Origin of the sequence: Oscillibacter sp. (assembly GCF_032018205.1) — a bacterium.
In the GTDB taxonomy this organism is placed as follows: Bacteria; Bacillota; Clostridia; order Oscillospirales; family Oscillospiraceae; genus Oscillibacter.
In genome coordinates this window covers 19,361-63,552 of the sequence record NZ_DALZOY010000009.1, presented here as the reverse complement: position 1 = coordinate 63,552, position 44,192 = coordinate 19,361, and the positions used below count along the sequence as shown (strand labels likewise).

Sequence of the window (44,192 nt, the reverse complement as noted above, 5' to 3'; positions counted from 1 at the left end):
CCGGGAGTAAATGTATTTTACGTGGTATCCATTGCTCCCTGAGGAAGGACCTTTACATCTCGCACATCGATATCGGTATATACAACACTGTCAAAATGATATTGGTCGCCCAGCAAATTTCCCCGCACCTGTGAGTCAAAGTTCATATGGATTTCTACGGGCACCCACAACTGCGAATTTGCATCCCGAAAGGTTGCGCGGACAATCCCATTGCGTCTGACTTTTTCAAAAAGCCCCGGCGGAACATAGCTGGCGGACGCTGGGAGAAACGTATCGTCCTGAAACAGCATTGCTCTGGGCGCTCCCTCATAATTTACAATTTGCAGCAGACTGCTTTCAATCTCTGTGGTCACGGGAAAGATTGATCTTCCGTAGTATTCGTTTGTGATACCGTCATAAATGTCTATACGCGGCGCTGCGACCCTGTCAAACACGGGCATACACTCCTTTCATAACCCAGTGTATTCAATAAGCACTCGTTTGATATCCTCCACACGAGACAGGCACCGCCCGAAAATTTGCCCAGAGCGGTGAATTTTTATCCCATGCGTTTGTTTGCCCTCAATGTGGGATTCTTCAGCCCCCGCGCAAATACGGCCTCCGGGTGCGTTTTACTTGACAGCTTCCGGAATCCTGTGCCATAATAGTGGTTAGTTTAAGCTAATCATTAAAATGACGGGAGGAAACTACAATGGATGCTGTATTGTTCAAAGCGAAAGTCAAGGCGGGAAAGGTGGCCGTTGCCCGCGAATGGATTGATTTTTTAACAGCCAACAAGGAGAAGGGCGAAGAAACCCTTAAAAACGAGCGAGAGCACCTTGAGGTCTACTTTATGAGTGAAGAGGGCGGCATCAGCTATATTTACATGTTTGTTCTCGCCGATGATCTTCAATATGCGAATCAGGTCGCGGCACAAAGCGGCAACCCGTTGGATAAGAAACACTTTGAATATATGGCCGAGTGCATCGACGTGGAAAGCGCCGTGCAAATTGCACCGGAGCTGATTCTGGGCGATCTGTCCGTCTTTGGAGAAAGCTGATACGCCCTGACTAAAATCCCGGTGTGCCGGGGGCGGCTTGCGCAGGCCCGCAAGGGTTGCCCCCGGGTCAAGCATTGCTCCTGAAAAGCTTTTACAGGCTGCCTCGCTTTTTACACTTCCCCAAGTATTCGTCCCCCGTGGCGATCAATGATTTTCACATATGTTCTTCAAAATATGCATCCGGTTTATCCACGGAACAGTTGAACATCGTCTTATGATGATGTATGATAGTAAAAAGATTTTAGACATATAAAAAGGGGGAATCACCATGCCGTGGACGCCGAATCTCTCCGTTGGGGTCAGGGAAATTGACGATCAGCACAAGCTTCTGTTTGAAAAAGCCGAGCAGCTTTTTGAAGCGGGAAAACGAAATCAGGCCAAAGAATACATAGGCGAGCTGCTGGAATTTCTGGATAGCTACACCAAAAAACATTTTGCCGATGAAGAGAGCTATATGCAGCGCATTCACTATCCGGGTTATGCGGAGCAAAAGGCCGCGCACACCGCTTTCATCGCCCAATTGCAAAAGCTGCGCAGCGATTACGCTGCCTCCGGTGGCAATATCTTGGTGATTATCAGCGCCAATCAAATCGTGGTGGACTGGCTGACAAAGCACATCTCCAATATGGACAAAAAGATTGGCGAATTTGCAAAAACGCAGGGAAAATAAAATGTTAAACATCTGCCGTGCCGGAATTTGACCGGCACGGCAGATGTTTTATCTCTGTGCAAAGCAACATATCCTCCACAGAAAGCGACAAGACAGCAGGCCAAAGGGCCTGCTGTCTTGTATAAGGGATTCGCCCACACCGCCCCGTGGGAAAATGAAAGAGAAGGTAAGCATGGCGGGTCAAAGGCGGATTGGCAAACCCAGGAGGATTACGCTTCGTTATAGCTCTTTTCCAGACGGACATAGGTCCTGTAGCGGTCGTCCGCCTCTTGCTGTGCTTGGGCAAAGAGCATCTCGGCAGCTTCGGGATACTTCACCTTCAGCCCGGAATAGCGAACCTCCCCGTTCAGGAATTCACTGACAGGCACGGAGGGCTTTTTATAATCCAAAGAGAAGGGCTTCTCCTTGCTGTGAGAATCATAGCGATACAGCGGCCACAGACCGCAGTCCACCGCCTTCTTCATCTCGGCCTGCACATTGTTCATCCCGGCCTTAATGCCATGGTTGATACAGGGGGCATAGGCGATGACAATGGAGGGTCCCTTGTGGCTAACGGCCTCGTTGACGGCCTTCATAAGCTGGCCGGGATTGGCTCCCATGGCCACAGAGGCCACATATACGTCGGGATAGGTCATCATGAGACGGCCCAGGTCCTTTTTGGCAGTTCTCTTTCCGCCGTCGGCAAACTTGGCGGAGGCGCCCACAGGCGTAGCCTTGGAGGACTGTCCGCCGGTGTTGGAATACACTTCGGTATCCACCACAAACACGTTGATGTCCTCGCCGGAGGCCATCACGTGGTCCAGACCGCCGTAGCCAATGTCATAGGCCCAGCCATCGCCGCCGAAGAGCCAGACCGTTTTCTTGCCCAACTGGTCGCGGTGCAGCAGAATTTCCTCAGCCAAAGTCTTGGCTTCGCCGGAAAGCTCCGCCCGCTCCAGCGCCGCAGTCAGTGCGCGGGCGTCGACGTCGTTGGTGTCCAGATCCTCAAAAGAGGCAAGCCATGTTTTGCATGCGGTCTCCAGCTCCGAGCCGGACACAAGGGGAAGCAATGCTTCCACCTGCTGGCGAACATTTGCTCGGCGCTGCTTCACAGCCAGCACCATGCCAAGGCCGTTCTCCGCCTGATCCTCAAACAGCGTCCCGTAGAACGCGGGGCCGCGCCCCTCTTTGTTGACGGTATAGGGCAGAGACGGGAACGCGCCCGCCCACGCCAGAGAGCAGCCAACGCCGTTGACCCAATAGGTCTTATCGCCGTAGAGCTGGGTGAGGAGCTTTGCATAGGGCGTTTCGCCACAGCCCGCGCAGGCTCCGGAGAACTCCACCAAGGGCTGAGAGAACTGGCTGCCCTTCAGGGTCTTGCGGTTGAACACGCCGGGCTTGTCGGTCAGCGTCAGGGCGTAGTTCCAATTGGTTTCATCATACATGCTGTCGTCCACAGGCTTCATGGTCAGCGCCTTGTCCTTAGCCAGGCACGAGGCGGCGCAGCTTCCGCAGCCGGTGCAGTCCAGCGTGCTGACCTGCAAGCGGTATTTCAGCCCCGCAGCGCCCTTGGCGTCCACCATCTCGAAACCGGCGGGGGCGGCCTTTGCCTCTTCCTCATCCACCAGATAGGCCCGGATGGACGCGTGGGGGCAGACAAAGGTGCACTGGTTGCACTGCAAGCATTTGTTCGGGTCCCAAGACGGCACGGCGGAAGCAATGCCCCGCTTGTCGTATTTGGAGGTACCCAGAGGATACGTGCCGTCCTGATAGGGCAGCAAGGCGGACACCGGCAGGTCGTCGCCTCTCTGGCGGTTGCAGGGGATGACGATGTTCTTCACCACAGCGGGAAGATTTTCGTCCACCGTGCGGTCATCCTTCGCCTGCGCCCACGCGGCGGGAACGCTTACCTTCACAGGACTGTTGATTCCCGCGTCCACGGCGGCCAGATTCATGTTTACGACCTTTTCGCCCTTTTTGGCATAGGTCTTCTGCGCGGCCTCTTTCATGTAGCGGATGGCGTCATCCACCGGCATGACCCGGGCAAGCTTAAAGAACGCAGACTGCAAAATCAGGTTGGCGTGGTTTCCAAGGCCCAGCTCCCGGGCAATCTTATTGGCGTCCACAATATAAAACTGCACATTGTGGTTTGCAATATAGTTCTTCACGTCGCCGGGCAACTTTTCGCTCAGCTCTCCCTCCGTCCATGCGGTGTTCAGCAGGAAGGTTCCTCCGTCCTTTACCTCATGGATCATGTCATAGCTGTTGATATAGGACTGAGAGTGACAGGCCAAAAAGTCCGCCGCCTTAATCAGATAGGTGGAACGGATGGGGTCTTTGGAGAAGCGCAGGTGACTCTTGGTGATGCCGTAGGACTTTTTGGAGTCGTACTCGAAATACGCCTGCGTATACATCCCCGCGTGGTCGCCGATAATCTTGGCGGAGTTCTTGTTTGCGCCCACGGTACCGTCGGAGCCAAGGCCCCAGAACTTGCAGGAAACCGTGTCGGCGGACTCGGTGATGAGCGGCTCGTGAACCTCCAAAGACAGGTTTGTCACATCGTCGTTTAAGCCGATGGTGAACAGGCGCTTGGGCGCGTCCACGTTCATGTTGTCAAACACAGCCTTCATCTGGGCGGGGGTCACGTCCTTGGACGCAAGGCCATACCGGCCGCCAAAAATTTCGGGGGCATCGCCGTCGTTGACATAGCTGGCGCATACGTCCAGATATACCGCCCCGGCAATGGCGCCCGGCTCCTTGGACCGATCCATGGCGGTGATTTTCTTCACCGTTTTGGGAAGGGCTTTCAGGAAATACTGCATATCGAAGGGGCGGAACAGGTGAATCTGAAGAAGGCCCACCTTTTCTCCGGTTTCGCACAGATGGTCCACAACCTCCTTAGCACATTCGCAGGCGGAGCCCATCATGACCATCACGCGCTCGGCGTCGGGCGCGCCGTAATAATTGAAGATATGGTAATCCCGGCCGGTGATCTTGTTGATCTCCTGCATATAGCCCTCCACCACGGAGGGAATCTCGTCATACGTCCCGTTGTTGGCCTCCTGAGACTGGAAATACACATCGGGGCCCTGCACGGTGGTGCGCTGAACGGGATGCTCGGGATTCATGGCGATACGGTGGAACTCCTCCAGCGCATCCCTGTCAAGCAAGGCGGAAACCCGATCCAGATCAATCATCTCAATCTTTTGAATCTCGTGGCTGGTGCGGAAGCCGTCATGGAAGTGAATGAAGGGGACCCGGGCCTTTACAGTGGTCAGGTGCGCGATGGCCGCAAGGTCCATCACTTCCTGCACGCTGGATGAGGAAAGCATACCCACGCCGGTGGCCCGGCAGGTCATCACATCTTGATGGTCGCCGAAAATGTTGTTTGCGTGCTGGGCAACAGAGCGGGCCGCCACGTGAAACACGGCGGGCATCCGGTGTCCGGCCATGATATACAGGTTGGGAATCATCAAAAGCAGGCCCTGAGACGAGGTGAAGGTGGTGGCTAAAGCACCCGCCTCCGCCACGCCGTGCAGTGCACCCGCAGCGCCGCCTTCAGACTGCATCTCCACCAGCGTCACACGCTGGCCGAACATATTCTTGCGTCCGGCGGCAGACCATTCATCCACCTTTTCGGACATGGGAGAGGACGGTGTAATCGGAAATATCCCGGCCACATCCGTAAAGTGGTAAGCAACGGTGGCGCAGGCTTCGTTGCCGTCCATGGTTTTCATGATTTTTTTCTCAGACATCTATATTCCTCCTGGCATATCGTCTCCAGCGCAGAATTTTCTGCGCTGGAGACAGAGATATTACATTTTAATAATAGCGCCCTGATCCGCGGAAGTAGCCGCCTTGGCATACAGACGCAGGTAGCCGTTGGGAATGTGCTTTTCAGGCAGCTTCCAGCTCTTGTAGCGCTGCGCAATCTCCTCGTCGGACACATGAAGCTCCAGCTTGCCCGCGTCCACGTCAATCAGGATTTCGTCGCCGTCCTGAACAATAGCCAGAGGGCCGCCTTCCGCAGCTTCAGGAGAAATATGTCCCACGAAGCAGCCGTTGTTGGTGCCGGAGAAGCGCCCGTCGGTGATCAGGGCGGCAGATTTGCTCAGGCCCACGCCGTACATATACTTCATGGCCTTGAACATCTCGCGCATGCCCGGTCCGCCCTTAGGGCCCTCATAGCGGATGACCACCACATCGCCGGCCTGAACCTTGCCGCCCAGAATGGCCTCCTCTGCCTCCTCCTCGCTGTTGTAGCACTTTGCCTTGCCTACGAAGCGGTGCATGGATGGATCGATGGCGCCGGGCTTAGTCACTGCGGTGTTGGGGCAGAGGTTTCCGTGAAGCACCGCCACGCCGCCGGTTTTAGAGAAGGGCTCCTCCACGGTTTTAATAATCGTGGGGTCCTCAGGATACTCATAGACGTATTCCGCCAGATTTTCCTTCAGGGTCTTTCCGGTAACCGTCATAACGGAGGTATCCAGAATGTCACCCAGACGCTGAGAGACTCTGGGGATTCCGCCGGCCCGGAAAAAGGCTTCCATTTCTGGTTTAGCGGCGGGGTTGACCTTGGCAATTTGGGGAGTGGTCTTGCTCAACTCCTCAAACTCTTCCACCACGTTCATGTCCAGCTCCGCCTCGTTGGCGATGGCGGACAGATGCAGCACGGCGTTGGTGGAGCCACAGGTAGCCATGGTCATCTTGATGCCGTTGCGGATGGCTTCGGGTGTTAAAATCTGGCGGGCGGTGATGCCCTTTTTGCACAGGTCCACAATGGTCCGGCCCGCTTCAAAAGAGCTGCGCAGACGGGCGGCGTAAGCGGCGGGAATCAGGGCGCTGCCGGGTAGGGACATGCCCAGCGCCTCGGACACGCAGCACATAGTGTTGGCTGTGCCGTAGAAAGAGCAGGAACCGCAGCCGGGACAGGCGGTATTCTCCAGCGCGGCATACTCGCCCTCAGAAAGCTTGTCAGCCTTCACCATTCCCAAAGCCTCGGAAATGGAGGTCAGGTCGGATTTGCGACCGTCAAACTCAATGCCGCCCAGCATGGGGCCGCCCACGCAGACGATGCAGGGGATGTCCAGCCGGGCCGCGGCCATCAGCATGGCAGGTACGATTTTGTCGCAGGAGGCCAGCAGCACCAGCCCGTCCAGCCGGTGAGCCTGAGCCATAATCTCCACGGAGTTGCAGATAATCTCCCGGGAGGGCAGAATATAGTGCATCCCCTCGTGGCCCTGCGCCACGCCGTCACAGGCGGCGATGGTGCCAAATTCCACGGGCGTGCCCCCGCCTGCGTAAATGCCGTTCTTGGCATATTCCGCCACCTTGTCCAAATTGTAATGTCCGGGCACCACAGTGTTCCATGTGTTGGCGATTCCGATGAGAGGCTTCCCTTCCTTCAGCTCGCTGTCCGTATACCCCATGGACTTAAACAGGGACCGCGCAAATGCGCTGTCCTCCTCACCTAAAATTGTTTTACTGCGAAATTCCATAAAATTTTCCTCCTTAACCTTTCGCGGTTTAAGTTTATCTAACATCTGTTTTCAGAAGCAACAGTTTGCGCTTTTTGCGCCCGCCATTCTACACTGTCGTTTCCGTTCCTCGAAAATATTATATTGCTCAAGCCTTTGTCTGTCAATATCGTACGCAGTTTATTCATACAAAATATCTTTGGAAGTTTTTACGTTTTATTGACAGGAAGAATCCTGTATCTTATAATATGATTAACAGTATTCTGCAATACAGAACATATAGAAGAGGTTGACTATGGCTACTACAAAGAACATTCAATCGGTGGAACGTGCTTTCTCCATTCTGGAGTTATTTCAGAAGACCGGGTGTTCAGAGCACAGCGTAAAGGAGATTTCCAATGCGCTGGAGCTCAACAAAAGCACAACCTTCGGTCTGATCAATACGCTGACCAATCTGGGATATCTTCAGCAAAACCCCGAGAACCAGAAATACGTGCTCGGTCTGAAGCTGTTGAGCTTTTCCAACACGGTCAAGGTTCAGAATATCATCATCCGCTCCGTCCATGCATACTTGGAGCAGATCAATCTCAAGTACGGCGAAACCGTACACTGTGCGATAGAGCAAAACGACGGCGTGATCTACGTGGATAAGGTGGAAGCCACCGGCTCTATTTTTATCAGCACCCAGATCGGCACCCATAACGACCTGCACTGCACCGGCGTGGGGAAGTGCATCCTTGCCTACATGGATCCCGCCATGCAGGAACGGATTTTCTCCAGAAGCCTGAAAACCATGACGTATAACACCATTACAAACTCCGAGCAGCTTCGGGAGGAGATTCTCAAGGTCCGAGCAAGGGGCTATGCCGAGGATAATGAAGAAATCGCCATCGGCCTGTCCTGCGTTGCCATTCCGGTGTTTTCCGCTCCGGGAGTCGTGGCCTGCGCCATTAGCGTGTCGGGTATGACTTCCCGCATCCGCATGGCCTGCGACAACGGGCTGGTGAATGAGCTGAAACGAACTGGCGCGGCGATTTCCAAGAAAGTGTTTGGGTATGTGCCGGAACTGCCGGAGGCAGAAAATCCGAGTTGAAGCCGCATCAAGCTTCCGGGAGACTTTGGGGGGGAAATTTGCCCGAAACGTTTGCCCTGTCATAAAGGTTTAAGCAAAAAACGCCGCTGTTCGCGGCGTTTTTTGCTGTTTCCGCGGAAATGAGCATGTACAGGCCGGGTGGTTGTGCTATTCACCTAAATCGCCGTGTCCTCTTTTCAAAAAGCGATTAAAGTTTCGCCGCTTGCAAACGCAATTTTTAGTAACAGGTCACGCCGCCGTCGATGGGAAGATTGACGCCGTTGAGAAAAGATGCCTCTTCGCTTGCCAGATACAGCACCGCGTTGGCCACGTCCTCTGGGGTGGTCAGCCGCCCGAGAGGGATTTCATCAATCCGGGCCTGCTTTTTTACCGGGTCTGCCATCAGGGCCGCCACAAAGGGCGTGTCAATGGTGGCGGGATGAATTGAATTACAACGAATGTTGTCCTTTGCATAGCGGGCGGCCACGGATTTGGTCAGCAGCGTCACGGCGCCCTTGGTGGCAGTATAGGCCTCGGGGGTATTCATGTGACCGATCAGGCCGCAGATAGAATTTGTGTTGAGGATGACGCCGCCCCCCTGCCGCCGCATAATGGGAATGGCATACTTGGTGGCAAGGAAGACGCCGGCGGTATTTATCTCCATCATCTGCATCCATTCATCTTTGGTCATTTCCTCAATGGTCTTGCGGATGTTGATACCGGCGTTGTTTACAATCACATCCAGCCGCCCGCTCTGCTCTACAATCCGTTCTGTCACTGCCTTCCAAGCCTCTTCACTGGCCACATCCATTCCGACGCCGTGGACGCGGCAGCCGGCGTTTGTCAGCTCCTTTGCCAGAGCTTCCGCCCGGTCTGCCGCCAAATCCAGCACCCAGACCTCCGCGCCGTTTTCGGCCAGAAGTTTTGTCTGCGTGGTGCCGATTGCGCCTGCGCCGCCAGTAACGGCAATTACCTTGTCTTTCACATTCATATTCAGGTTTTCCTTTCCTGTCCCCGGGCTTAAGCTCGGGTTTCCTTATCCTGCCATGCCTTCATAGGATTCTGAACGCCCATTTTTCCACCGCTGATCTCAATGCTGGTGCCGGTGATATAGCGGGCGTAGTCGGAAGACAGAAATGCCATGGCCCATGCTACGTCAATTGCTTCGCCAAAGGTTTGCAGCGCAATGGGGGCGCGAAGCTGTTCTCCCCGCTCCTCAATGAGAGCGTGGTTCATGTCCGTATTGATCAGGCCCGGAATATACCCGTTTACCCGAATACCGTAGGGGGCCAGCTCAGCGGCCAGCGTTTTGACCATGGAGCTGATTGCGGACTTGGTGGCAGCGTACACGCCGCTGCCAACGGAGGGAAACAGGGAGGCAAACGAAGAGGCCAGCAGCATCACGCCGCCCCGGTCCTTCATAAAGCGATACCCAATACGGGCGCCCAGATAGACAGACTTCAGATTGGTATCCACCGTCCGGTCCCACATCTCTTCGGATGTGTCAATAATACTGTACTGAGGATAAACACCGGCGTTGCTGACCCAGACGTCAATGGGGCCCAGCTTGGCCTCTGTGTGCGCGGCAAAGCGCTCCAGAGAAGCGGCATCGGAAACGTCACAAGTTTCTCCGAAGGCGGAGATACCCTTAGCCCGAAGGCTTTCCAGTGCCGCCTCCAGCTTTTGGGGATTTGTACCGCAGACGGCCACCTTGGCCCCAAGCGTGCCCACAAGCTCCGCGTAGGACAGGCCGATGCCCCCAGTACCGCCGGTGACAAGGATCACCTTGTTGTCAAAGCGAATGTTCATGATCGTGTCCTTTCTGTTCTTTCAGGCTTTGCAGTACCGCGAAAGCCGTCTTTTAAAAACCGAGGGCATCGAAATATCCACAATGCCCCCGAAAGGCGTGCGGAGTGCGGGTGATTAGCCGAAAATACCCACAGCGTTCATGATCGCCACAGTAATCAGGCACACCACGGAAGATACCGCGCAGGGTATGGTCACGTACTTCACAGACTGCTGCGTGTTCAGGTGGAAGAACTGGCCCATCACCCAGAAGCCGGAGTTGTTATAGTGATTGCCCATCAGGCAACCGCTGCCAATGGCCATCACGGCGGCCAGAGGAGCCAGACCCAGATCGGGCATCATGGGCAGCACAATCGCCGCAGCGGTCATTCCGGCAGTAGTCATGGAACCAACGGCAACCATCATAATGGCGGCAATGGCCCAAGGCACCACAATGGTGGGAATGGGGCTGTTTCCGATCATCTCAGACAGGGGCGCCAGAGCGGGAGAGTTTTTCAGCACGTTGCCGAAGGCTCCACCCATGGCGGTGATCAGCAGCGGAGCCAAGCAGACCACAAGACCCCGGGCGACCCATTTGTCCAGCATGATCTCATTAAACTTGATATTAGGCTCGTTGTAAGTGGTTGCGTAAACGCCCCGCACCATCGTACGCTGGCGATAGCCCAGCCAAATAGAATACACAAGACCCACGAACAGAGCAATCACCTTGTTGCCCAAAACGGTGCAAACGGTATAGATGGCGCTGCCCTCGGTTGCATACATCTCGGCAAAGGAAGATGCAGAGATCAGCAGCACGGGCAGCAGCAGGGGAAGGAAGCCCAAAACCGTATTCGGAAGGCCCGGATCCTTGATCAGGATGTCGTCTACGCTGTCGGAGTGGGTTTCCGCCATGCCCCGGACAAATTCGGGATTGGGCTCAATCCACTCCTTCGCCGTCCACTTGCGCAGCAGGAAATAAGGAACGAAAAAGCCCACCAGTGATACCACAATACCCCACATAATGGTCAGGCCAAGATCCGTCTTAAACATAATGGCGATGGCCAGAATGCCGGGAGTGGGGGGCACCAGCGCATGAGTCAGGAACAGACCCAGACCGGTGAAGGACGCCATGGTGGACATGGAGATATGCTTGCGCTTGGACAGCATGGAAGCAATGGGGGCGGTCAGCACCATGGTGATGTCGCCAAAAACAGGGATGGACATGATGAAGGCCGTCAGGGACGGAGCCAGTTCCATGTTCTTGCCCCGAAAAAGCTTAATAAAAAAGTTGGCGATGGCCTTGGCTGCGCCGGTATCCTCAATGGCCATAGAAATAATGGCACCCAGAATGATGGTGATACCCACGCTGCCCAGCGTGTTGCCAAAGCCGCTGCTGACATAATCAACCGTGCCGATCACGCCATAGCCAAGGGAGATGCCGGTACCCAAGGCCGCTATAAACAGCGCCAGTACCGGGTGCATTTTCAGCTTTACAATCATCACTACCAGAGCGAGAATTGCAATCACCAAAATTAACAGAAATATTCCTGCGGACATAATTGTTTCTCTCCTTTTTTCATACCTGTGTTGATTTTTTGCCGTGAAAGAGTGTTCGCCAGGACTATCACCCTCCTTAGTATGGCCAGCGGCTCTCCGCTCGCGCCGTTCTTTTTTATCGCTTTATATTCTATAATGGAGAACTAAATAAATAATAGACCGGACGACATATTTTGTCAACATCTGACGAGTATTTTTATGCATAACGCCGCTATTTTAACTTAATTATAGTGCGTTCTAACAAAATATCCAGCTTAGTTTGTTGTAACAAAGTCTCAAAAATTAGATAAATCAATAAATATTTCAAAATATATTCTGCAATGAAGAATAATAAATTTAAAAACTCCAGTTACACACTTGTGTGCTATTGAAAATGTATCCACTTCAAACGCCGCCCACAAAAATAGTCTGTCCACAATTTGGACGCAAACTTTAAAGAACAGAGCAGTCCATCCGCACCTTGCGCTGTAATTTTAAAAAATTAGCCGGATTTGGGCTGTTTTTTTACAAACCAATGAAAAGGCCTTTGCCAATTAGGTGCAGATGGAAACGCTTCAAGGGCAGCATGGGCGGAGTATTTGAAAAGTTCCCATTTTTGAAGCTGGCGTTTATATTCTTCCAATACGTGGAGATCATTTTGCGCTTCAATATCATTTTTAGAAGGAGAACTCAAAATAAATTTACCGGATGTTGCAAATTCGATTAACAGCGTAACGGCGTATTCTGGGGAATAGTTATGATTATTTTCTGCTTGGACATAGTGGGGGTATTCATCCGAGTCCTCTGCCCGTATTACTCCCGCACTGCGGGCTGCTGCTCAACAAAATAAGTCCGTTGAATTGCCAGCATCGGATTGTTTGTAATAACACCATCCACCCCTAAAGCAATTGCTTTATCCAGCATCTGCTTTGTATTAACGGTCCACACATAGATCTTTTTTCCCGACGAATGGGCAAGCTGAACAACAGTTGCATCCACACAGCTCTCATGCAGGCTGATTGCATCAGCACATTGCAGCTGGAGAATGCAGCTTTTAAAATCACAGCCCACATACGCTGTTCTAATTTCAGGAGCATAGCTTTTCACTCGCTGAAGAATTCCGCAGTCACTGGAAGCGATCAGACATCGGTCCTGCATGTCTGTTTCCAAAATCAAATCTACGACTCCCTTTTCATAGCCGCCTTCCCTGCATGGTTTGAGTTCAATGTTCAGCATCAGGCTGCTGCCTTTCAGGACCCGCAATACTTCCCGCAGCGTTGGAATTGTCTCCTGAGCGGACGAAAGTCCCCCATTCTTCTTTACTTTCAGACAGCGAAGTTCGTTATAGGTAACGTCGCAGAGTTCCCGATCTACACCGGCAGTGCGCAGAAGATTATCGTCATGCATAATTATCAAGACCCCGTCCAATGTCTGACGCACGTCCAGTTCGACATAGTCTGCTCCTGCGTCTGCCGCACCCCGAAAGGCGGCCATTGTGTTTTCAGGGAAGCGAAAAGAGTCCCCCCGATGCGCCATAATTTCAACTTCGCAGCTATTTGCTTTTTTGAGCGGCTGATATAACAATGAGCCGCACAGCCAGACAGCTAGAAAGGCGGCGGCAAAAAGACCCGCGCCCACTTTTCGGAAAATCCGCCGATTCATACTCACTTGCATGCCGCCTCCCTCCTCTGCCGATTTTATAGTTCGGCTTTTAAGAAGCTTCTGCATACATGTCACATTTATGCGGTTATAGACTTATTAACGTCTTGGCGCCTACTTTCAAAACGCGCGGGTTTTTCTGGCGCTGTGGAAGGAGGCAATCAACAAGCGGCACATGGTGTCGTCAGCCTTCCACAGGACACTAAAAAAATATCGCCGCAGCTTTTGGCTACGGCGGAAAATATAGGGAAAATTTGAAGGAGACAGACAAAAGCGGCGCAGCAATGCTGCACCGCCTTTGTCTGTTGCTTATGCAATTCGAGTCAGCCACTTCAAATCATGGGCCTCAAACACGGCGCTGCGGTATGCTTCCAGATTTAGCGGTGTGCCGTCCCAGTCGGAGTGAATGTCACCGTTCTGCTTGATGAGAATGTCGTACAAAATAGCGTAGGTCACGCCGCTGCGCGCGTCCTGCTCTACAATGGTGCTATACGGCAGGGTCTTGTGGTAGGTTACCTCCAGACCACGGTAGTCAAAATGAAAACCGCAGCGCATCCGGCACCCCTCCAGTCCGGTGTAGACGGCAATTTTTTTCAAATCCTGCAAAATTTGGTCGCCCGTCTCCTCGTAAAGGTTGTCAGGCGTAGTGGCGGTGTAGTCGAACCGGAATTGTACAGAACTGCCGGGGATATTACTAAACCGGTCCAGATAGGGGATCAGAGCCCACGCAGGATAATCCTGATAGAGGACGCAGTTAATCCGAAAGGGAACCCCCAGTCTGGTCAGCAGTTGATCATTGGACTCCACCACATACTGCTGCATATGGCGAGAGACATTGATGCAGGTGATCTTATCCCGATTTCGCCGGGTAAACGTCACAACGTCCTCTTCGGACTGATACTCGGACACAGGAAGCGTGGTATTGATGTAGACCTTGTGGGTGGAGGGAATCTTATCGAGCATTTTCTGGAGAGAATCCAGATTGGCAAGGGGCTCTCCCCCCGTAAACACATAGTCGCAGTAGGGTGTGACGGCATTCATCTGCTCAATGCTCTCGCAGATTTTCTCAACAGAAAACCCGGTCGGATTTGCATATTCGCCCTTGTTGATGCAAAAGGGACAGTGGTTGCGGCAGTCATATGGGACAAAAATCGTGATCGTTGCCCCGCCCTCCCGCGTTTTATACGGATAGTTCATAGTGATAGGCCTTTCAGAGTAATGCACACGCCTGGGCGCCATGGCTTGCCTGCGGTTTCTAGAAAAGCGCCTCACATGCCTCCCACAGCTTCTGGGTTCCCGATAAGTTCAAGTCATGAGCCAACATTTCAATTCGCTCCTGATGCATGGCCTTTTCTGTGGCGAACGAGTAGAACGGCGCGGTGAAATCAATGGTATCCATCGTATTCCCGTAAGCCGCTCCTGCAAGAGCGGCTGCGTTATGAAGCTTTTCCAGCGCGACAGGGCAGCCGCTTTCGGCAGCCTTCAGATTCTTCAGCACCGCTCTGACTGCCTCTCGTAACAATCCCTGGGTATATTCGCAGCACCCGTCGCCTGCAAATGCCCGAATTGACTGTGAGAGTGTGGAAAGTCCGCAGGCCTTGATTTGCGCCGGAGACAAGCTTTCGGTAAAGCGGGCGTCCGTCACCGAAAGTTCCGGCAGCAGCGCAAAACTGTTGATGACGCAGATATACCCGGAATCATTTTTTAACACGCAAAACGGCGAGTTCTGTGCTCCGCTTCCAAACGAAGTGGCCACCAGTATCTGCTTTGCTTTCACGCCGGTGCGAATGCGGGCGGGAGATTCCGCCGCTGCCGCCAGATCCATTTCCGGATTTTCATACAAAAGCCAGAGAGCCTTGGCAGCGCTCATCGCCCCGCCGCCGCCGATGCCTACGATCACGTCCGGCTCAAACTCCGACAGCTTTGGCAGTCCACTGCGAAGATCGGCAAAGGATGGCACGGCGCCTATCGAAAAAAACTCAGCCGTGCGGATGCCCTGCTTTCGTAGCTGCCGACCAATCGAAGAAACGACGCCGGAACGAAACAGCCTCGGATTTGATACCAGAAGCGCACGCTTCATATGGTAGACTTCGCTTAGTTCCCGCAAAGCCACATTTGCGGAACCAGTCTTAAAATAAACCTTTTTCGGGAGATTTAACATATTCATCGGATGTCCTCCAATTTACCAAACGGTCAGGAAGCCGACGCCGGCAGGCGCCGGCTTCCTGAGAAATTGAGGCGGCAAAAAAATTGCTGGCGATCAAATAAATCCGCCGACTTTGTCCACACCGATCTCTGCGGAGAGGCCCATGGGATAAGCCGCATGCGTATCGAGGGGCAGCGTGACCGCCACTGCCAAAACATCGCCGAACTTCTCGATGAATTTATCGTTTCCGTAGAAAGCTCTCAGGTAGCAGGCCTTCAGCTCTTCAATTGTGGGATATACGGGGTTGCAGCCGGTGCACGCGTCGTGGAACGCCCACTCGGACATCTGGTCAACAGCCGCCAGGAAGTCTGCTTCCCACGCCTTGGCTTTCTTCTCGGGGTGAGCTTCCACCAGCCAGTCGCAGATTGTCTCGGGGATATCCACGTCCTTTTTCAGCTGCTCGGCAGCCTTGATCCAGTTTTCAAACGTCTCCTCGTCTGTGGCGCCCTTGACGCCAATGAGCTCGCCCAACTGGACATAGCGCTCAAATGCCTGCGGATACTTATACTGGGAGAAGGTCCCCATATGATAGGGGTGCTTCTGCGCGTTGAACCGGCAGACATAGGGGAACAGCAGCGCGTTGGCGGTTCCGTGGGGGATGTGGAACCAACCGCCGATCTTGTGGGACAGGGAATGGTTGATGCCAAGGAATGCGTTGGCAAAGCCAATACCGGCCAGACAGGAAGCGTCGGCCATTTTCTCGCGGGCAACGGGGTCAGCCTTCGCGCCCTTAAATGCAGAGCGATAGGCCCGCGGCAGATAATTGAATACCATTGTGGTGGCATCCCGGCAGAAGCCGTCGGTATACTCGGTAGCAAAGGTGGAAACATAGGCTTCCACTGCATGGGTCAGCACATCGTAGCCGGATGCCTGCGTTGCTCTCGGGGGAAGGGCCATCATGTTTTCCGCATCAATGATGGCCATTTCGGGCATCATCTCATATCCAACCAGCGGCCACTTCATGCCGGTGTTGGCGTCGGAGATAATGGTGAAAGGCGTGCACTCGGAACCGGTACCGGCCGTGGTGGGGATACAGACCAACTTGGCCTTCTCGCCCATCTGCGGGAAGAAACGGACTCTCTTGCGGATATCCAGGAAGATGGTCGCCATATCCAAAAATGCCTCTTCGGGATGCTCATACATGATCCACATAATTTTGGCGGTGTCGATTGCGGAACCGCCGCCCACAGCGATGATGACATCAGGCTCAAACTCGTGCATCTTGGGCAGGCCCTTCATGGCGTCCTGAATCTGCGGGTCCACCTGAATATCAAAGAACTCAGCAGTTTCAATCCCCAGATCATGCAGTTGGTTGAGGATGGCGTCACAGGCGCCCATCTGATAGAGGTTGGCGTCGGTAATGATAAAGGCGCGTTTAAAATCGTAAACGTGCTTCATTTCCCGCAGGGCCACAGGCGTGCAGCCGGTCTTATGATAGACCTTTTTGGGCAGCTGAAGCCACAGCATATTTTCTTTCCGGTTGGCAACGACCTTGATGTCCAGCAACTGTTCGAAGTTGGTGTTGCCCATGTATGCGGAGTGACCCACAGAACCCGGCCCCAACGTCAGGGACGGAGCGATATCGAAGTTGTACAGATCGCCGATGCCGCCGAAAGCCGTGGGCGTATTGATGAGGATGCGTCCGGCCTTCATTTTTTCAGCAAAGCGGTCAATCTTCTTTTCTTCCGTGGGGTCTATGTATAGTGCCGCAGAATGGCCTGCGCCACCCTCGTAAACCAGTTTTGCGCAGATATCGAACGCTTCATCCAGCGTGTCGGCCTTGAACATACCCAGCAAAGTAGTCAGCTTTTCGTTGGCCCAGGGGTTTTCATGGGAGGTGTCGTTTGACTCGTAAATCAGGACCTTGGAATCATAAGGCACCTGAATTCCGGCCATCTCGGCAAGGCGAACGGCAGTCTGCCCGACGGCGGGAGGATTTACGCCGTGATTTTTGGGATTGTAGAACACCTTGGCCACCTTGGCGGCCTCTTCATCATTCAGGAAATAGCAGCGGGCATCTTTCAGCAGAGCTTTCACCTCGTCATAAACGCTGCTCAGCACCGTGATATGCTGCTCTGTGGCACAAATCATTCCATTATCGAATGTTTTGGAGTGAATAATAGACTCCACAGCCATGCGGAGGTCTGCCGTCTCGTCGATCACCACGTTGCAGTTGCCGGGACCTACGCCGATGGCGGGCGTGCCGGAAGAATAGGCGGCATGAACCATGCCAGCGCCGCCGGTAGCCATGATCAGGTCAACCTTTTTCATCAATATATCGGAAATTTCCAGGGAGGGCGTCCCAATCCAACTGATTACATGCTCCGGAAGTCCTGCCTCGATTGCGGCATCCCGAATAATTTTGGCGGCGGCGATGGAGCATTTCACAGCATGGGGATGCGGAGAGAGGATGATGGCATTTCTGGTTTTCAGAGCAACCAGCATTTTAAAAATGGTGGTAGAGGTGGGGTTGGTGGTGGGCGTAACAGCGGCAATTACACCCTTGGGAGAGGCCACCCGCTTGGTGCCAAAAGCACGATTTTCTTCAATAATGCCGCAGGTTTTCGCGTGACGCATATAATTCCACATATGCTCGGAAGCATATTGATTCTTTGTTACCTTGTCCACAACAATACCGTAGCCAGTTTCCTCGCAGGCCATTTTCGCAAGTGGAATCCGCATCTTGGACACCGCCATGGCGGCCTTTTCGCAAATCGTATCTACCTGCTCCTGTGTAAAGGTAGCATACTCCTCCTGAGCAGCGCGAATGATAGGAAGAGCCTGTTCGAATTCTTCTACCGAATTGATCAATAATGCGTTTGCCATAAATATGCCTCCCTTTTCAATTTGCAATTGGTGTTGCTGTGAATTTTGAAACTCGAATTACATCGTCCCCTTTCCTGTTCAACCCAAAAAGTGCGCAGTCGTGAAACCGACGATTTTAACAGGACACCCTTTTTCATGACTTGTCACACGCTGGAATGACTGGTTTCCATTTCTTCGTCCATACCACAGCGCGTCACGGAAGACGCGGCTCCTCACGATCTCGGACTGCTGCTGTGGCAATCTCTGCTGCAAATTCTGTACGACCTGCCCAAAAGGGCAACGGAAGCGGAATCAATCTGCCGCCGCGTCTTTTGGCTCAGCGGCTTGGGCTCCGGTAATCCGGTTCCGGATAGCTTCCCGATTTTTTATTCAAATTTTCAAGTCTCCGCCCCTGACAGTATGGCTATAATATCCAAAAAACAAAAATAAATCTAACTCAAAATTTACATATTAATTCAAAATTTACTGCTAAAAAATAATTACTTTACGTCAAAAAAATAACGATCTCTTTAGATTCTCGGGCAAACGTGTAGGTCGATTCGGTTTTAAAGTTAATTTTGGCTCAAAAATCGCCCGTGCAAGATTGCTAAAAATAGCGGCATTTGTATGCCGCCGTGGACTTTGTTGCATGGGGGCATGAAAAAAATTTGATTTATTCAAAAGAGAGGGGTAGAATGGGAAATATACCCATACAATCTCTAGGTTGCTGAAATAATTGCGGCAATACCGCATAACAGAATAAAAATTCTTACATCAACCTCTGAAAAGCAGGTGTCCTGGGGCAGGCGGCAATGATGGTGGAATTCACAAGCCTACTCTTCTTCACCAGCAGTTCCTATGTCTGAGAGCGCTCTGCGACCTGATTTTTAATAATCCGTAAGATTCGTATGAAAGGGACTGCGGCGTGAGGCTGATTTCGCTGGCGTTATATTGCAAAGAGGGGCGGAAGAGCCAGCGTTCTACTGTAAGATGAGTGCCATAAAAAAGGAGGGTTGCTGAAACCCCGGAGCCGCGGCTGAAAACCGGCGAAAAAAGGCGCCGCAGAAGGAATGACTGAAAACCCGGTTCGGCGAAACTTTCCTGCGGCGCTCACAATTAAATAAATATAGTTGAAAAACATCATGCAGATCCCTTGTATAGACAAAAAATCCTAGATCGCTGTCGTTCTGGGTTGCTCCTGCGGCAACGCTTGAATCGAGAATTTTTTTGTCGGGTCGAAGAGAGAACAACGCTGCCAGTTTCAGGAGAAGATATTGATTATCCAAGTTCCCCGTAAATGCGTTCCTGTCGGTAGATAGCAGCCAGCCCCTTTCGGCTTGGTTTTGTTCCAATATGATTGGGGGCTCTTCTTTTTAAAGAACGAGTAGTTTTCAGGCTTGCTATCCTGTAAACAATTGGTAATTGTATGTTATTTGAGTTTTACTCATTGCTGCAATTACCCGTTAGGATAGGTGATAATTATGTTGTCGAATTTTAGAAGTGATCTGGAGTCGTTAAATGGTTTGGAAGCAGATAGCATCAGGACACTGTGCTACGAACTCCCTTCCGGTTATCAGGATTGCTATAGAACTTACGAATATACTAGATTATGCACAATCACACAAGGGGAAAAATGCATTACCGTCGACAATAAGACCTTAAAATATGATTCCAGCAAAATTCTCATTTTGCCATCTCAGGCAAAGATAGGCATGAAAATATATAAACCGACAAAAGCAATTGTCTATGAACTTAATAACATAGTAATCGACCGCGTGAGTGAAGAAGTTTGCAATGACTACTCTTTAAATCTCTCTTTCTTTTTAAACCAAAAATTTTATCTGGGAAACAACAATTTTAATGAGCTGTTAGGCAGAATCAGAACAGAGCTATGCAAAGAAAACAGATCGGACTTTATCATTGATTTGTATACGCAGGAGCTTGTCTACCATTTAATTCAAAATGAAGCAATCAGACAATTATTGTTAGATAATAATAATGCCGTTAATAAAGCAATCAAATATATGAACAGCAACTATACAAAGCCGGTGTGTATTAAGGAAATCGCATATAATTTAGGCATGTCGGAATCAGGCTTATGCCAATACTTCAAAAAGATAACCGGAATGTCTCCGAATAAATATTTTACAAAAATAAAATTAGAAAAAGCAAAGGAGATGCTTCGGGATATTAGTGTTACCGATGTAGCCTTCAATTTAGGCTATCTGAATATTTCTTATTTTATTGCCATTTTTAAAAAAATGTATGGATTAACTCCCAAGCAATATAAAATGAAAATACATAATATAGAGACCATTGCTGAGTGAACGTGTACAATCTTGCCCCAGCGACCGGCCACTCCGCGCAAGAGAAATTCAACCTACGAGGAAATAACGTGCATTACAAAGAATTCTGCAAACAGTTCAGCATCTCACTCAACGAGCAGCAGGCACAGGCAGTGCAACACACCGAAGGCGCGGTGTTGCTGCTTGCCGTGCCCGGAAGCGGAAAAACAACCGCACTGGTGGCGCGACTGGGATATATGCTGTACTGCGTGGGCGTGGCTCCGGAGCGCATTCTCACAATGACCTATACTGTCTCGGCAGCCGGGGACATGAAAAGCCGGTTTGCCGCTATGTTTGGCAATGAATACGCCGCAAGGCTTCAATTTCGCACGATAAACGGCGTGTGCGCCTCCATCATCAACGGTTATGTAAGAGATAAAGGCGCAGACGGCTTTGATCTGCTGGACGACAACCGGAAGCTGCTCACCGAGATCTATCGGAAGCTGCGCGCCGACTATCCCGTGGACGGCGAGGTGAAGGAGCTTCAAAAACAGATTACATACATTAAGAATATGCGCCTTACCCGTCAGGAAATAGACGCGCTTGATGCGAGCGGCGCGGACGTCGGGCCCATATATGATAAATACATTGATGAAATGAAGCGCCGCCGCCTGATGGACTATGACGACCAACTAGTCTACGCCTACAATATTCTCAAGTCCCGCCCGGAAATTCTGAACTCCTATCGGCGGAGATTCCCGTACCTTTGTGTGGATGAGGCGCAGGATACGTCCAAGATCCAGCATAGGATCATTCACCTGCTGGCTGGCAAGGACGGAAACCTCTTTATGGTGGGCGACCAGGATCAGAGCATTTACGGCTTCCGCGCGGCGTATCCGGACGCCCTGATGCACTTCGAGAGAGATTATTCAAACAGCACCGTCCTGCTTTTGGAGGAGAACTTCCGTTCCACGCCGGAGATTGTCTCGGCGGCGGACAGGTTTATCACTCGAAACACTATGCGGCACAAGAAACATATGCGTGCTTCCCGGCCTTCCGGCGCGCCGGTGCGAAAAGTGACGCTTACAAGCCGGGCGGCACAATACAGCTACATTGCAAAAATGGCCCAGAGCGAACCCGAACGGGAGTTGGCTGTGCTGTATCGCAATAACGACAGCGCCGTGCCGCTGATCGACTTTATGGACAGGAACGACATCAGCTATTGCATCCGCCAGTCAGACGGTGTTTTTTTCACCAGCCGCACGGTCTCCGGTGTCCGGGACCTTATGACGCTGGCGCTCTCGCCGCTGGATGCAGAGGCTTTCATGCGCGTCTACTATAAGCTGAACCTGCCCATAAGCCGAGCCGACGCCGAAAAGGCGGTGGAGCAGTGCCGAGCAGGGAAATGTGCGTCTCTCTTTGCTGCGTTGAGGCCCACCGGCAAAAAACCGGAGCGAATCGCAGAAAAATTCATTGAACTTCGAGCGCATTTCGCCGCCCTAAAGACGGACAGCGCAGCGGATGCGCTGCGGCGGATTCGTTACCAAATGGGATACGGAGCGTACCTCATGAGAAACGGCGGCGACGACGAGCGGCTCTATCTGCTCTCGCTGCTGGCATCCCGGGAGAAGAACATCGAAAGCTTCTTGAAGCGGCTGGATGCGCTTAAGAATATATTTGAAGCTGGCGGCGACAGAAAGAGTCATCTCATCCTCAGCACGATCCACTCAAGCAAGGGCTTGGAATATGACCGCGTTGCGATCATCGACGCGATTGACGGCATCCTACCCTCGGTGACGCTCAAGCCGGGACAGGCTTTGGATAAAGACGAGGAAACTGCTTTCGAGGAAGAACGGCGGCTGTTCTATGTGGCGGCGACCAGAGCAAAAAACGAGCTGCTGCTTATGAGTTACGAAAAAGCGCCGAAGTGTACGTTTATCCGCCAATTCTGCGAGCTGCTGACGCCCAACGCAGCCGGTGAACGGGGTAAGAAGATGGTGCCGTCCGCAAGTCCGGCGCCGGAAATGGCGCAAAGAATCCAGTGGATGGCTAAAGACTACATCAAAGGCGCAAACGTGATGCACAACGTATTCGGGCGTGGAATGATCGCGGAAAAAGGCGAGGATACAGTCACAATCCACTTTGCCAATGGAACCGTGAAACGATTTATCCTGTCCGCCTGTCTGGAAAAAGGGCTGCTTGGGCTCCAGCGATAAATTGTGGAATATATTGATTAAGCTGTGGCCCGAGTATACTTCCTTTTAATTACACAGTTTGTTTAAACGACAGGAGAAATACGAACTGTCAACATGGGAACAACTTCAGAAATATGTGCGGTCACATAAAAAGGCATCTGTCTGTTTCCATTTCATTTAGGCGGACAATACGTTCGTATTTTGTTTAAGTCATGATGCTCAACCGAAGATCATGGCGAAGGCATTGGCATTTGGCTGTATGAAACTGATTGTCACCCGCATGGGTAGATATCTCCGTGGGTGCAATACTAATGCATGGAGGTGGAGTATGTCTGAGATTTATTTTGCGGGCGGATGTTTTTGGGGACTGGAAAAGTATCTTGCCTCAATCCATGGAGTCAAGTCGACACAAGTGGGGTATGCCAACGGGAACAGGGAATCCCCCACCTATGAGGAAGTTTGCCATTCCAACACGGGACACGCAGAGACGGTAAAAGTAACCTATGATCCTGCCGTGCTTCCGCTGGAATTTCTTCTGGATTTATATTATGAAGCAATCGATCCGCTCTCGCACAATCGACAGGGCGGTGATGTGGGTACGCAATACCGAACCGGCATCTATTATGTCAGCTCAGAAGACACTCCGGTGATTGAAGCTTCCATCGCCAGACTGCAAAGCCGTTTCAGCGAGTCTATTGCGATTGAAGTGCTTCCCCTCCGCAATTTCAGCGCGGCGGAGGAATACCACCAAGAATACCTGAATAAGAATCCGGGTGGATATTGTCATATTGGGAAAGCACGATTTGAAAGGGCGGCAAACGCTATTGTAAATCCCGCCGCGTATTCAGCACCGGACACGGCTGCGCTGCGCCAAAAATTGACGCCCGAGCAGTATGCGGTGACACAGCGCAATGCCACCGAGCCGCCATTTGAAAACAAATTCTGCCAGACGTTTACGCCCGGCATTTATGTGGATATTACTACGGGTGAGCCCCTGTTTTCGTCAAGTAATAAATTTGAATCAGGCTGTGGTTGGCCAAGCTTTTCAAGACCGATTGATCCTCGTGTCATCCGCGAAAAAGAAGATTTTTCCCATGATATGGTACGAACCGAGATAAGAAGCCGCGTTGGAAACGCCCATTTAGGCCATGTGTTTTCCGACGGCCCGAAAGAATCAGGAGGTTTGCGCTATTGTATCAACAGCGCTTCGCTGCGATTTATTCCCAAGGAGGACATGGAGCGCGAGGGATATGGCTTTTTGCTGAGCCTGATAGATTAAAAAAAAGGGATTCTATTTCGGTGCGGCAATTTTGGATTGCACGCATCAAGTACCACAAAACGTTTGGTAATGACAAGACGCTGGCGGAGGCAATTGTGAGAATTCTTCTTGCTCAGCGGTATAGCTGTAAGGACTTTCCAAAGCAAGGAGCAGCTTATGCATTTTGGTTAAATCACCCTCTTGGGCAGCATTCAGCGCCTCTTCAACCAAATGGTTTCGTGGAATCATCGCAGGGTTATGGCTTTCCATAAGCTCCCCGCTTTCATTTCTCGATTGTGGCTGGCGGCCAAGACGTTCTTGCCAACGTTCATGCCAATGATGATACGCAGGTTGGGAGAACAAATTCTGACCATCGTTCTTCCCCAATGTTAAGGATTTGAATGTCTCCGTATAATCCGCTTGATATTGTTCCATAAGCTGCAAAAAATCGTTGATCAATAACGAGTCTTCCTCTTCCCGGCTATACAAACCCAGCTTTGCCCGCATTCCCGCCAGCCAATCATGATGATACAGACTCCAAAATGTTGAGACCTCTTCTTGTGCAAGTCCCACGGCCTGATTCTCGTCACTCTGCAAAAGGGGCAGCAAGGTTTCAGCAAAGCGCGCCAAATTCCAAGCGGCCATCTTCGGTTGGTTTTCATAGGCGTAGCGACCGTGGATATCTATGGAACTGAAAACAGTTGCCGGGCGATAGACATCCATAAAAGCACAAGGGCCATAATCAATGGTTTCACCGCTAATGGCCATATTATCTGTATTCATTACGCCATGAATAAATCCGGCCAATTGCCATTTGGAAATCAGAGATGCCTGTCGTTTTACCACTTCTTTGAGCAGCAGCAGATATTTGTTTTCAACTGCTGCAATGTCTGGAAAGTGACGTGTTATGGTGTAATCCGCCAGGCTGCGAACATCCTCTACCGTGCCAAAACGCGCAGCATATTCAAACGTTCCTACTCGAATGTGGCTTTTTGCAACACGTGTTAAAATTGCTCCGGGCAGGTTTTTCTCGCGTCTCACAGCTTCTCCTGTTGTTACGACCGCTAAGCTTCTGGTCGTTGGAATCCCCAATGCATACATAGCCTCACTAATGATATATTCCCGCAGCATAGGACCCAAGGCTGCGCGTCCATCGCCACCTCGAGAGTATGGGGTCGGCCCGGAACCTTTTAGCTGAATGTCAAATCGCTCTCCGGAATCTGTTATCTGTTCTCCAAGAAGGATAGCGCGTCCGTCACCCAACATGGTAAAATATCCAAACTGATGTCCTGCATACGCCTGGGCTATTGGCTTAGATTCGCTGGGAATTTCGTTTCCGGCAAAGACGCCTAATTGCAGAGGTACGCCTAAAGAAGCGGCTAATGCATGATTGAGAATGACAATCTTTGGGTTACGCACAGCGGTTGGGGATTGCTTCGTATAGAAAATCTTGGGTAGATTGATATAGCTGTTATGAAAGTTCCATTTTTGTTTATCCAATTTTCTCATCCTTCTTATCGAATCATGTTGCAGTCAGCCTTAGTGTCGGCTGATTTCATCTTTTTATGTTTCAGATGAGAGGTTCCCTCATCCATCAATTCGCCAGTTGAGTAAAAAGCAAAATATGAATTGCGCGGTTTGTTTATAATGCCCAATTTAAGAAACTACGGCGTAAAGCTAAAATAACCGCCAACTTAACAGCCGGCCTCCGGAAACAATTTTTCCGGGGACCGGTTTACTTGTGCGCAAATGAAGAATGTCTGCCTTTCAAAAAGAGAAAAAGCTCGGCCAGTGCGCGAGCTGGCTTCTCCGGGTGCGCCTCTAAAAGGGAAGTATGCCGAAGCAAACATAAGGTAAACCAGTTTTGCATCGGCGGTTCAAAAGTAAATCTTTTGGCTAACGATTGCGGCACAATGGATTTACAGCTTTTGTGCCAATTCTGGCAATTTGTTTTAAACTGTTCCGGCGATGTCAGGCCCAGCAAAAAGCCGGACGCATGCAGATATACTCTCTAAAAATGTTTAAATATCAGCCTTTTGACGGAATTGCTCTTATTGGCATAGTATTTGCTCAATTCAATAGCAGGCAATTGCACGAAATACAGTTGCAAGTCGGCAAGCGCCGAATGAGGAGGTGAGAAAGGCATTATAGATTTGATAAGGCATTGCTCATTCAATGCGTCGGAGAATGACTGCCTTCTTACCATCAAACCACTCGGCGCATAAAAAAGTCAGCCAGCAATCGAATACAGGAGGGGACAACAGCGATGACAATCACAGAACTAGAGACACAGTATGCCCCGGACCGCCGCAACACAAATTCTTATAAGTGGGATGCAATGGGCGGCAAATTTGGAAGAGACGATCTTCTGCCGCTTTGGGTTGCGGACATGGATTTTCGGGCACCCGAGTGCGTGGAAAAGGCGTTCCGAGAAATGGTAGACTTTGGCGTATACGGTTACTTTGTGCCGCCAAAGAGTTACTTTGACGCAGTTGTTTCCTGGGAGGCAAGGCGCCATGGATACCCTATACAGCCTGAGTGGCTGCGCTATACGTGCGGCGTAGTCCCCGGAATTTATTGGCTAACCAGCATTCTAACCACTCCGGATGATGCCTGCATGATATTGACGCCGTCCTATTATCCGTTTATGGAGGCAATCAAAAACACGGGGCGCCGTCTGATCTGCTCTGAGCTGGTCAACCGGGATGGACATTATACAATAGATGCCGAAAAGTTTGAACGGGACCTGATTGAACATCAGGTGAAGCTTTTTGTTCTCTGCTCTCCCCATAACCCCACGGGACGCGTCTGGACTCCTGAAGAACTGCGAACAATGCTGGAAACCTGCAAGCGCCACGGCATTTATGTAATCAGCGATGAAATTCATCAGGATATTTTGATGCCGGGACAGATACATCATCCGGCCGCAACTGTGGGAGATTATAACGACAAGCTGGTCATTCTTTCTGCGGCCTCGAAAACATTTAACATCGCGGGCCTGAAAAACTCCTTTGCCATTATTCCAAACGAAGATATTCGCCGGCGTTTTGATCAATATGTCCTTTCAATTCAGGCAACCAAGGGCGGAACCTTTGGATATGCGGCTGTGCAAGCAGTTTATAACCACGGAGAACCTTGGCTGGAGGCTGTGCTTGAAGTAATCTGGGATAACTTCGTTTATCTTCGCGACACATTTGCCAAAGAAGTGCCATTGGCTCAGGTCACGCCGCTGGAGGGAACCTATCTTGCCTGGGTGGATTTAAAGGCATATCTGACAAGCGCGGAACTGCAACCCTTCGTTCAGGAGAGCTGCGGTCTGGCGGTAGATTACGGCTCCTGGTTTTTTCCTTCTGAAAGAGCGGGCGACACCCATATCCGCCTGAATCTGGCCACACCCCGCGCCAACATTCGTCAGGCAGTCGACCGTCTGGTCAGTGAATTAAAGAAAAAGAGCAATTGAGGAGGGCACCCCTGTGAAAGAGAAGAAGAATGAAAGCAGCTTGCCGAAAGCAATTATATTGCTGGTATTGTCCATTGTTATTATTGTAATTGGGCTGAAATTTGTCAAAGCCTCCACATCAATCACTCTGCTGGTTGGCGGAGCGATCACCTCCGCCGTCGCAGTCCTTTGGGGAACCAAATGGGATGAGATCGAAAAGACGCTGTTTGATAATGTGCGCCTGATGGGAATCGGTATTTTTATTACCATGGCCATCGGCCTGATTGTGGGCTCCTGGATTTTGTCCGGAACAATCCCCACCATTATCTATTACGGAATGCAGATGATTGCCCCCTCCGCCTTTCTGTTCATTGCCTGCCTGCTTTGCTCCATCATGTCGCTAGCCACGGGAACCTCTTGGGGAACCATCGGAACCCTTGGCATTGCGCTGATCGGCGTGTCTCAGGGGCTTGGAATCCCCATGCAGTATACCGCCGGCGCAATTATTGTTGGCGCGATGTTCGGCGACAAGCTTTCCCCCCTTTCGGACACAACCATCATGGCCCCCGCCATGTCGGGAACCGACATCATTTCTCACATCAAGCACATGCTTTACACAACCATCCCCGGCTATATCATCTCGCTGGGTCTCTATCTGGTGATTGGCTCCCGGTTTTCCGGAAGCGTCTCAAGCGAGACTTCCACCCTGATTTTGAAGACGCTGGGAGAGCATTTCAATCTCAATCCGCTGACCTTGCTTCCTCCAATCATCGTCATTGCCTTAATTGTCAAAAAAATGCCCAGCATTCCCGTCTACGCCGTCGGCATTCTGGCGGGCTGCGTGTTCGCGCTTATCTTCCAGGGGGCAACCCTGAGCCAAATGGCAGCCGCGCTGGGTTCCGGCTTTGCTTCGGATACGGGCGTTGAAATTGTGGACACCATGCTTTCCCGCGGCGGTTTAAACGGAACACTGAGTACCGTGGGCATCATGCTGTGTGCGGCTGTTTTCGGCGCGCCGCTGAAAGCCTCCGGCGTGCTCCATACGCTGGTGAACGCGCTTGAGCGCTCCACCAAAAGCTGGAAAACCATTATGGCAGGTTCCTATATTGCCAATACCATTTTCCTGCTGATTACCACCAGCTACTATGTCTGCTTTACCGTAATCGGCCCCATTTTTCAGCCCATTTACGAGCGGTACGGCATTCCCAAAAAAAATCTGTCCCGTATGCTGGAGGATACCAGCACAGCCCTTTGCTGGGTAATTCCCTGGGGTATGTCAGGCATTTACGCCTCCGGCGTGTTCGGCGTTTCGGTGATGGATTATGCCCTTTATGCTCCAATGACTTGGCTGGGCGTCGTCTTTGCCTTTATCTATATTGCAACCGGCCGCTTCGTCGGCAAGATTGAGCCCGCGAAATCCGAGCCGGAGCAAACACCCGCATAAACCCATCCCCCGCCAATCCGGCCGTGCACCTTCCTAAAGCCAGCTCCTCCGTTCGCTATTCCACACTCCGGAGAAGCAGCACCGCAAAGACCGCCCAACGCGGTGTACGCCGGGTTTTTTAGGAAAGCTATCCGCGCGTACAAGCAAGCCCAATAGAAAGAGATAATGGGTAAAAGACCCCCTGATGTAGGATTTTACACTACATCAGGGGGCTTTGTATGTCAAGCCGGACGCATATCTGAAAGAACAGAACGCTTGATCTGTATTTTGACCTGTACGTTTTAAAAAATAGGACCGATTTTGCCCATTCCCCACCTCGCAGCAACATAAATAAAAAAATATAAAATCCCCGGAACCACTGAAATTTCAGTGGTTCCGGGGATTCATTCTGGAGCGGCTGATGGGAGTCGAACCCACCTATGCAGCTTGGGAAGCTGCCGTTCTACCGATGAACTACAGCCGCGCATCGCTCCTACAAATTGCGCGTGAGGATAGTATAGCAGACCCGTTCCCATTTTGCAAGACGAAAAATGGCCAAGGGCGCATTTGTTTTTCTTATTTCTCATAGACTGGGACAGCAAGGGCACCACCGCGCAATTCACGGCTGTTGCATTACATACGTATTTGCATGCAAAATTTTTTCAGGCTCTGCAAAATCGCCCGCAAATAAATTTCGTATTTGCCGCGTCTCTTGCCTTGTCCCGAACAAATTTGCCGACGCTTTTGCGTATTTAGAATGGTGCGGCATTGCCCAAAAAAAGGGGGAGCGTTATGAAAAAACTGCTGTTCGCGCTGGCGGCGGCACTGGTGTTGATTGTCCCGGCCAAGGCGCTGGAGGTATCCGCACCCTCCGCGCTGCTGATGGAAAAGGAGACGGGAACGGTTTTGTTCGCCAAAAACGAGCATGAAAAGCTGGAACCCGCCAGCGTCACCAAGGTGATGACTCTGCTTTTGACCATGGAGGCCATCGAGAACGGGACTCTTCACTATGATGACATGGTCACCGCCTCGGCCCACGCCTGCTCCATGGGCGGCAGCCAAATCTGGCTGAAGGAAAATGAGCAGCTAAGCGTTGACGACATGCTCAAGGCCGTGTGCGTCGTCTCCGCCAACGACTGCTCCGTGGCACTGGCGGAGCATATTGCCGGCAGTGAAGACGCCTTTGTGGAGCGAATGAACCAGCGGGCCAAGGAGCTGGGCATGAACGACACCCATTTCGTCAACCCCACCGGCCTTCCCGCCGAGGGACACGTCACCTCCTCTTACGACATTGCCCTGATGAGCCGGGAGCTGATTTTAAACCACCCGGACATTCGTAAGTACACCACCATCTGGATGGACACCCTGCGCAACGGGGCCTCGTCTCTGGTGAATACCAACAAGCTTATCCGTTTTTATGAGGGAGCCACCGGCCTGAAAACCGGCTCCACCGGCGCGGCCCAATACTGCCTCTCCGGCACGGCGGAGAGGGACGGCATGGAACTGATCGCCGTCATTATGAAGGGCCCCACCTCCGCTCAGCGGTTTGAAGACGCCAAGGCTCTGCTGAGCTATGGCTTTTCCACCTATGCTCTGGTAAAGGCCATGCCCGACGGGGCGCTGCCTCCGGTAAACGTATCGCTGGGGACGCAGACCACCGTGCAACCCGTGGCGGCGGGCGAATCCCTGCTGCTGGAAAAGGCCAAGGCGGGAAAACTTGAAAAGTCTGTGTCCCTCACCGAGCAGGCGGCCGCCCCCATTGCAAAAGGCGACGTGCTGGGAACGCTGATCCTCTCATCCGGTGGGGAGACGGTGGCGGAAGTGCCGCTGGTGGCGGGAGAGGACGTTCCCCGCGTCTCCTGGGGAGCTCTTGCCCTGCGGTATCTGCGCACCGCATTTCTGGGCGGCTGATTTCAGTCCGAATTTCCGGTCTTTTTTAGATTTTTCCTTGTGGCGCAGAGGGAATGCTAGTATAATAGGGCCATCACCCAAGGTCGCGGGGCGATCCGGAAAGGACGATTGTTATGCTGGAAGTGAAAACCTTTCATATGGACTCCTTTATCCCCATGCCCTATGAGGAAGCCTTGGCTCCCCGGCTGGGGCTGGCCCATGAAAAGCTGCAAAGCGGAACCGGCCCAGGGGGCGAGTATACCGGCTGGGTCCGTCTGCCGAAAGACTACGACCGGGAGGAGTATGCCCGCATCAAGGCGGCGGCGGCCAAAATCCGCAAAAACTCCGGCGCGTTGGTGGTGGTGGGCATTGGCGGGTCCTATCTTGGCGCCCGGGGCGTGATTGACCTTTTGTGCTCCCCCAGCTATAACCTGAAAAAGAAGGACGGCCCCAACATCTACTTTGCGGGCAACGGTCTGGACGCAGACGCGCTGGGCGAAACGCTGGACCTGTTGGACGGCGTGGATTTTTCCGTAAACATCATCTCCAAGTCCGGCACCACCACCGAGCCCGCCGTGGCCTTCCGCTTTCTGCGGACGCTTTTGGAGGAGCGGTACGGCAAGGACGGCGCGCGGGAGCGCATTTTCGCCACCACCGACCGCAGCCAAGGCGCGCTGAAAGCGCTTGCGGACAAAGAGGGCTGGGAAACCTTCGTGGTGCCCGACGACGTGGGCGGACGGTATTCCGTGCTTACCGCCGTGGGCCTTTTGCCCATCGCGGCGGCGGGCGTGAACATTGACGCGCTGATGGGCGGCGCGGCGGAAATGGTGGAGCGGTGCGCTGTCCCCGGCTATGACTGCCCCTCATGGCGGTATGCCGCCGCCCGGTATCAACTGTACCGGGACGGGAAAACCGTTGAAATTCTCGGCTGCTTTGACCCCGCGTTTCGCATGATGGCGGAGTGGTGGAAGCAGCTTTACGGCGAGAGCGAGGGGAAAGAGGGCAAGGGCCTGTTCCCCGCCAGTGTGGAATTTACCGCCGACCTCCACTCCATGGGCCAGTATATCCAGCAGGGGCGGCGGCTGATGTTTGAAACGGTGGTCCGATTTGGCCCGTCGGCCCGGCAGCTTTCTGTTGAGCAGGACGAAGAGGACGGCGATGGGCTGAATTTCCTTGCGGGAAAGTCTCTGGACTTTATCCGGGACAAAGCCGCCGAGGGAACGCTTCTGGCCCACACGGAGGGCGGCGTTCCCAACCTCATCATTGAGGCCGGGACCCGGAACGCCGAGACTGTGGGCAGTCTGATTTACTTCTTTGAATACGCCTGCGGGCTCAGCGGATATCTGCTGGACGTAAATCCCTTTGACCAGCCGGGCGTGGAGGACTATAAAAAGAATATGTTCGCTCTGCTGGGAAAACCCGGCTTCGAGGACCGGGGTGCGGAGCTTCGGGCAAAGCTGAACCTGTAAACGAATACCGGGGGCGAAATTTTCGCCCCCGGCATTATTCACAAACTTTTTTGCAGGAATTCTGCATTGTTTTTTCGGGGAATCTATGCTATGCTGAAGACATAGAAATCCACCCCGTGATTTCAAAAGAACAGGAGTGATACACTATGGTTAGATTGATTATGGGCGTCAAAGGCTCCGGGAAAACCAAGCAGCTCATCGACCTCATCAACAGCGCGGCAAAGGACGAGCCGGGCAACGTGGTTTGCATTGAATCAAACTCCGCTCTGACTTACGACATCCACTACCATATCCGCCTGATTGACGTAAAGGAATATAAACTGAACAACTACGAGTCCATGCGCGGCTTTATCAGCGGCCTGTATGCCGGGAATTACGACATTTCCCACGTTTTCATCGACAACCTGTGCAAGGTGACTGGCGACGACGTGGACCACAAGACCGAGGAATTTTTGAATTGGCTGGACGCTTTTGGCGAGAAGAACAGCATTAAATTCACCGTCACCATCAGCGCCGAGGTGGGCCTTGCCACCGATGGGATGCAGAAATTCCTGTAAGCGTCCGCGCGAAGACTCTTTCCCACATAAATTCTTAACAAACGGCGGCGGGATCCCGCCGCTTCTATTTTCGGATTCTTTTGTGGTTCCCGGGCTTATTTCAGTCCTGCGAGAATCCCGTTATCCCCGTCCAGGGGGCCGGTCAAATTGTCAAGGCACAGCCCGCCGCCGCCTATAAACGACAAAAGCTGCCGCCGCGCCTGCGCGGAGCGGGCGTCGTTATACCAAACCACCACCCGCTGTCCGGAGCTTGTATAGCTGAGATAGGGCGCGGCATACCGTCCGGACCAGTAGCCCGTGACACCGGAGGTGGACAGCAGGGTGGAAAGCTCCGCCGCGGACACATCCCCCTCGGCCCGTTCTCCCCGCCACTTGGAGCCGGATACGGTGAGCAGAAGCACTATCTTTTCTGCCGGAACGGCGGATGCCACGGCTTCCATTGCATAATAGACCTCCTCCAGCGGCTCTCTGGGCGTGGTGGGCAGTCCGGAAATCACCTGATAATAGGGCGCGATTCGCAAAATAATCTTGTCTGTAACAGCCGCCAGCGCGGCAAAGTCATAGCCGTTGTAGGCCGTGCCCCCCTGCCGGACGGGCGCTTCCGCCGCCACGAAGAAAAGCTTGTCTTTTCCCAAGGCCGTTCGCAGAGCGGTCGCCAGCGCCGTAAGAGCCGCCTTGTCTGTGCCGGTCAGCTTTGAGACGTCCAGCAACACACCGTCCCAGCCGCCGTCAACGGCGGCTGCTGCAAGTTCTTTTGCCAGCGCGGCAGGGTCTGCCTCGGCAAGAACGGAGCCGGAACCGGAAACCTGAAGCAGCACCCGCCTGTCCCCCACCGCCGACCGGATGGCGGCGGCCGTTTCTTCGGAAACGTCGGAAACCAGTTGAAGCGCCCCGTTGTACACCAGCTTCAGCGCGGGAACCGCCACGGTCCCAACGCCCTCAAGACTCAGTCCCGCCGCCTCCCGGGCAATGCCCACAAGCTCCGATGCGGGGGCGTGCAGCTTGTCGTAAACCCGCATCAGCACGGCGGCGGCCTGCTCCCGGGTGACGGGCTTGTCCGGCAGAAATTGCCCCCGGGTGTTCCCCGTCATGATGCCAAGATCGCTGGCCAAAATCAGATAGCCCAGGCTGAAGGTCACGTCGTTAAAGGGAGACTTCCGCTCTCCCGCAAGCCCCGCCAGCGTCCCATACCCCAGTGAGCGCACCAACATCACCGCCATCTCCGCCCGGGTAATGGCGTCGCCCGGACGGAAATTCTCCTCCTGCTGCGTCACCGCCCCCCGGACAAACACGGTTTCCACCGCGCCGTAATACCACTTGGAGGGGTCCTGGTTGTCGGCAAAGGATCCGGCAGCAGGAGAAACCATCTCCCACTCAAACAGGCGGCACAGCACCGCAGCAAACGCCGCACGGGTCATGGACCCACCCATGCCGAACGTTCCGTCGCTCCGACCGTTCAAAAGTCCCTTTTCCGCCGCACGGGCAATGGACTCCGCCGCCCAGTGCGTCTTAGGCACATCGGAAAACTTGGGAGCCGCCGCCGCGCTCACCGGCAGCGCGGTCAACAGGCACAGGCAGCTAAGGCCCACGGCAACCAGCCGTTTCATGTATTTCAGCAAACAATCATCTCCTTTTCAAAGCGCTTCATAAAATAATCTGCCGGGCCACGGCCCGGCCTGCGTAAAATCTTCCAGTGTAATGGCCCCGGTTATTTTAGCAGAATCCGGCCCGCCCGTCAAATTCGCCGCCAAAGGTTAGAATTTTCTTTACGTTTCCGTGGAACTTTGATATAATAGTGGAGTTATTTTGGAAAATAGCACAACTGTGCCGCAAAATTTGTCGGAAGGGGGGCTGCCGTGATGAAATTTGAAAAGTGGAACATCGGAACGCCCTCTCCGGGCGCGGTGGAAGCGCTGCGTCAGGCAGGATATCCCGCGCTGCTGGCCTCTGTGCTGGCGGGCCGGGGCGTCTCCTCCGCGGAGGAGGCCGCCAAGCGATTGGAGTGCGACGGCGCGCTGACCCTCTCCCCCTTTGCCATGGCGGACATGGATAAGGCCGTGGATCGTATCCGCCGCGCCATTGCGGCTGGGGAGACCGTGGCCGTCTTCGGCGACTATGACGTGGACGGCATTACCTCCACCGTGCTGCTGCTGGACTATCTGAAAAACTGCGGCGTTCCCTGCCTGCGCTATATTCCCCGGCGCATTGAGGACGGCTACGGTTTGAGCCGGGAGGCCATTCAATCCCTCCGCGATCAGGGGGCCACGCTGATGGTGACGGTGGACTGCGGCGTCACCGGGGCGGAGGAGATTGATTTTGCAGCTTCCCTTGGGCTGGACGTGGTGGTCACCGACCATCATGAGTGCAAAGGCCCTCTCCCCAAGGCCGCCGCCGTGGTGGACCCCCACCGGGCCGACTGTCCATACCCTTTCAAGCATCTTGCGGGCGTGGGCGTGGCGCTGAAGCTGGTGCTGGCTCTGGGCGGCTCCGGCAACGAGGAGCGGCTGTTTTCCCGATACTGCACCCTTGCCGCCATCGGCACCGTTGCCGACGTGATGCGGATGGAGGGAGAGAATCGGGTGATCGTCCAGCGGGGCCTTGCGGCTCTGCCAAGAACGGATTTTGTGGGCATTCATGCCCTTTTAAAAGAAGCGGGGCTGGACGGAAAACCCGTCACCTCGGTGCAGATTGGCTTTTCTTTGGCCCCCCGCATCAACGCGGCGGGGCGCATGGGGGCGGCGGACCTTGCCGCCGACCTGCTGGAAACCGAAGATCCCGCCCGCGCCGAAGAGCTGGCCCGGGCGCTTTGCGATTTGAACCGGGAGCGTCAGGTAGTGGAACAGGAGATCTGCGCCGACGCGCTGCGCCAGATCGAGTCCTTGCCGGATTCCCAGCGCTCCGCGCTGGTGCTGGACAGCGACGGTTGGCATCAGGGCGTGGTGGGTATCGTGGCCTCCCGCATCAGCGAGAAATTTTCCTGCCCCAGCTTCATGATTCACATTCAGGATAATCTGGGCAAAGGCTCCTGCCGGAGCTTCGGAGGCTTTAACCTCTTTGCCGCGCTGGAGGCGTGCTCCAGCCTGCTGGATGGATTTGGCGGCCACGAGCTGGCCGCGGGCTTCACCATCCGCAAGGAAAACATCGCCCCCTTCCGGGAGAAAATGAACGGCTATGTCCGGGCACACTGCGGAAAGGGCATTCCCGTTCCGGCGTTGGAGATTGACGTCGCCGTGGCCGATCCGGCGGACCTGACCATGGACGAGGTGGAGCAGCTTGGCCATCTGGACCCTTACGGCGCGGGGAATCCCCGGCCTGTCTTCGCGCTGCTTGGCGCGCGGGTGGAGGGCCTTCAGGGAGTGGGGCAGGGAAAGCACCTAAAATTGCAATTAAGCCGCGGCCTTTGCCGATTTGACGCTATCTTTTTCTCCGCCACGGCGGAGGAATACGGCATTCGGGTGGGGGACCGGGTAGATGCCGCCTTCTATCTTCAGGGCAACACCTTCCGTGGCCGGACCACCCTGCAATTGCAGATGGTGGATCTGCGGCTCAGCCGCGTCCCCAGCCGCAGCGAGGTAGAAAGTCTGGAGATCATCCGGCGGCTGCGCTGCGGAGAAAGCCTGACAGCGCAGGAGACGGACCGCCTGAATGTGTCCTTGGAGCAGTTCCGTGTCCTGCTGAGGGCCATCCGCCGATTGCTTCCTCAGGGACGGGCGATGGTCGCAAAGCTGCCGTTTCTCCGCTCCGTGGCCGAGCTTTCCGGCGGGCGGGAAGCATTTTTGCGGGCCGCTTTGGCTCTGGCAGTATTTGAAGAGCGGGAGCTTCTGCGCACCGCACCCGTAGACGAGGAATTTTTTGACATTGCGCTGCTTCCATGGGAAGACAGCGTGGATCTTTGCGCCTGCCCCCTTTTGCAGAGGCTTCATGCCGGGGCGCAGGTCTGGGAAGGGAGGGAGGCCCAATGACCGTAGAAGAAGAATATCAGCTGCTGGAAGACACTATCCGGGCCTATAACCCCTCGGCGGACTTTGCCCATATCCGGGCTGCATACGAATTTGCGGAAAAAAGCCACATCGCCCAGAAACGCAAAAGCGGCGAGCCTTATATTATCCATCCTCTGGCGGTGGCCCAAATTGTGGCTGAGGAGCTGCGGCTGGACTCCGAGTCCATCGAAGCAGCGCTCCTTCACGACGTGATTGAGGACACTCCCGCCAGCCACGAGGAGGTTGCCCGGCTTTTTTCTCCCACGGTTGCGAATCTGGTGGAGGGGGTCAGCAAGCTGACCCGCATCCAGTACGCCACCAAGGAAGACGAGCAGATGGAAAATCTGCGGAAAATGCTCATTGCCATGAGCAAGGACATCCGGGTCATCCTCATCAAGATTTCCGACCGGCTGCACAATATGCGCACCATGGAGTATCAGTCCCCGGAGAAACAGAAGCGAAAATCTCTGGAGACGATGGAAATTTACGCGCCCATTGCCCACCGGCTGGGCATGCAGCGCATGAAGTGGGAGCTGGAGGACCTTTCCCTGAAATATCTGGACCCGGTCGGGTTTGACGAAATCGTTTCAACGCTGAGCGCAAAAAAAGCCGAGTACGACGACTTTATGAACCGCACCCAGGCCCAGATCGACCAGCGCCTGACGGAAATGGAAATCCGCCACAAGGTCTATGGGCGAATGAAGCACCCCTATTCCATTTACCGCAAAATGTTTAACCAGAACAAGTCTCTCGATGAGATTTTCGACCTGTTTGCCTTCCGTGTGGTGGTGGACTCCGTGGGAGACTGCTATAACGTGCTGGGCGTGATCCACGATATCTACAAGCCCATTCTGGGCCGGTTCAAGGACTATATCGGAACTCCCAAGCCCAACGGCTATCAGTCGCTTCACACCACCGTGATGGGCGGAGACGGTATTCCCTTCGAGGTGCAGATCCGCACACAGGAGATGCACGAAATTGCGGAATACGGCGTGGCCGCCCACTGGAAATACAAGCAGAACGGTCAGGGCGGAGGCACTGAAGGGAAATACGAGTGGGTCCGCCGCCTCCTTGAAAATCAGGAGGGCACCGACGCGGAGGAATATATCCGCTCTCTGAAAATTGACATGTTTTCCGACGAGGTGTTCGTGTTCACCCCAGGCGGCGACGTGCAGAACCTTCCCGCCGGAGCCACGCCCATCGACTTTGCCTATTCCGTCCACTCCGCCGTGGGCAACCACATGATCGGCGCGAAGGTCAACGGACGCATTGTCACCTATGACTTTCAGCTTAAAAACGGCGACATTGTGGAGATTCTTACCTCTAAAACTGCCAAGGGTCCCAGCCGGGACTGGCTGAAAATTGCCAAGTCCAGCGAGGCCCGCAGCAAAATCCGCCAGTGGTTTAAAAAGGAGCGGCGCGAGGAAAACATCGCAAACGGCCGCACCGCCTTTGAATCAGAGCTGAAGCACTGCGGCATTGCCATGCGGGATGTGCTGGCCCTTGAAAATCTTCCGGAGCTTTTAAAGCGGGTGTCCTTCGGGACGCTGGATGAGATGTACGCCGCCATCGGCTACGGCGGATTTTCCGCCCAGAAGGCCGTGAACCGGATGCAGGGCGAGCTGATGCGCATTCAAAAGCTGCACCAGCAGGAAAAGTCTCTGGAAGACGCCATGGAGGCAGGCAAAGCCGAAGAACCGGCAAAGGCCGCCGTCCCCAAGCGCGCCCGCAGCGAGCAGGGCATCATCGTGGAGGGACTTTCCAACTGCCTTGTGAAATTTTCAAAATGCTGCACCCCTGTTCCGGGAGATGAGATCATCGGCTTTATTACCCGGGGATACGGCGTGTCCGTCCATCGGCACGACTGTCCCAACGCCTCGGAGGAGCGCCGCAGCCAGCCGGACCAGCAGGGCCGGTGGATTAAGGTCACTTGGGGCGTGGATACCAATGACAGCTACCGCACTTCTCTGGAAATTCTGGCAAAGGACCGTAACAATCTGGTGCTGGACGTTTCTGCGGCCCTGTCTGTGACCAATACCCGGGTGGCGGCGCTGAACGTCCGCACCACCGAGGACCGCTTTGCCGTCATCACGCTGGAGGTCAGCGTCAAGGACGGCGAGCAGCTTCAGTCGTTAATGAAGCGGCTCAATCAGGTTTCGGGAGTTTTGAACGTCACGCGGCCCGCCGGATAACGTCGGAGCATGCTCCATATCCCTCGCTTTGCCCTGCGGGCAAAGCTCGCTCATTTCGCCGCTCCTCCTTTTCCCCGAAATGCGGCGTAACCGCTTTTCGGGGAGATGAGACGAGGGAACGGACTAAATTCCGTATCATTCATTCCATTGCCGCTCCTTTTCACGGGGACACGGCAGATATCAATTAGTAAAGGAGATCTGCACATGCGCGCGGTAATCACGAGAGTCACCCGGGCCTCCGTTTCCATCGACGGAGCCGTGAAGGGCCAAATCGGTCAAGGCTTTCTCATCCTTTTAGGCATCACTCATGAGGACACGGAGGCCGAAGTCCTCAAGCTGGCCGACAAAATCTGCGGCCTACGCATTTTTGAGGATGAAAATGGCAAAATGAATTTAGGGCTGGACGCTGTGGACGGCGAACTGCTGATTATCTCTCAGTTCACCCTGTATGGAAGCTGCAAGCGGGGCCGCAGACCGGACTTTCTTGCCGCCGCGCGACCGGAAGTTGCCATTCCTCTGTACGAAGCCTTTATTGCGGCTTGCCGGGAAAAGGTTTCACGGGTGGAAACCGGCGAATTTGGTGCGGATATGAAGGTGGACTCCATGAACGACGGCCCGCTGACGCTGATCTTGGATACCGACACGCTGTAAGGAGCTTTTGCCATGAAAATCGTTACCATGCAGGTTGGCGCGATTATGACCAACTGCTATATTTTTTGCGACGAGGAAGCGAAGGTCTGCGCCATTGTGGACCCCGGCGCCGACGCGGACCGGGTTGCCCGTGCCGTGGAGGAAACCGGCTGCACCCCCGTCTGCATTTTCCTGACCCACGGGCACTATGACCACACTGGCGCGGTGGCGGAGCTTTTGGAGCAGTACCCCGGCATTCCCGCCTATCTGAATCGCCGGGATGTCCATGGTGACGACGCGGACCGGCGGACTCGGGAGCTGTTCTTGACTCTGCCCGCCACGGTGGACTACGGCGAGGGTGACACGGTACAGGTGGGCGGCTTGACCGTCTCGGTCTTGTCCACCCCCGGCCATTCTCCCGGCTCTGTGACGCTTCTGTGCGGCGAGGCCATGTTTGCCGGAGACACGTTGTTTGCCGGCTCCTGCGGCCGGACGGATCTGTCCGGCGGCAATGTGGGCGACATGCTGGCATCCCTGTCCCGTCTGGGGCGGCTCGAAGGGGAATACACCGTGCTCCCCGGCCATATGGGGCCTTCTCTTCTCAGCCGGGAGCGGGCGTACAACCCCTTTATGATTCAGGCACTGGGTCGCTGAGCCATGTTTTTGAAATTTGAGGGGCATCAGGAACTGTATGCCATGGAGCAAACCCTGATGGCCCTGCTGCCGGAGGAGCGGCCCGTCTACGAGGGAAATGACCCCAACCGGGCTGTAATTACTCTGCGCCAAATCGGCAGTCATGCCGAAGCGGTGACCGAAATGCTCTATCAGGGGCACACAGGTCGGGGCGAAGCCGCGCGGGAGTTGAGCGGCACCGCCTATGAACAAGAGGGCCAGCGCCGCAGACTGCTGCAAATGAGCTTTTTCAAAGCCGCCCGGGAGGCCGCCGGACTAGCGCCACCGTGGGGGAGCCTTACGGGCGTGCGGCCCGACAAAACGGCGGTAGCTGCTCTGGACTTGGGCGACTCCTCCGAGGAGGTCCGGCGGATGCTGGAGGACGAGTATTTCGTCACGCCCCGCCGGGCAAGACTTGCAACGGAGACGGCCTGCGTCACCCGCCGCGTGCGGAAGGATTTAGGCCCCAAGGATATCGCCCTGTACGTTGGCATCCCCTTCTGCCCCACCCGCTGTGCCTATTGCAGCTTTGTCAGCGCCAGCGTGGAGCGGAGTTTCCATCTGGTGGAACCGTATCTGGCGGCGCTGAAGGCCGAGATTTCTTCTGCGGGAAAGCTTTGCCGGGAGCTGGGCCTGCGGGTCCGCTCCTTTTACATGGGAGGCGGAACCCCTACCACTCTTACGGCAGAGCAGATGGACGGATTGCTGGGCGGCCTTGCCGATTCGTTTGACTTTGCGGCCTGCTGCGAGTATACTGTCGAGGCCGGACGGCCCGACACGGTGACGCCGGAAAAGCTGCGGGTGCTGAAAAGCCGGGGCGTGACGCGGATTTCCGTGAACCCCCAGACCATGGAGGACCGGGTGCTTGCTGCCATCGGCCGCCGCCACAGCGCCGCCCAGATTTTCTCCGCCATGGAGCAGGCCGCCGAAGCCGGGTTTGAGCATGTTAACATGGACCTGATCGCGGGCCTGCCCGAAGACGACCCGGAGGGCTTTCGCCGGTCGCTGGACGCCTGCATTGCTTTGGGAGCGGACAACATCACCGTCCACACCCTGAGCCTGAAAAAAGGCAGCCGCATCACACTGGAGGGCCTGCGCATCCCCTCCGCCGAGGCAGTGGGTGAAATGCTGGACTATGCGGACCCTACGCTCCGCGCCGCCGGATACGGGCCTTACTATCTCTACCGGCAGAAGTATATGTCCGGCAGCTTTGAAAACACGGGCTGGTGCAAACCGGGAGCCGAGAATCTTTACAACATCTACATCATGTCGGAGCTGTGCTCCATTCTCTCCTGCGGCGCGGGCGGGTCCACAAAAATGGTGGGCAGGTCGGGCCGTATCAGCCGGGTGTTCAATTTGAAATACCCGGTGGAATACACGTCGCGGCCCGGCAAGATTTCGGAAAATCAGGCGGCTTTTGCCGCGTTTTACCAAAATGCCGCGGCCTCCCTCTCCCCTTCCGCTTCCGGGCGGGAGACAGCGGGGGATTGAATCAGGACGCGCGGGCAAAGCGCGCCGCAGGTCCACTTTGGAAAGGGGTTTGAAATCATGGCGTATTCTCTCATCGACATCAATCAGGCGGTCCGCAGCGATCCCGAGGAGTTTTCCCGGCGCTGCGACGAGGACTTTCAGAAGAAGGTGCGCATGGCGGCAGAAAAAATCGCCGCTCACCGGGGCGAGTCCCGCATCATTTTGCTCTCCGGCCCCTCCGGCTCCGGAAAGACCACCACGGCTTTGAAGGTGGAGGACGTACTCAAGTCCATGGGAATCATGACCTATACAGTGTCCATGGATAACTATTTCAACACCGTGGACCCGGAAACCGCCCCCCGGAACCGGGAGGGCGCCATTGACTTCGAGTCCCCCTTCTGTCTGGACATTGATCTTTTAAACCGTCACTTCGCCATGCTGGACCGGGGCGAGACAATCCATGTGCCCAAATACGAATTTGCCCGCCAGATGCGCTCGGACATCATGTCCCAGCCCATGCGTCTGGGGCCTGACGAGCTGGTGATTTTTGAGGGCATCCACGCCCTGAACGACGTGATTGTAGGCAAGAATCCCCATGCCTTCAAGCTCTACATCGCGGCCCGCAGCAGCGTGCTGGACGAGGCGGGAAGCGCCTTGTTCGACCATGCGTGGCTGCGTCTTTGCCGCCGGATTGTCCGGGACCACAACTTCCGGGGCAGCAGCGCTGAATTCACTCTGAAAATGTGGGATAATGTCCGCCGGGGGGAAAAGCTGTACATCTCTCCCTATAAGGAAAACGCGGATCTGATGTTTGACTCGTCTCTTGAGTGCGAATTTTCCATTCTCAAGCCGTATGTGGTCCCCCTGCTGGAGGAGCTGCCCCGGGGCAAATACCCGGTGGCGGACCAGATTCTCACCGCCTACGAGCGCTTTGAGGGCATGACCGCCGAATATCTGGCATTGGATTCTCTGGCCCGCGAATTTGTGGGCGGCGGCACCTATACCTATTAAGTTAAGGAGGGCGTCAACATGGATGAAAGATTGCAGGAGATTCTGGATACCGTGCAGAAAACCGCCGAGGAGGTGGGTACCGCCGCAGGCGACCTTTTTACCGCCGCAGGTCAAAAGGCATCCTCCCTTCTCTCCGTCAGCAAGCTGAATGTCCGCGCGGCAGACCTGAAGGCCCAGCGGAGCGCGCTTTTGCAGGAGGTTGGTTCCATGGTGTACGGAACCCACACCGGCAAAATTGCCGACTCCGACCAGCTTCTTGGCAAGCTCCGTGAGATTGACGAGGTGAACGCGGAGCTTGACCGCACCGCCGCGGAGATTGCCCGGCTGCGGCAGCTTGATGCCCGGGTGTGCCCCCTGTGCGGGTTTGACCCCAAGCAAGGCGATGTTTTCTGCCGTCACTGCGGAACCCGCCTGTGACGGAGACATGACGGCAGAATGTACGCATATCCTTGTTGGAGAAACGGCTCCAACCTTTTGAAAAAATTGAGGTAACTTCATGGCGAATAACGCGAAAAAGCAGTCCTTTCTGGGCGGCGCGGCGATTTTAGCCTCCGCCGTGGCCATTGTGAAGCTCGTGGGCGCGGTTTACCGCATTCCGGTGAACAACCTTCTCAGCGCCGAGGGCAAGACCTACTTCAAGGTGGCCTACGACATTTTCAACGTCCTGATGACCGTGTCCACTGCGGGCCTTCCTCTCGCCATTTCCAAGCTCACCAGCCGCGCCCACGCCACAGGGCGGGAAAATGAAAAACGCAAGCTGTTTCGCACCGCAATCTGGCTGTTTTTGGGAATTGGCCTTGTCGGCTCGCTGCTGATGTTTTTCGGAGCGTCCCAATTGGCCGACCTCCAGCGCCAGCCCCTGGCGGCCCACGCCATCCGTGCGCTGGCGCCCACCATCCTGTGCGTCAGCCTTCTTGCCTGTATGCGGGGCTACACACAGGGGCAGGGCAATATGACCCCCACCGCCGTGTCGCAGGTCATTGAGGTCACCTTTAAGCTGGGCGTGGGCCTGCCGCTGGCATGGTATCTCATCCGCGTGGTGCAAAAGGGCGTGGCCTACGGCGCCGCAGGCGCCATATTGGGCGTCACGGTCAGTGAAATCATCTCTCTGGGCTTTATGTCGCTCTATCTGTTCCGTCATCGGGACAATCAGGCGCTTTCCAACGATGTGCCCCCTTCCAGCGGCACGCTGATGAAGCAGGTTTTGCACATTGGCATTCCCATCACGCTGAGCAATTCCGCCATGAGTCTTCTGACCATGCTGGATACCACCATCGTCCTGCGCCGGCTGGCCGATATCGAAAACCAGCTTCCCGCCGCGCCGAGCGTCCTGTTTGGACAGTATGGCTACGGCACGGACCTCGTGAATCTGCCGCCCTCCTTTGTCTTTCCCGTGACCATGAGCCTGATTCCCTTTGTGGCGGCGGCGTTGGCCCGGCATGAAAACGCCAGAGCCAACCGTGTCGTCTCCTCCGCCCTGCGGCTGATCGCCT

At 54.2% G+C, this 44,192-nt stretch carries 33 protein-coding genes and 1 tRNA gene; 19 read left to right on the top strand and 15 right to left on the bottom strand.

The features are described 5' to 3' along the window. Positions 1–17 precede the first annotated feature (17 nt). Positions 18–353 (bottom strand): hypothetical protein, encoded by a 336-nt coding sequence (locus RTU96_RS08635; protein WP_312636132.1) that lies wholly within the window; start codon positions 351–353, stop codon positions 18–20. Positions 354–691: 338 nt separating this feature from the next. On the opposite strand from RTU96_RS08635, the gene RTU96_RS08630 reads away from it, so the two are divergent. Further along, positions 692–1,039: a DUF6176 family protein gene (locus tag RTU96_RS08630; protein ID WP_312636131.1), complete on the top strand. Its 348-nt coding sequence runs from the start codon at positions 692–694 to the stop codon at positions 1,037–1,039. 268 nt (positions 1,040–1,307) lie between these two features. Further along, positions 1,308–1,709 carry a bacteriohemerythrin gene (locus RTU96_RS08625; protein WP_312279110.1) on the top strand — a complete coding sequence of 134 codons (402 nt, stop codon included), beginning with the start codon at positions 1,308–1,310 and terminating at the stop codon, positions 1,707–1,709. Between the two features lie 209 nt (positions 1,710–1,918). Here the strand turns inward: RTU96_RS08625 and nifJ are convergent, their stop codons facing one another. Next, positions 1,919–5,443 carry a pyruvate:ferredoxin (flavodoxin) oxidoreductase gene (gene nifJ, locus RTU96_RS08620; RefSeq protein WP_312636129.1) on the bottom strand — a complete coding sequence of 1,175 codons (3,525 nt, stop codon included), beginning with the start codon at positions 5,441–5,443 and terminating at the stop codon, positions 1,919–1,921. Between the two features lie 60 nt (positions 5,444–5,503). Further along, a complete protein-coding gene (gene ilvD / locus RTU96_RS08615; protein WP_312636128.1) occupies positions 5,504–7,186 on the bottom strand; it encodes a dihydroxy-acid dehydratase in 1,683 nt (560 codons plus the stop codon). A 274-nt stretch (positions 7,187–7,460) separates the two neighbouring features. Between ilvD and RTU96_RS08610 the strand changes: the two genes are divergently transcribed. After that, positions 7,461–8,258 (top strand): IclR family transcriptional regulator, encoded by a 798-nt coding sequence (locus tag RTU96_RS08610; RefSeq protein ID WP_312636127.1) that lies wholly within the window; start codon positions 7,461–7,463, stop codon positions 8,256–8,258. A gap of 217 nt (positions 8,259–8,475) precedes the next feature. On the opposite strand, the gene RTU96_RS08605 is transcribed toward RTU96_RS08610, so the two are convergent. The 9 genes from RTU96_RS08605 to RTU96_RS08565 all read right to left on the bottom strand — a co-directional run bounded on the left by RTU96_RS08605 (position 8,476) and on the right by RTU96_RS08565 (position 19,580). After that, a complete protein-coding gene (locus tag RTU96_RS08605) occupies positions 8,476–9,228 on the bottom strand; it encodes a glucose 1-dehydrogenase (RefSeq protein ID WP_312636126.1) in 753 nt (250 codons plus the stop codon). Between the two features lie 29 nt (positions 9,229–9,257). After that, positions 9,258–10,046: an SDR family NAD(P)-dependent oxidoreductase gene (locus tag RTU96_RS08600; RefSeq protein WP_312636125.1), complete on the bottom strand. Its 789-nt coding sequence runs from the start codon at positions 10,044–10,046 to the stop codon at positions 9,258–9,260. A 114-nt stretch (positions 10,047–10,160) separates the two neighbouring features. Further along, on the bottom strand, positions 10,161–11,579 hold the full coding sequence (locus RTU96_RS08595) for an SLC13 family permease (RefSeq protein WP_312636124.1): 1,419 nt from the start codon (positions 11,577–11,579) through the stop codon (positions 10,161–10,163). 481 nt (positions 11,580–12,060) lie between these two features. Further along, positions 12,061–12,201 carry a hypothetical protein gene (locus RTU96_RS08590; RefSeq protein ID WP_312636123.1) on the bottom strand — a complete coding sequence of 47 codons (141 nt, stop codon included), beginning with the start codon at positions 12,199–12,201 and terminating at the stop codon, positions 12,061–12,063. A 170-nt stretch (positions 12,202–12,371) separates the two neighbouring features. Beyond that, on the bottom strand, positions 12,372–13,232 hold the full coding sequence (locus tag RTU96_RS08585) for a glycerophosphodiester phosphodiesterase family protein (protein ID WP_312636121.1): 861 nt from the start codon (positions 13,230–13,232) through the stop codon (positions 12,372–12,374). 294 nt (positions 13,233–13,526) lie between these two features. After that, entirely contained in the window at positions 13,527–14,414 is an 888-nt protein-coding gene (locus tag RTU96_RS08580; protein WP_312636120.1) for a 4Fe-4S cluster-binding domain-containing protein, read from the bottom strand. A 58-nt stretch (positions 14,415–14,472) separates the two neighbouring features. Next, positions 14,473–15,384 carry an iron-containing alcohol dehydrogenase gene (locus RTU96_RS08575; protein WP_312636118.1) on the bottom strand — a complete coding sequence of 304 codons (912 nt, stop codon included), beginning with the start codon at positions 15,382–15,384 and terminating at the stop codon, positions 14,473–14,475. Between the two features lie 93 nt (positions 15,385–15,477). Then, on the bottom strand, positions 15,478–18,249 hold the full coding sequence (gene adhE, locus RTU96_RS08570) for a bifunctional acetaldehyde-CoA/alcohol dehydrogenase (RefSeq protein WP_312636117.1): 2,772 nt from the start codon (positions 18,247–18,249) through the stop codon (positions 15,478–15,480). 959 nt (positions 18,250–19,208) lie between these two features. Further along, positions 19,209–19,580 (bottom strand): hypothetical protein, encoded by a 372-nt coding sequence (locus RTU96_RS08565; protein ID WP_312636115.1) that lies wholly within the window; start codon positions 19,578–19,580, stop codon positions 19,209–19,211. Between the two features lie 171 nt (positions 19,581–19,751). Here RTU96_RS08565 and RTU96_RS08560 point away from each other — a divergent pair, with 171 nt between their 5' ends. The 3 genes from RTU96_RS08560 to msrB all read left to right on the top strand — a co-directional run bounded on the left by RTU96_RS08560 (position 19,752) and on the right by msrB (position 23,987). After that, positions 19,752–20,555, top strand: a complete 804-nt coding sequence (locus RTU96_RS08560) for an AraC family transcriptional regulator (protein WP_312636114.1) — start codon at positions 19,752–19,754, stop codon at positions 20,553–20,555. Between the two features lie 68 nt (positions 20,556–20,623). Continuing rightward, positions 20,624–22,729 (top strand): ATP-dependent helicase, encoded by a 2,106-nt coding sequence (locus RTU96_RS08555; RefSeq protein ID WP_312636112.1) that lies wholly within the window; start codon positions 20,624–20,626, stop codon positions 22,727–22,729. A gap of 307 nt (positions 22,730–23,036) precedes the next feature. Further along, positions 23,037–23,987 carry a peptide-methionine (R)-S-oxide reductase MsrB gene (msrB, locus tag RTU96_RS08550; RefSeq protein WP_312636111.1) on the top strand — a complete coding sequence of 317 codons (951 nt, stop codon included), beginning with the start codon at positions 23,037–23,039 and terminating at the stop codon, positions 23,985–23,987. A gap of 45 nt (positions 23,988–24,032) precedes the next feature. On the opposite strand, the gene RTU96_RS08545 is transcribed toward msrB, so the two are convergent. Then, positions 24,033–25,484 carry a YdiU family protein gene (locus RTU96_RS08545; RefSeq protein WP_397356738.1) on the bottom strand — a complete coding sequence of 484 codons (1,452 nt, stop codon included), beginning with the start codon at positions 25,482–25,484 and terminating at the stop codon, positions 24,033–24,035. 748 nt (positions 25,485–26,232) lie between these two features. Between RTU96_RS08545 and RTU96_RS08540 the strand changes: the two genes are divergently transcribed. Both RTU96_RS08540 and nhaC read left to right on the top strand, forming a co-directional pair. Then, on the top strand, positions 26,233–27,426 hold the full coding sequence (locus RTU96_RS08540; protein ID WP_312636108.1) for a MalY/PatB family protein: 1,194 nt from the start codon (positions 26,233–26,235) through the stop codon (positions 27,424–27,426). 13 nt (positions 27,427–27,439) lie between these two features. Beyond that, complete coding sequence (gene nhaC / locus RTU96_RS08535; protein ID WP_312636107.1) at positions 27,440–28,849, top strand: Na+/H+ antiporter NhaC; 1,410 nt, start codon at positions 27,440–27,442, stop codon at positions 28,847–28,849. Positions 28,850–29,238: 389 nt separating this feature from the next. Here nhaC and RTU96_RS08530 read toward each other — a convergent pair. Next, positions 29,239–29,312 (bottom strand) — tRNA-Gly (locus RTU96_RS08530). 308 nt (positions 29,313–29,620) lie between these two features. On the opposite strand from RTU96_RS08530, the gene RTU96_RS08525 reads away from it, so the two are divergent. The 3 genes from RTU96_RS08525 to RTU96_RS08515 all read left to right on the top strand — a co-directional run bounded on the left by RTU96_RS08525 (position 29,621) and on the right by RTU96_RS08515 (position 32,744). Next, on the top strand, positions 29,621–30,739 hold the full coding sequence (locus RTU96_RS08525) for a D-alanyl-D-alanine carboxypeptidase family protein (RefSeq protein WP_312279093.1): 1,119 nt from the start codon (positions 29,621–29,623) through the stop codon (positions 30,737–30,739). A 113-nt stretch (positions 30,740–30,852) separates the two neighbouring features. Further along, positions 30,853–32,187 carry a glucose-6-phosphate isomerase gene (locus RTU96_RS08520; protein WP_312636106.1) on the top strand — a complete coding sequence of 445 codons (1,335 nt, stop codon included), beginning with the start codon at positions 30,853–30,855 and terminating at the stop codon, positions 32,185–32,187. A 146-nt stretch (positions 32,188–32,333) separates the two neighbouring features. Further along, positions 32,334–32,744, top strand: coding sequence for a hypothetical protein (locus RTU96_RS08515; protein WP_312636105.1), 411 nt, complete (start codon positions 32,334–32,336; stop codon positions 32,742–32,744). A 95-nt stretch (positions 32,745–32,839) separates the two neighbouring features. Here RTU96_RS08515 and RTU96_RS08510 read toward each other — a convergent pair whose 3' ends face one another. Then, positions 32,840–34,363: an S-layer homology domain-containing protein gene (locus RTU96_RS08510; RefSeq protein ID WP_312636104.1), complete on the bottom strand. Its 1,524-nt coding sequence runs from the start codon at positions 34,361–34,363 to the stop codon at positions 32,840–32,842. Positions 34,364–34,603: 240 nt separating this feature from the next. Between RTU96_RS08510 and recJ the strand changes: the two genes are divergently transcribed. From recJ to RTU96_RS08470, 8 genes are all read left to right on the top strand, one after another. Then, on the top strand, positions 34,604–36,706 hold the full coding sequence (recJ, locus tag RTU96_RS08505; RefSeq protein WP_312636102.1) for a single-stranded-DNA-specific exonuclease RecJ: 2,103 nt from the start codon (positions 34,604–34,606) through the stop codon (positions 36,704–36,706). After that, the gene (locus RTU96_RS08500; protein ID WP_312636101.1) at positions 36,703–38,916 is read left to right on the top strand and encodes a bifunctional (p)ppGpp synthetase/guanosine-3',5'-bis(diphosphate) 3'-pyrophosphohydrolase; all 2,214 of its coding nucleotides are present in this window, start codon (positions 36,703–36,705) and stop codon (positions 38,914–38,916) included. Before recJ ends, RTU96_RS08500 begins: the two co-directional genes overlap by 4 nt. 204 nt (positions 38,917–39,120) lie before the next feature. Continuing rightward, positions 39,121–39,567: a D-aminoacyl-tRNA deacylase gene (dtd, locus tag RTU96_RS08495; RefSeq protein WP_312636100.1), complete on the top strand. Its 447-nt coding sequence runs from the start codon at positions 39,121–39,123 to the stop codon at positions 39,565–39,567. Between the two features lie 12 nt (positions 39,568–39,579). After that, on the top strand, positions 39,580–40,200 hold the full coding sequence (locus tag RTU96_RS08490) for an MBL fold metallo-hydrolase (protein ID WP_312636099.1): 621 nt from the start codon (positions 39,580–39,582) through the stop codon (positions 40,198–40,200). Positions 40,201–40,203: 3 nt separating this feature from the next. Then, the gene (gene hemZ, locus RTU96_RS08485; RefSeq protein WP_312636098.1) at positions 40,204–41,709 is read left to right on the top strand and encodes a coproporphyrinogen dehydrogenase HemZ; all 1,506 of its coding nucleotides are present in this window, start codon (positions 40,204–40,206) and stop codon (positions 41,707–41,709) included. 57 nt (positions 41,710–41,766) lie between these two features. Continuing rightward, the gene (locus RTU96_RS08480) at positions 41,767–42,699 is read left to right on the top strand and encodes a nucleoside kinase (RefSeq protein ID WP_312636097.1); all 933 of its coding nucleotides are present in this window, start codon (positions 41,767–41,769) and stop codon (positions 42,697–42,699) included. An 18-nt stretch (positions 42,700–42,717) separates the two neighbouring features. After that, positions 42,718–43,116: a zinc ribbon domain-containing protein gene (locus RTU96_RS08475; protein WP_312636096.1), complete on the top strand. Its 399-nt coding sequence runs from the start codon at positions 42,718–42,720 to the stop codon at positions 43,114–43,116. Between the two features lie 79 nt (positions 43,117–43,195). Beyond that, positions 43,196–44,192, top strand: a 997-nt coding sequence (locus tag RTU96_RS08470) for a polysaccharide biosynthesis protein (RefSeq protein ID WP_312636095.1), incomplete at its 3' end; no start/stop codon positions are given.

What these genes read in the sequence shown, in the direction of transcription:
- RTU96_RS08630 (WP_312636131.1), top strand. Translation starts at nt 692, where the DNA reads ATGGATGCTGTATTGTTCAAAGCGAAAGTCAAGGCGGGAAAGGTGGCC.
- RTU96_RS08575 (WP_312636118.1), bottom strand. Translation starts at nt 15,384, where the DNA reads ATGAATATGTTAAATCTCCCGAAAAAGGTTTATTTTAAGACTGGTTCC.
- RTU96_RS08580 (WP_312636120.1), bottom strand. Translation starts at nt 14,414, where the DNA reads ATGAACTATCCGTATAAAACGCGGGAGGGCGGGGCAACGATCACGATT.
- RTU96_RS08600 (WP_312636125.1), bottom strand. Translation starts at nt 10,046, where the DNA reads ATGAACATTCGCTTTGACAACAAGGTGATCCTTGTCACCGGCGGTACT.
- RTU96_RS08475 (WP_312636096.1), top strand. Translation starts at nt 42,718, where the DNA reads ATGGATGAAAGATTGCAGGAGATTCTGGATACCGTGCAGAAAACCGCC.
- RTU96_RS08540 (WP_312636108.1), top strand. Translation starts at nt 26,233, where the DNA reads ATGACAATCACAGAACTAGAGACACAGTATGCCCCGGACCGCCGCAAC.
- dtd (WP_312636100.1), top strand. Translation starts at nt 39,121, where the DNA reads ATGCGCGCGGTAATCACGAGAGTCACCCGGGCCTCCGTTTCCATCGAC.
- RTU96_RS08625 (WP_312279110.1), top strand. Translation starts at nt 1,308, where the DNA reads ATGCCGTGGACGCCGAATCTCTCCGTTGGGGTCAGGGAAATTGACGAT.
- RTU96_RS08585 (WP_312636121.1), bottom strand. Translation starts at nt 13,232, where the DNA reads ATGCAAGTGAGTATGAATCGGCGGATTTTCCGAAAAGTGGGCGCGGGT.
- hemZ (WP_312636098.1), top strand. Translation starts at nt 40,204, where the DNA reads ATGTTTTTGAAATTTGAGGGGCATCAGGAACTGTATGCCATGGAGCAA.
- RTU96_RS08605 (WP_312636126.1), bottom strand. Translation starts at nt 9,228, where the DNA reads ATGAATGTGAAAGACAAGGTAATTGCCGTTACTGGCGGCGCAGGCGCA.
- recJ (WP_312636102.1), top strand. Translation starts at nt 34,604, where the DNA reads ATGAAATTTGAAAAGTGGAACATCGGAACGCCCTCTCCGGGCGCGGTG.
- RTU96_RS08490 (WP_312636099.1), top strand. Translation starts at nt 39,580, where the DNA reads ATGAAAATCGTTACCATGCAGGTTGGCGCGATTATGACCAACTGCTAT.
- RTU96_RS08500 (WP_312636101.1), top strand. Translation starts at nt 36,703, where the DNA reads ATGACCGTAGAAGAAGAATATCAGCTGCTGGAAGACACTATCCGGGCC.
- msrB (WP_312636111.1), top strand. Translation starts at nt 23,037, where the DNA reads ATGTCTGAGATTTATTTTGCGGGCGGATGTTTTTGGGGACTGGAAAAG.
- RTU96_RS08525 (WP_312279093.1), top strand. Translation starts at nt 29,621, where the DNA reads ATGAAAAAACTGCTGTTCGCGCTGGCGGCGGCACTGGTGTTGATTGTC.
- RTU96_RS08480 (WP_312636097.1), top strand. Translation starts at nt 41,767, where the DNA reads ATGGCGTATTCTCTCATCGACATCAATCAGGCGGTCCGCAGCGATCCC.
- RTU96_RS08610 (WP_312636127.1), top strand. Translation starts at nt 7,461, where the DNA reads ATGGCTACTACAAAGAACATTCAATCGGTGGAACGTGCTTTCTCCATT.
- RTU96_RS08515 (WP_312636105.1), top strand. Translation starts at nt 32,334, where the DNA reads ATGGTTAGATTGATTATGGGCGTCAAAGGCTCCGGGAAAACCAAGCAG.
- adhE (WP_312636117.1), bottom strand. Translation starts at nt 18,249, where the DNA reads ATGGCAAACGCATTATTGATCAATTCGGTAGAAGAATTCGAACAGGCT.
- nifJ (WP_312636129.1), bottom strand. Translation starts at nt 5,443, where the DNA reads ATGTCTGAGAAAAAAATCATGAAAACCATGGACGGCAACGAAGCCTGC.
- RTU96_RS08595 (WP_312636124.1), bottom strand. Translation starts at nt 11,579, where the DNA reads ATGTCCGCAGGAATATTTCTGTTAATTTTGGTGATTGCAATTCTCGCT.
- ilvD (WP_312636128.1), bottom strand. Translation starts at nt 7,186, where the DNA reads ATGGAATTTCGCAGTAAAACAATTTTAGGTGAGGAGGACAGCGCATTT.
- RTU96_RS08520 (WP_312636106.1), top strand. Translation starts at nt 30,853, where the DNA reads ATGCTGGAAGTGAAAACCTTTCATATGGACTCCTTTATCCCCATGCCC.